We start from the raw sequence: 57260 nt of genomic DNA on the forward strand, positions 1-57260 counted from the left end.
TTAGCTCCACTAACTGCCTGCTGGTGTTGATACAATTTCGCGCCAGCAGGTTTTGTTTTGCATGCGTGGTTCATTTTGTTTGTGGAGCGTGAGCCTTTGGTTTGGGTAATTACAGTTCAGGCGGCCAGGGAACGAAATCAGGTTCTAGGAGCAGAAATTCTTCCACCTTGTCTGGATATATCCAGACGATTGCTGGTCCTTGCACTTCTAGTTCCGCTAAACGTATCCGTCCTGGCACAGTAGCGATGTCCTTGATAATGAACTCGGTTATGTCGCGTGGAATCCAGTCGCTTCCTTGTTCAAATATGAGTTCGCGCGGTGTGCCATCGAACGTGTAGTTCACGGTCATCATTCCGTTAGAGTCCCAGGTCGATGACACGTCTGTGAGGCGATCTTCCACCTCTACGGTGTTAGCGATTTCGTGGATGAAGGCGGGGTAGTCTTGCTCGTCATAGATGCATTCGTAATCGATGAATACGAAATGGCTGAACGCCGACACTCCTGCGTGATCAGAGGCCCAGAGCACTGATTCTTCGTCATAGATATCTTCGGCTTTGAGGGCTTCTGGGTTGCGAAGCGTGAACCCCATTTCTTGCAGTTGAGCAGCAACCATCAAAGTGGTGCCGTAGTCGAGTGTTTCAGTGAAATCGTCTTCGTTGTCCACTCGATCATTTTCCCATGGAAGATCAAGGGGTGGCAGTGTTGCGTCTCGTGATTAGCTGAAGGCGACTGTGGCGCCGTCTTTGAGTGTCACACTTCAATCATCCAATGTTCAAAACACCGGCGTCTTACCCAAAACCTTGCACTCACGCACTAAATCCGATGCCCGCATTAGCGTGCCCATCGCTGTGTCCTTCCGCTTGACCATTCGTGCGAATTCGGCATGCCTATACAGCTATAGAAGCACGAGTATCCAGTCAAAACCCGCATAGAATCAAGGAAACGGAGCGAGTTGAGAGGGGTGTCAACAAGCGCCAACGAGATGAAACGACCGGCAGGTGGGTTAATACCCCGTTTGATTCAAGAACTTTTCACGCGCAACGCCACGGCCGCTGAGCAGCCCACAGGATGCAGAGATTCAACCTCCCCTAGGGGAGTGCCCCAGCCATCACCGCGTAAAAACAGGATCACTCAAGCCGACAAAGCTGCCGCATCAAAACTAGTGTTTCTTGCGCCTGCGCATAGTCAGTCATCGCATCCCAGTCCGGGTTGCTAGAAGATGTGATAGGAAGCAGAATGCTAGTTTTATTAAGCCGCCCAAGGGTTGCTCCGTTTCCTCCCCAATTAAATTTAGCCATCTGCTTTTTTAAAAGAGGAATTATGAACATAGCATTGTAACGGTTGATTTCGGGATGTGAAAGAACTTGAATATTCTGCCCAGTGTAGAAGGGCTTTACCTGATAGAAAACCGTTTGCGTGTCCAAGCCGATAGTGATTACATTTCCAGCATCGGGTTTGTATTTATCTTCTTGCTTTGCGCCTATAAAAGATTGAATTCCATTTGAGCTTTCCGTCCTCGTGACATACGGAACCAGCCCCATTGCATCCACAATTTTATTCTTGTCGATTCCGCTCTTGGTCGCCTCAATCGAGAAGATGCCGCTACTTCCACCGATAAAGAAGTCAGCCCACTCTCTATCCTCTAGCTCCCCCCCGCAGGGTTACGGTGGTGACGAGGTCGTCGTAGCGTTCCTGAAGCAGGCGCGTTGCGTAGTCTAGGGTCTCGTTTTCAATTCTAGCGATTTCAGATTCCATAAAGGCAGTGTTCAACTCACCGCTAACGGTAATAGGGAGCTTAAGGCGCTGCTCACCAAGGCGTGTGGAATTTGCGGTGTACGAATACGAGTAGCGGTCTTTATTAGCCTCAATACAACGCGCAATAAACCGCAGCACTCCCACGCTCATCGGCTTTTTCGGGGTAAGAATATTAACTTTTGTTCCGGTATAGAACTCGTGGGTCTGCGCAAAAGGTTTCGCTGTCTCGTTACCTATGGTGATCGCAGGCACCCGGCTCCACAAATATTTCTCATCATGACCAACAGTGAAACCATCTAACCCGTTACTAGTTTCCTTGCGGGTAACATACGGTGTCCAACCAGAATGTCGATCGATCTTGTTACCATCAAGGTTCTTGCCGATCGTGATAGTGAAAAGATCACTCAGCCTTGCCCCCCCCCCACAGCGAATCAGGCAAAGCGCCAAGCGACAACATATTATTGAGCAGGCGATCCTTGAAATACGGCAGCACTTTCTCCAACATCAGCTTTTCCTGCTCACACATATAAGCCGCCATAAACTCCCAATCAGGATCGCCTTTATGATCAACGGGGAGGAGAATAATTTCACGACGGATTCGTCGATCATTAATTTCTCTGTTGAAGCTGTATTTTTCCTGAAGACGCTGCACTAGTGGTATGAGGAACTTATATACGTGTTCGTTAAACTTTGGATTTTTTAGCGAGGTAACGTGATCGCTCGCTACGAATTCATATGGGTGAAAGAAAGTGGTTCCCACACTCCCGCTGTTTGCGACTGTTAAACAGTATTCGTATTGGCGGACACCGGCTTCATTGCCAACAAAAGCATCAACGCCGTTGTTGTTAGCGGTTGATGAAACGTAAGGCTTTCGTCCGGAAACGTGATCATCCTTCTTAAGTCGTTTTCCTCTGCTAATGAAAGGAAAGACCACTTCGTAATTGAAAACCTCCCATTCTCTGTCTTCGAGTTTCAGCATGGGGCTTCCTCCTTTTCGAAGAGGTATCCGCGTCCGTGGGTGAGCATGTCGAACTCGAAGGTGAGGTAGTCAGCGATGGTTTTCTGGAAGTCTGCTTCGGATGGGATTTCATCGTTGAAGTAGTAGAAACTGTGGAGCCATTCATCGCTAGCTTCTACGGTGGTTTCTACCATGAATTTTGATGGTGCCTCCATGTTGTTTTGGTAGCAGTCGAGCAGCTTGGCAAGTTTGTCTTTTGCGGTTTCGGTTTCTACCAGGCCTACGTGCTTGCGCACCACCCAACCGTCATCTTCGAAATTGAAGAACTTCACCAGCTTGTCTTTAGGGTGTGGCTCGTGAGCAATGAACACCGCGATACAGGGGTTAGTGCCAACCTGATAAAAAGTATTCTTGTTTAATGTCACCACGGTTTTGAGTGTGTGGTGTTTTAGGATGCGTTGTTTGGCTTTCTGGTCTTCTTTTGATTTTCCAATCATGGTGGATTGCGGCACAATCACAGCCACCCGTCCACCAGGGCTCATGGAATCTATCAAATGTTCCACGAAAGAAATCTCGCGTAACTGTGAAGTCGCGTTGTTTTTACCTTGCGAATAGGGAGGGTTCATCATCCCGACACTGGGCGCTATCTCACGTTGAATTTCTTCTGCCGCATGGTCGAAGAAATCAGTGCATTCCAGGTTGGAGCGTCCATCACCTCGAAGAATCATGTTCGTGGTAGCCACCGTAAACATATCTTCACGCAACTCGTAGCCATGTATTTGGTGTTCCTTGATTTCTTTACGCTGATTAGCGTTTTCTGCAGCGTTCAGCATGCGATGCATAGCAGCGATCAAGAAACTAGAGGTACCGGTGCACGGGTCGAACACAGTATCGGTCGGCTTCACCTGAAGCAGATCACAAAAAAGCTGGCAAATATGGGTAGGGGTAAGCACAACACCAAGGGATTGACCATCCCCACCGGAATAACTCATGAACTCTGAATAAAAACGCCCCAGAATGTCTTCTTTCACGTTCGCTCGAAGTGATTCAAGGATGTTCTTCTTCAAGAATTCCCCATAATATTTCAGTGGGGTTTTACCTAAATCCTTACGAACTTTGTTCAGGGAAGTACGGTCTTTAATAATTGTGAACTGGTTGAGGATCATCTCCCGCTTCACGTCAGGTTTGACCCGAATTCTTCGCAAATGCGATTCTAGAGCAGTCCAGACAATCTGCCCATCGGTACGCGTCTCGTCACCAGTTAGCTGATCAAGACTAAAACTAGGATCCTGTAAAGCCAACAACAACGCAGAAACCACGATAGGTTTTTCCGTCTCGCCAAGCTGAGCATAATCGCGAAGATCCTCGTGAAGCTCTTTGGCTAGCTTCACGATTTCTTCTAACTCGATCTCCCTATCAGCCTTAATACCACGAACCTGCTCATCATAGAACGCGCCAATATTGTGTTCGTTGAAATTAGTGAAGGTCTCTACAGACTCCAGCACCTGCACCGTGTCGCCATCACAAAATGCTGGCTGAATAACATGATGCCTTTCATCTCCCGAAACACCAATAGCAAACACTTTTTTGAATGGCGTGTTGGCCGCAATATGCTGCCCGTAATGCACACCGCCGTTTACGGCATAGTCAGTAACAGCTTTCAGACTCATATCCAGAGAGCCATCATCAAGCAGCGAAACCTGAAAATCGGTATCCCGTTTGTCCTCCACAACAAGAACAAAGCCATCGACCACTGCCAAAAATTCCGGGCTACCAATATGACCAGTGCCCCGCTTAGAAGCGGTTTTTAACGCCTCATCAATTTCTTTTACACCACTGATCTCAGCCGTAGCCTCAATACCCGCAGCTTGGAGTAACCGAGCAACCATAATGTCAGTATTCTTTTCGCGCGCCACCGCTCCTCCTTACCTCGCTCCACGCGCGAATAGAAACGCCAACACGAAGCAAAATCCCATACCGCATCATGGAAATGAATAAATGAAACTCAGCGCAATTCTACCGAAACGGTCACCTAGAGACTCTTAAGACGCCCCGAGGTCACCCCAAAATCAAAACCAAAGCGGAACGATCTGCACCGACTTGGAACTGAACCAACTCTCACGCGGCAGAAACTGGTGTCGTATAGTGGGTGCTCACGTTTGAAGCCATGTGAAGGATCATCTGCAACCTGCACCTTTGAGACCCGACCTGAGCGCCGGAACCATGGAATTCTAAAAGCCCCGATTTGCCTTATTCTCAGCGGGAAAGATCGCCCGAGCCACTCACGCCACGTTCGCCACTTTGTATCAACTCCAGTAGCTACATAACCAAATTTCATTGAGTGGCATCTCACGGCAGGGCGTTCCCAGTCGTGAGATTTTGGTTTTAAGGCCACTCTGCACGTATTGCCGCGGGCGATAGCCAGGTAGCTGCCAAGGTCTGTTAGGACCAGACTCGCGTGGTTTGCTCGGGCACGATCTGGCGTAGCTTCCTGAGCGCCGCGGTTAGTTTTTCCCGACTTCCTGCGCCTAGTCCAACAACTATTCCCGGTGTTCCGGCTCGCCCCGACCAGTATTTGCCCAGTGATTCTACAGCTAGTCCGGCCTTGTGAGCATCCGCTAGAACTTGCTCTTCAACGCTGCTGGGAAGCTCTATGATGGCCCCCAGGCTTCCATCCATGGTGCGGCCCTCAGGGAAAATCTGCTCAAAAACGCCTCGCCTAAATTTGTACTCGCGGCGCATGCGAGCAGTGTGCAAGCGCAGACCGTCAGCAGCTAGGAAGTTGGCGAGCGCATCTTGTGCTATTCCACAGACGGGGGTGAGCCTGGCAGCGATACCTTCGTGTAGCGCTTGAGGCACGATGACGTATCCCAATCCCAAGGCAGGAGTGAGCGTTTTCGCAAATGATCCGAGTAGCACCGTGCCAGCAGGATCCAGCGCAACGAGGGCGGGGTGAGTGGCGCGTAGCTCAGAGTCGTAGTCGTCCTCGATGAGGAATGCACCTGGGGTGGCGCGGCGCCACTCCACTAGCTTGCGCCGCTTTCCGGCCGACATTTGCAGGCCGTATGGAAATTGGTGGTTAGGCGTAACGAGAACGGCATCAGGGGACAGATCACGCAACGCTGTAGAAAAGAAGCTTTCATCACTGTTTGGCAGAAAAGTGGTTTCCCAGCTGATCGAAGCCGGCACTGCGCGAAGAGACCCAAACCCCGGATTCTCTACGGCGAGGCGGTTGCTTCGGGATGGTTCATGCAAACTTGCTGTGCGCAACCCTAACGGAGAGCCGTAGTTAGAACGACGCATGGCTGCGAGCGTGGCGAGTGTGGCGCGTAGTCCATCACGGGTGCCGGCGGTGACGAGTATGGACTGCGGGTCGATGGACACGGCCCGCGTGAGCCGGAAATGCTCGGCAAGTAGGTAACGCAGGCGGTCCGAACCCGGGCTTGGGTACGCATGCGGCTCAGCAACGGCCATGCGCCAGGCCCCGCGCCAAGCGGAAGTAGTGATAGCCTCCAAAGGAGCGCCGGGCCGGAGCAAACTCGGGGCCGGCACAACCGGCGTAGCACCGGGCTTAGATAATCGCGACTGCCTCGTCCGCACAGTGATCGCAAGGTCCGGGTGGATGCGACTGCCCGAAGGTGTGGAAAGCAAGATGCCCTCGCCGGAAAGCTGCTCGTACGCACTAACAACCGACCCTCGCGACACCCCGAGTTCGTCAGCTAACGCGCGCGTTGAGGGAAGTCGGTCACCGGGTGTGAGCGAGCCATCTTCCAAGCGTTTACGAATATCTGCAACGATAGAAGCAGGAATTGAGGGCACGGAATCCTCCAACGCATTCGCATTGTGGTCTGAAAAAGTATTTCAAAACTGGTATTAATAATAGTCCACAGGTGGGCGAGAATAGGAACTATGAGTTACATGATTGAACCTGAAAAGCTCGTGCTCGCTGACGGCCTGAAGGGCGGCGTCATTATGGACGTTGTAACCGCCGAACAGGCCAAGATCGCTGAAGAAGCTGGTGCCGTAGCCGTGATGGCGCTTGAACGTGTTCCCGCAGACATTCGTGCTGAAGGCGGTGTTGCGCGTATGTCAGACCCTGATCTTATCGAGGGGATTATGAATGCCGTGTCGATTCCCGTCATGGCTAAAGCGCGCATCGGCCATTTTGTGGAAGCGCAAGTGCTTCAAGCACTCGGCATTGATTGGGTGGATGAGTCCGAGGTGCTTTCGCCAGCCGACTATGTGAACCACATCAGCAAGCGAGAATACTCCGTTCCTTTCGTGTGCGGCGCAACGAACCTTGGTGAAGCCTTGCGTCGTATCAATGAGGGCGCAGCGATGATCCGTTCAAAGGGTGAGGCCGGCACCGGTGATGTTTCGGAGGCCACCAAGCACATTCGGAAGATCAAGCAGGAGATTGCAGCGCTGATGAACCTCACCGAGGATGAGCTGTACGTGGCGGCCAAGGAGCTTGCTGCTCCATATGGCCTAGTGGCTCAGGTGGCTCGCGAGGGTAAGCTTCCCGTTCCACTTTTCGTGGCAGGTGGCGTGGCTACTCCGGCAGATGCTGCGATGATGATGCAGCTCGGCGCTGATGGCGTGTTTGTGGGCTCGGGCATTTTTAAGTCTGGTGATCCGAAGGCGCGGGCCGCAGCTATTGTCAAGGCCACCGCCTCCTACGATGACCCGAAGGTTATTGCCGATGTCTCGCGCGGTTTGGGTGAGGCCATGGTTGGGATCAATGTGGCTGACTTGCCGGCGCCGCACCGTCTTGCCGAGCGCGGTTGGTAACCCGATAGGCGTGACTGCTAAAACTTGATTGCCCATTGTTGAGGGTTGAGCAGCGTGGGGACTGGTTCGTAATCGAACTGGTCCCCACGCTTTTGCTCTGACTATTTAACGGATGTGGGGCCGCGCCCTCCAAGGGTGTGTGAGTAGTCTCATGGCAACGTTGCCCACGTGCTGGACTGATTTTGTCTGGCTGCTGGAGCCACCATAGGTTTTTTGTATGTCCGCAACCGTACACTCTCCACTGTCTTTAGGAGCCCGAGACGTCCTTCCTGTAGCCCTGGGCTATGTTCCTCTGGGTATGGGAATGGGGATGACGCTTACGGGCGCGGGCTTGGACTGGTGGTGGGCGCCCATCTTCTCGTTGTTTATGTATGCCGGTTCGATGCAATACCTCATCGTGCCCATGATCGTGGCACGCGAGCCGCTCGCGGCGATCGCGCTTGCTACTCTTCTCATTCAGTTTCGGCACGTCTTTTACGGGATTAGCTTCCCGCTTGATCTCGTGAAGAACAAGGTGGCGAAAGTCTACTCGATCCACGCGCTCACCGACGAGGTCTATGCGGTCATCGCTTCGAAACCAAAGTCTGAGCTAACGGGGGAGAGGGTGCTGTGGACGCAGGTTTTCGCGCACGCCACCTGGACTTTAGGGTGTACGCTCGGCGCGCTAATTGGGCTTGCTGTTCCGATTGACGGGCGCATTCTTAACTTCGTGCTGACGTCGCTTTTCATCGTGCTGATGTTGGAGGCATACCTCGCTAACCGGGCGCGCTTTGATCTTGCGCTTGCCGCAGCGATCGGTGTGGGCATGCTGGTGCTACCAGACTCGATTTATCTGCCCGTTTCGTTGGCCGCGCTCACAGCTACTTTGCTCATCGCCTCACGTTTACATCCGGTTATCCCCGCGTTAGGCAGAGCCAGAAGGGATGGTATGCCGTGACCGGATACATCGTCGGCGTTGTCGCCACCGTCTTTGTCATAACGTTTTCGCTGCGCGCGGCGCCATTCGTGTTTTTGTCTCGCGTGCGTGATTCCGAAACACTTGCATACCTTGGTGCAGCCATGCCGGCAGGTGTCATGCTTATCCTGGTGATTTTCACTCTTCAAGGAACCTCGTTTTCCAGTGTGGAATCCTGGATGCCGCCAACCGCAGGGGTAATCACCACGCTTGCTGTGCACCTGGCTTTCCGCAAGGTGCTGTGGTCTCTGCTCGCAGGCACGGGAGCCTTCGCAATTGTTCTTGCGCTGGTTGGATAGGGGTCACCCGAGAGGGGCAAAATTAACGAAAAAGGAGCGAGGCGTGTAGCGACACTAACTTGCAAAATGCGGCGTCTCATGTCACGTGTCCCGAGGAAATAGTTCGAGTGTTGTATCTTGGTTGCAACAGAATCTACGAGGGGGCTTACTATGAGCTATCCAGAAAACAACAATCAGGGTCAGATTCCCGGCTCTGGCGATAACTCCTACGCTAACCAGTACCAGGCGCCGCCTGCTTCATATTCGCAGCAACCCGGGGGCCAGTATTCGGGCCAGCAAAATTATGGATCATATTCGGGCATGTACGCCGATCCATACGAGGCTGCTGGGTACAAGCGCGTGAACAAGCACCTCTTCGTTTGGCTTGGAGCATTCCTCCTGGGCGGGTTTGGTGTTGATCGCTTTATGCGTGGACAGGTGGGGCTCGGCCTAGCCAAGTTCTTCTGCAACTGGTTGACGCTTGGCATTTGGGGCCTGGTGGACTGGATTATTGCCGCAGTCAAGGCTTATGGGGAAGCGTTCGGCGCCTCCGAAGAGATCGTTTTTGATCCCACGGGGGCGTACATCCGTTAACAGAAACCTCAAAAGACGGGGGCGTGCAGCTGGCGCGCCCCCGTCTTTTACGCGTTATATTGGCTGTATGAACACATCTTTGCCTTCAATGCCGTACAACCGTTTAGGATCCTCGGGCCTACAGGTTTCCCAGTTCAGCTTCGGCTCCTGGGTTACGTTTGGAAGTCAAGTAGACACGGGTATTGCCAAAGAACAGCTTCAGATCGCCGCAGAAGCCGGCGTAAACTTCTTCGACAACGCGGAATCCTATGCGTTGGGTAAATCTGAAGAAATCATGGGCCAGGCTATCCGTGAGCTCGGTTGGAAGCGCCACGAGTACATCATCTCTACAAAGCTGTTCTGGGGAATCCACGACATGGTGAACATGAAGAACACGCTTAACCGTAAGTACTTGATGCAGGCAATCGATGGCTCCTTAGAGCGTCTTGGTTTGGACTATGTGGACCTCGTTTACGCACACAGGCCCGATCCGAACACGCCCATTGAAGAAACTGTGTACGCATTTTCAGACATGATCAGCCAGGGCAAGGCCCTCTACTGGGGCACTTCTGAATGGTCTGCCGATGAGATTCGCGCGGCCTACGAAATTGCTGACCGCAGGAACTTGCGTAAACCCGTCATGGAGCAGCCGCAATACAATCTGGTCCATAGGCACAAGGTGGAAAGCGAGTTTGCCCGCCTATATGAGGACATCGGCCTGGGCCTAACTACCTGGAGCCCGCTCGCCTCAGGAATTTTGACCGGTAAGTACCTTGACGGTGTTCCCGAAGGATCGCGGGCCACGTTGAAGGGGCGTGAATCGATCGCAGAGGAGGCCCGAAAGCACGAAAAGGGTGTTTGCGCTCTGGTAGATATGGCGAAGGAACTTGAGGTGTCTCCAGCGCAGCTTGCACTGGCCTGGGTTGCGGCTAACCCGCATGTTTCCACGGTTATCCTTGGGGCCTCGTCCGCGAAACAGCTTGCGGAAAACCTGGGTGCTCTAACTGCTCTGGAGCGGCTCACCCCAGAGCTCAAGAGCAAGCTAGACCAGCTTTTCGCGTAGGGCCTTCAAGCCGTGGTGGGCGCCAACCAAGAGGGATCCTAGGATTGCGCCCACCAGCAAAGAGGCAAGCGTTTCGATAGTCCAACTCAAAAATCCCGCTCCAGCGCCGAAGCTCGCGCCCAGGTGGGCGAGGTTCTCAATGATTTGATGCGGCGCAGTCCACCCCAAATCCGCGGCAGAAACGACCACGATGTGCCCGCCAACCCAAAGCATCGCGAGCGTGCCAATCACCCCAATAGTGGCCAATACGCGCGGCATTGCGTTAAAAAGCAGTTTGCCAATTCGTTGCGAGGATGCCTTCTCTCGCTTCATCAAGGCAACGCCAACGTCGTCGATTTTCACCAAAACGGCAACCATTCCATAGACCACAAAGGTGATAAGAAAGCCGACAGCTATCAAGATTATGGAGCGTGCAACGAATCCCTCGGACGCCACTTCGTTAAGCGCGATGATCATAATCTCTGCCGACAAGATCAGGTCCGTTCTAACCGCGCTCTTCACAATCTGTTCTTCGCCGGATGGTCCTGCAACGATGAGTGGATCGTCATGCCCGCCCCCGCGCAACTTCTCCCAAACTTTTTCCATTCCCTCAAAGGCTAAGAAAGAGCCTCCCGCAATCAGAAGAATGGGTAGTACCCACGGCGCAAACTGACTGAGCACTAACGCGGCAGGCAAGATAATTAGTAGCTTGTTCTTCAAAGATCCACGAGCAATCCGCTTGATAATGGGAAGCTCGCGTTCAGGTTTAAGGCCTTGTAGATACTGAGGCGTTACCGCAGTGTCGTCCACAATAACCCCAACAGTTTTGGCGCTAGCCCTGCCGGTGGCAGCAGCCACGTCATCGACGCTTGCCGCAGCCATCTTCGCTAGAGTAGCGATGTCGTCAAGTAAAGCAACGATTCCGCCAGACATAAATCCTCCATACGCTTACGAGTGAGCATCGACAAGCAACTCATGTAAATAATGACAGAATCTGATACAGATAGCGCTGTTACTAGATAATCGCGTGTTAACTTCTACGAGGGGTGATTATGGCTTCAACGGGTAAGCATGCGCTGTGGCTAGGATGTGCGGCCTCGGTAACAGTCATGCTCGCGGGCTGTGGCGGACAAAACGCATCCCCGGAAAGTTCAACTCCACAAGCGAGCGCTTCGGTGCAAGCCCTCTCACAGTTACAACCTGGGGGAGCGGTTTCAAGAACAGCTAAATTTGGTGAGTTTGTAGAAGCAGAGAGCAGGGTGAAGGTGGCTGTTGGCAAACCGCAGCCGCTTGGAACCTACACGGGGGATCATGGCCAGCCAGTAACGCTTCCGATAACCATAGAGAATGTGGGAGAGGAAGAGTTTTGGACGGATCAAGTCACAGTTTCTGTAGTCTCTGACGCAATTAGCGCGCCAATTGTGGGATCGCAAGATTCTGGAGCCGTACCGCTTCCACCCACGCCTGTACTCCCCGGCCAGCAGGTCACGTTAGATCTCGGCTTTGAGGTTGCGGATCTATCCGACGTAATAGTCAGTCTGGATTTCATGGGACAAAGCTCGATAACCTTCCACTGATCGTTGCAGTTCGCAAAATTGGTTTCGGGGGAAGCACGAATGCGCTTCCCCCGAAAATTTCTACAGCTTAGTTTTGTTCGATGTAGATCTTCGAGAAGAACTCGCCGATTTCTTCGGGCTTGTCTAGCGGGAGAACATGTGCGACATACATGTCTGGTCGAACAACTACCACAACGCCGTCTTCGGAAAGCTCGCGCTCTTCCCAAATATCAGTGTCTGGCATATCGAAGCCGTGCCATAGTCCCTTCGGAAGCTTGCCGAAAATCTTCTCCAGGTTTTGTAGTCCAAACGGACCATTTTCGGGCTTGAAGATTGCGGGAACATTGCCCGGACAAATGTCGCGGTGGTCCTGCTGGTAGATCACCTTCACATCAAAGAGGGCATCGCGATCGCTACCCTTCGGGGTGAACTTATTAATGGGGGAGTCAACTGACTCGTCCATCCACTTAGCCCAGTCGGCTACCTTAGTCCCCGAAAGTGCGGCGCGTTCCTTGTCAGCGAATACGTATATGCGCCAGCGGCCATCAGCCTCGTGCGTGTGGCCGAGGTGGATCGGATTTGAATCCGACCGGCGTACTACCTTCGCGGACTTAAACCGCTTGCCCAGCGTGTAGCCCTTTGCCAAATCCTGATATGCATTCGAACCAACAAGTAACCCTTCGGGGTATTCCGTGCGGAACCCGTTAGAGAACTCGCCGGTTTCCAAGTAGAAGTCCTCAATCGGAATGTCGGCACCCGGCCCCTTGTATGTACCCGCTACACGTGCGGACCATTCGGAATCAAAATCGATCAGGTTTTGTGCAATAACCTGGCGTTCCTGGGTGTAGGTCTGCAGTAGGGAAGCGGGAGCCAGCCCCCTCAAAACGTGTGCAACCTTCCAACCGAGGTTGAATGCATCCTGCATAGATACGTTCATTCCCTGGCCAGCCTTAGCCGAATGCGTATGGCAGGCATCGCCGGAAATGAATACGTGCGGGTCGCGTGTTCCTACCTCTTCGGTGGGAATCTCATCGAATCGATCCGTTACGCGGTGGCCAACTTCGTAGACGGACCACCAAGCAACGTCCTTCACGTCAATCGAGTAGGGGGCAACGATCTCATTCATCCGCCGGATGATTTCTTCGAGCGGTGTCTTACGTACCGCGTGGTTGTCGTTCTCGTCAACGATGCCAAGATCCACGTACGTGCGGAACAGGTATCCGCCTTCACGTGGAATGTGCAGGATTGATCCGTGCTTGGATTGGATGATGGACTTAAGACGAATGTCGGGGAAGTCCGAGTTTGCGAGGACGTCCATGACACCCCACGCCTGGTATTGAACATCACCCAGATGGCGGGCACCGATTGCCTTGCGAACCGCAGAGTGTGCGCCGTCAGCGCCGTGCACATACTTTGCTGCGACAGTGCGAGTTACCCCTTCGTTGTCTGGGCCAGTACCAACCAGACTAACCTTAACCGGGTACTCGTCTTCGTACTTGAACTCAAGGCTAGTGAAGGCCCAACCCCAGTTTGGAACTAGACGCGACGGCGAGTTGTATGCAAACTCGCGGAAGTAGTCGAGTACGCGCGCTTGGTTCACGATCAGGTGGGGGAACTCAGAGATTCGATGCGGATCGTCTTCAGTGCGGTGCATGCGCTTAATGTGATCCGGATTCTCCGGATCCGGCTGCCAAAATGCAGTCTCAACAATCTTGTAGGCTTCCGCGGTAATTTCCGGTGCAAAACCGAAAGCCTGAAATGTTTCAACTGAACGCGCCTGAATGCCATCAGCATGACCAAGCGGAAGTCTACCCGCGCGCTTGTCAATGATCGCAGTAGAGATGTCTGGGAAAACGGACATCTGGGCCGCCATCAGCATGCCTGCAGGACCAGCGCCAACAATCAGAACATCAACTTCATCGGGGAGTTCTGCTCGGCGATCGATTCCCAGGCCCTGAGCAACTTTGACTCGGGGATTTTCAGAGACGTAACCATGGTGGTGAAATTGCACGATTATTCCTCACTACTTTGTGGGCGGCGGACCATCCCGCCGAACCGGTCGTACACATATTCGTATACGATTATGGCAACAGTGGCCGACTAATGGGCATGACTATGACTCAACTCACAGTGTAGCGAGGGGTTGTGTGCTGTGCGGGATGATTGGGTCTCACGTATTGGTTTCGCGGGAGCTGTAGGGACGTAAATGACTGAGAGAGTTTCCCTGTGGATGCAGGAGTTATTGCTCAAATCCACTAGACTTAGAAAAAATCTCGAAGATCGGGGTAGTAACGTGCGTGCGCTCGTCATCGGTATTGCTGGTGGAACTGCAAGCGGTAAGACGTCTTTAACTAAGGCGCTTGTGAAGGAATTTCAAGGGAAAACAGCTGTTGTATACCTCGATAATTATTACAAGTCGCACACCGGTCTTACTTATGAACAGCGCGCATCCCTCAATTACGATGCGCCCACCGCATTTGATATCGACTTAATGATCGAGCAGCTTCGCGAGCTCATTGATGGAAACCCTATTGAATGTCCCGTGTATGACTACACCATCCATAACCGCAGTGAAGAGGTTGTAGAAATAGCGCCTCAACCCGTTGTGATTGTGGAAGGAATTTTGTTGTTCGTGTTCCCCGAGCTTTGCGAGCTGTTTGATATCAAGTTGTTTGTGGACACGGATGCGGATGAGCGCATCCTGCGGCGTGTACGCCGCGACATGCTTGAGCGCGGGCGCACCATTGATTCAATCGAAAAGCAGTATCTAGAAACTGTGAAGCCTATGCACGACCTCTACGTCGAGCCATCTAAGCGTAAGGCCGACATCATTATTCCTGATGGAGTGCAGAATTTGGTTGCACTAGACATGATTATTAACAGGATCAACAACTACCTGCATAGTGTTTAAAACGCTCCCGATTGTCGGCTCTTCTTGTAGCCAGGGAAGGGCGAGGTCGAATGATTCCACTAGAGCTCGAATCAGTTTTGGACCGGTAAAAGTAAATCCCCAGTCGTTAAAAAAGTGGCGTAGCAGTGTCATTTGCTCCTCGCCGTAGACCGGCCAAACTCCGGGTTTGCCAGCGGAGTTTTCGAGCACGGCTAGAAATGCGTTCTTTCGCTTTTCATGTTGTACGGTGCTGCGATACTCCTGGATGGCTTTAGCGTTTTGGATAACCGCCCGGATTTTGCGCTCGTTCTTAATTGGGCTATCGCCTTGTAACAGTCTAGCGACATCCTCATCCTTCATTTTCGCAACCGTTTCGACCTTGAAGTCGCTAAACGCTGCGCGAAGTGCTTCTCGTTTGGAAAGCACGGTAGCCCAAGTTAATCCGGCTTGGAAAGTTAACAGGCTTAACATTTCAAATGCGGCGTCGTCGTTTTCTGGAAGGCGTCCCCACTCGTTGTTGTAGTACCTTCTTGTCTCTTCGTTAGCGTCCGCCCATTTTGGAATAGTCATTATTTCTCCTCTCAAGCAAAAAGTAAGCCTGCGAGGAAGCCGGGCGAAGGCGTGGAGAGCGGTGGTGTGGACGGGGGCGGGTTTGAGCCTTGTGGGGACAAGGGGGGCGCCGCCCGGCGCCCCCCTATGGTTCAGGTTTAAGCAAATGCCGCGGCTACCGCGAGCTTTAGCGCGCCCTGGAACTTAGTCTCACGCTCTTCGGCGCTCATGTCGCCAGAATGATCGAGTAGGTGGTCGGAAACCGTTAGGACCGTAAGGGCCTGTTTGCCGAACTCGGCGGCCACTCCATAGAGTGCGGCAGCTTCCATGTCCACGCCCAAAACTCCATAGTTAGCCAAGCGCTCAACCTGGCCTTCGGGCGTTAGGTAAAAGTGGTCGCGAGAGATAATGGTGCCAACGTGAACGTTCTCGGTTTCGCTGGCCGCGTCAACAGCTGCGCGAATCAGGTCGTAAGAGGCCACCGGGCAGAAGTGAAGGCCGGGTAGTCGGTAAGTGTTCATTGCAGAGTCGGTGTGCGCGCCTAGAGCAACCACAACGTCGCCAACTGCAACGTTGTGAGCGATGCCGCCGCAGGTTCCAACGCGGATGATTCTCTCAACGCCATATTCGCGAAAGAGCTCCGTTGCGTAGATGGTTGCCGAAGGTTGTCCCATTCCTGAGCCCATAACCGAAAGAGGCTTGCCGTCAACTGTGCCGGTAAATCCAAGCATTCCGCGCACGTCCGTAACTAGGCGGGCGTCGTCCATAAGCATGTGGGCGATGCGTTCGGCGCGCTTCGGGTCGCCGGGGAAAAGGACTGCTGGCGCGAAATCTCCCTTTTCTGCCGCGATGTGAGGTGTTGCCATTAGTTTTGCCTTTCTTTAATAACTGAATGGAAAAGTGCCTCCATATAGTGTTGCTCATTACAGTTTCGATCGCCAGTGTTCACACTTAGAGACAGAGTGTTGCAAATTGCGAGTAGGGCGCTATGTTTTGCTTATCTCATTAAGTGCAAGGAGATAAAATGTCTAAAAATACTGGACCTGTCGAGACAAATAGTGCTTCGCGCGATCACTGGACTGGTCAATATGGTTTCTTGATGGCCGCAATTGGTTCTGCAATCGGCCTGGGTAATATTTGGCGCTTTCCTGGAGTTGCCTATTCGAATGGCGGAGGGGCGTTTATCCTCCCGTATCTAATCGCACTGCTATTCGTTGGCATTCCCGTACTGTTTCTCGATTACAGCCTGGGGCACAAGTATCGCGGCTCCGCACCGCTGACGTTTAAACGTCTGCACTCCAAGGCGGAAAGCCTCGGCTGGTTCCAGGTAATGGTTTCGTTCATTATTACCGTCTACTACGCAATGATCGTGGCATGGGCGATGATGTACGCAATCTATTCGGTTCGCCTCGCCTGGGGTGAAGACACCACCAGCTTTTTCGTTTCAGACTTTTTGCAGGCAAGTGGTGACCTCATCAGCTTTAAGCCAGTTCTGAGCATACTTATCCCATTGGTTGTTCTTTGGCTCTTCGTCCTCTTTATTCTCGGACGCGGTGTCTCCAAGGGCGTTGAGCGTTTGAATAGGGTTTTCCTCCCACTATTGGTGGTCCTGTTCCTCATTATGGTGGTGCGTGCTCTGTTCTTGCCGGGCGCTCTGGAGGGCTTGAACGCGTTCTTCACTCCGGACTGGTCCGCACTCTTTGATGCCAACGTTTGGCTTGCGGCAGTAAGTCAGATCTTCTTCTCATTGTCCATCGCTTTTGGCATCATGCTTACCTACGCCTCTTACCTGCCGCGCAAGGCAAACCTGGCTGGCACGGGCCTTGTTGCTGGATTCGCTAACTCCTCGTTCGAGATCCTTGCGGGTATCGGCGTGTTTGCAACCCTCGGTTTCATGGCGAATCAGCAGGGCGTTGGGCTAAACGAGCTTAAAGGTATTACGGGCGTTGGTCTTTCCTTCATGACCTTCCCCGCAATCATTAACCAGATGCCTGGTGGTCCACTGTTTGGCGTCTTGTTCTTCATCTCGCTCGTCCTAGCTGGTATCACTTCACTTTTGTCGCTACTCCAAGTGGTGTCGGGCGCATTCCAGGACAAGTTCGGATACTCGGCCCGAAAAGCTGCAGTTACTGTGGGTGCGGTCGCGGGGGTAGTTTCAGTGGTCCTATTCTCTACTACCACCGGCCTGAACACGCTTGACGTGGTGGACGCATTCATCAATAACGTGGGTGTCGTGTTCTCAGCGATCGTGATGACACTACTTGCCTACTTCGCAGTTCCGAAGGTTCGGGCGCTGCGTAAGCACCTGAACCTCGCCTCCGCTGTTCCTGTTCCCGCGGCGTGGGACTGGATAGTTGGCCTGGTTACGCCCGCACTTCTCGCAGTGATGCTATTCCAAGCTCTAATCGGATATGTCACCGAAGGATATGGGGATTGGAGCGCAGGAAGTCTCAACGTCCTAATATTCGGCTGGGGAACCATCGCTGTGGCCGTGATCGGCGCGTTCATTTTGACGAAATTACCTTGGCGTGAAGCCAAGCACGAAGACGTTATCAAGTTCAAGGGAGAGGAAGACTAAACATGGAACCAGCATCGATTATCCTCATGGTTCTAACCATCCTCGTAGTGTGGGGAGGCCTCGTTGCCTCCGTAGTGGCACTACAAAGATCTGACATTCCAGAGCCGGAGATCGAAGGTGAGCCTACAGGTGCGCTAACCGACTAGTTTCCCGCTTAGCGAAGAGTTGCTTAAGATGGTGGCAGTTTTGCCACCATCTTTTGCATTTTGGGAGAGTTATGCAGCTAAAGCTCGTAGCGTTTGACCTGGACGACACGCTCGCGCCCTCGAAATCGAGTTTGCCGGGCGAGGTTGGGAAGTGCTTGCGCCGGCTCCTGGATAGGGCGCAAGTGTTAGTAATCTCCGGAGGCAATCTGGAGCAGTTCCAAACTCAGTTGCTTTCGAACCTGTTTGCGAGTGAGGAACAGATGAGCCGCCTGCACCTGATGCCAACGTGTGGAACGCGCTACTACCGGCGCGAAAATGGCATCTGGCAGGCGCAATACGCGCATGACCTGGACGAAACGACCAAGCGCGATGCCATAACCACCTTGGAAAAATGCGCTAAAGAACTTGGCTTGTGGGAAGATAATCCCGCCGGTGACATTATCGAAGACCGTGGTAGTCAGATCACGTATTCAGCTCTTGGCCAGCAGGCACCATTGGAAGCAAAGAGGGCTTGGGACCCCACTGGAGAGAAGAAGGCGCGGTTGCGCGATGCGGTTGCCGTGCAACTGCCTGATCTTGAGGTTCGCTCGGGTGGATCAACCTCGGTGGACGTCACCATGAAAGGCGTGGATAAAGCCTACGGGATGGCCAAAATCATGGAGCAAACAGGACTGGCGATAGATCAGATAGTGTTTGTTGGGGATCGTCTTGACCCGCAGGGCAACGACTACCCCGTAAAGAAAGCAGGTTTCGAAACCATTTCTGTGAGTGGGTGGCAGGACACGGTGGGTGTTATTGAGCGCCTGATTGAAACCCGGTTAACTTAAGCGGCGCGTTGCCCAAAACGCAACCGCACTGGCCGCCGCTACATTGAGCGAATCCACGCCGTGACTCATCGGGATCATAACGGAGCTGTCAGCTGCGCGGATAGTGCGCTCCTTCAAGCCGTACCCCTCTGAACCAAGAATCCAAGCAACCTTCATCTCGGGATTGAGCTTTACGCGTTGCTCAAAGTCGTCGAGACGAACCGTGTTTTCCCCCAATGCGAGAGCAGCAACGTGGAATCCGAGGTCATGGAGCGGTCTCATATCGGGCCATGTTTCAAGCCGAGTCCACGGCACTTGAAAAACCGACCCCATAGATACTCTCACAGAGCGGCGATACAAAGGATCCGCGCAGCTTGGCGTTACGAGCACTGCATCCACATCGAGAGCCGCTGCCGAGCGGAAAATAGCCCCCACATTCTTGTGGTCCACGATGTCTTCGATGATTGCAATGCGATGCGCATCTGCGATTACCTCTTGGACGGGCGCCAACTGGCGCCTGTGCATGGCCGCCATTGCACTGCGATGTAGGTGGAACCCAGTGATCTGCTCCAGTACATCCTCACTCGCTACAAAAACGGGAACATCTTTGCCTTCGGGTCCCAATCTCGTCAGGGTTTCCTGCATTGAGTCCAGCCATTTTTCTGGAATTAGGAAAGATCGAGGTTTGTAGCCGGCCTCTAGAGCGCGTTCGATTACGTTCTTAGATTCGGCCATAAAAAGCCCGAGTTCTGGTTCCAAACGGGACCGCAATTTAACGTCCGTAAGTGACGTGTAATCCAAAAGTCGCTGGTCGCTAAGGTCGTCTACTGCAATGATCACCATGCCATTATCGCATCTTCCGCTTATCCCCAAGACTCTCAGTGTCCGCGCATCCACACCTGCCATTTGATTGAACTGTTAGGTAAGTAGGTTGCGGTCAGCATTAAGACGTCCATACGAAAGGAGCAATAAATGCTGGTTGAAGAACAATCGGGCTGGACAACCAAAATTGGGATAAAGCGGATCTTGGAGCCGTACATGGTTTGTATGGAAAGTGAGTGGACGGGGGAGGAGCTAGAAAGCTTTGTTCCGTTTCACGGTCTGGGTGCGAGCGCGGCAGAAAGACTCTTAAAACTGTTACCGAGTCAGCAGTTGGACGGACGGCAAAACTATGGGCCAACTACGCTACAACTGTTGCAGGCAGCAGTTGCCCACCCGGGCCAGGTAGAACTGGTGGGTTACGCGATCGGCCCCACGCGCCCCGATGAGCGCGTCAGTATCGAGGGGTTTGTCTACTACGGTGCGCCAGATTTCCACGTTGAGGCGTTCCACGAAACCTCTTGTGAATGTGACGCCTTGTGGGAGTACTTAGAGCGCGAACTTGGTTTAGATTCGGCCCTTGATCGCCCCGACGAAATAACGAAGATAAGGCCATCTTGGAACCCGGGCCGAGAAGGCTGGTGGGTCTGGTGGGATTAATCGCCACCTATACCGCGTCTGCCAGGCACATCTTGAGTGGTTCCCGCCGTGGTCTATGCCGAGCCTTGCCAATGTAAGCTAGGAGCGTGTACAGGTGGATTTTTGATTACGGTCTGGTTCATACCGACCCAGAGATAGCGCACGAAGTAGCAATCAAAGCGATTGAACTGGCTGGCTCAAACCCGGTTACAAGAGCTGGCATGGGAATGGTGTTTGACCATTCTGACACCTCCGTGCCCGTGGGTGCTACATTCTTGCCGCGCAGGCTAAAAGGCAGGCTCGGACTTGCCGCTGGAATGGACAAAAATGCGCTCGCGGTCGAGGGCATGGCGGCAATGGGATTCGGTTTCTTAGAAATCGGAACGGTAACCCCCCGTCCGCAACCAGGCAACGATAAGCCCAGGCTATGGCGACTGCCCGAGTCTCGCGAAATCCGCAACCGGATGGGTTTTAACAACGATGGCGTGGAGGCTGTGAAACAGCGCCTAAAGAAGCTGCGTTCAACCCCTTCCGGCAGACAGATTGTTGTGGGCGCAAATATTGGCAAGAACAAGGTGACAGCTAACGAGGACGCGGCAACTGATTACGAGATCTGCGCCCGCGAGCTAGCGCGTTTTGTTGATTTCTTAGTGATCAATGTGTCCTCGCCCAACACTCCGGGACTTCGCAGCCTGCAATCTGCCAAGACGCTTCGGCCAATCATCGAGACCACCCTGCAGGCCGCCCGCGAAGCCGCCCGTAGAGATGTGCCCGTGTTTGTGAAGATTGCACCTGATCTTGCAAATGAGGACATCCTCGAAGTTGCCGATCTTGCCAAAGAACTTGGCCTTGCAGGCGTAGTGGCCGCTAATACGACGATTAATCACACTTTGGGAGAAGGCGGCGTATCTGGCCCAAGGTTATTGCAACGCGGCCTCGAGATCGTAAAAATGCTGCGTGAACATTTGGATCCGGAGCAAACAATCATCGCAGTAGGCGGAATTTCCACACCGGAGGATGCCCTGGCATACCTTGACGCAGGAGCGGATCTTTTGGAAGCGTTCACCGCGTATATCTACGAGGGGCCCGCCTGGCCCGGCAAAATCAACCGCGCGATAGCAAGAGAGCTCGGGGAAGGTGCCTACGCCAAATAAAGACTGCGCGGGGCAGGGCGCGCGCTCCATAGCTGGGTTAGGGCCGTGTTCAGAAAGGTACGCAGCTGCAAAACAACACGAGAAACCCTAATAAAATGTTGAGGTTCCCAATCGGGTGGGAACCTCAACATTACATTTATGCACTTACTTTTCCGGATGCTCGCCGCGCTTGACCTGAGGCCTAGGCTGGCGCCACCGGCGAAGCATGATCATGCGGGAGAACGTGTAGAACCAGTTACGAATCCACGGTTCGTTCGGCCACTTTTTTGCCGCGATCTTCTTGATCTGCATGTTGATGAGGATCGACTCAAACACCGAGAAAATCAACATGCCGTATGTTAGGTAAGTGACTACCTGGACAACCAACGCGGCTGTTTCAGGTGTGGTTAGCCTTGCCAGGAAAATCATCGAGAACATAGCAATGATCAAAACCAGCATCATCGGAAGTACGAACTCAGCCAAGGTCCAACGCGCATCCACGTAGTCACGTGTGAACCGGCGGATCCTGCCCTTGTCACGGGCCGGCATGTAGCGTTCGTCGCCGGTTTCCATTGCGCGCTGCTGGCGCTCCCATAGAGCGTTTTCACGTTCGCGACGGCGGCGCTTAGCTTCGCGACGATCCTTCGGGATCATGGGGCGACGGTTCGCGGCCTCAGCCTCTTTACGACTTCTGGTGGGACGACCCTTGCCAACTACCTCGTGAGCCTGATCGCCAGAGTGATCCTTAGACTTTTCTTTTCCAAACACGCTTCCAACTGTACCGCAGGGCATCTGAAGGCCTAAATAACAGGCCGACAATAGCAATATTGCCGAATAGTTCCAAGGTGTTTAACGTAAGGAGGGTGAATATCAAACAGCGACTTGAAGATCAGTTCGACCAGTTCGTGCGCGAACTCGAAGACATCGTCCGTATCCCCTCCGTTTCCTCGGCCTCCTTTGATCAATCAGAAGTTGAGCGCTGCGCAAAACACGTGGCGTCGAGGTTCGAAAGCCTCGGCTTAGAGGCGCAAATCCTGCGCGCTCCGCGGCCCGATGGGACCGATGGAGCTCCTGCCGTGGTTGCGAAAACGCCAAGAATCGAGGGAGCGCCAACAGTTTTGCTGTACGCCCATCACGACGTTCAGCCAGGCGGAGATCCTGACAAATGGACCGGTAGCCCGTTTGAGCCGCAAATTCGGGATGGTCGTCTCTATGGTCGCGGCTCTTCTGATGATGGAGCAGGCATCGTTGTTCACCTCGGCTCGCTGAGCTTGCTCAGTGATCAACTCCCCGTAAACGTAACCGTTTACATCGAGGGCGAGGAAGAGGTTGGCTCTCCCTCGTTTGAAAACTTCCTCACTAAGTACCACAAGCAGCTCGAAGCTGACTACATCATCGTTACCGATTCCGATAACTGGAAGCCAGGCAAGCCCGCATTGACTTCTTCGCTGCGCGGTGTAATCGATGCAACCGTAACGGTTCGTATGACCGATCACGCGATGCATTCGGGCATGTGGGGAGGTCCCGTCCTCGATTCCATTACCGCGGCATCGCACCTAATTTCCACATTCCATAATGACGCTGGCGAGGTTGCTATTGCCGGCCTTGGCGGTAGTAAGAGTGCGGATGTGGTGTACGACGAGGCGGAGTTTAGGGCTGAGGCCGGCCTGCTAGAGGGAGTTCGCATCGCCGGGTCTGGAGATCTTGCGTCGCGTATGTGGACACAGCCCGCAGTGTCGATCATTGGTCTCGATGCGACCTCGGTTGCACACTCGTCAAACACCATTTGGCCCGAGACTAAGTTCAAGGTTTCGGTACGCACTGTGCCAGGCACAGACGGTAGGGAAGCCATGGCGACACTTGAGCGCCACATCATGGAAAACCGTCCGTTTGGGGCCGTTGTTGAGTTTGAGGCCGGTGAGATCGGCCCGGGCTACCAGGCAGACCTCGAGTCGGATGCGGCGAAAATCGCGCATGAGGCTTTGTCGCAGGCGTGGGGAGTGCCATCGGTAAACATTGGCGTGGGTGGTTCAATCCCGTTCATCTCTACGTTCCAAGAACAGTTTCCGGGCGCGCAAGTGATAGTCACTGGCGTTGAAGATCCGCTTACCAACGCGCACTCTGAAAACGAATCACAGGATTTGAACGATCTGAAGAACGCTATCTTGGCCGAAGCGCTAATGCTGCAAAAGTTTGCGGAGAAGGCGTGACATACACGTTCAACCACGTCGTGGTTGCCGGTGAACAGGCCGTCCTCGAAAGTAAGGATATAGCGAACATAATCGCCACCATTTTCGAGGGTGCCGTGTCTGCTACCGCGATTGACCTCGACACGGCTCACGCGGCTACCAATCTGGCCGCGATGGGGATGCACGTCTGTGCTAGGGAACAGTTGGGCAACGTGCAGGCTTGGGCGGCCGAAGGCAAAACCACCTGGGTGGTGGCGGGTCATGAGGAACCATCCGCGAATCCGGTTACCTCGTTGCCACAAAGCTCGACGAAGAATGCCGAGATCGGTGCAATCGGAACCCTGATGGAGCTGGCCGGCGTTCCTGCCAAGAGAGCATTTGCATCTGTGGCAGAGGTCAGCGCAGCCATCGGGACGGAAATTGAAGGCGAGGCGGGCGCCGTCTGGTTCGAAAACCACGACCTCCTAGCACAGGTGCGCTTTCGCGCGCTAAATAGCATTGGTAACCGTAACCTCACGGTTGCAAGTGCTACCGAGCGCCCATTACTGGGATTGGACTCAACATTGGCGCAGGGGCCTACCGGCAGTGCATTGGACACGGTTGGGCAACAGGCCGTGCGTGGATTGACGTCGTTCTACCAGAAGCTGAGTGATATTGGTCAAGCTGAACAGCTAGCGCCTAGCTCAACCTCGTTCGCGCGCGCGGTTGGTTCAGGAGCGGGACTTGGTATTGGCGCTCTTGCGCTAGGGCTACGCGGACAGCTAACCAGTCTGGCGGAAGTCTTGGCAGAAGCGTTTGATTTACGTAAACAAATCGCCCAGGCCGACCTGGTGGTCGGAGTAATCGACACTCTCCACCCGCAAACCATCGCGGACTCGCCAATTCGGATGCTGGGTTCTCTAGCCGCTGAATACGCCCTACCTTGCATTGTTTTCACACATGAAAGCTCCCTGTCTAATCACGAGTTATCCGAGTGGGGTATCCATCAGGCGTACGTGATCGGTAGGGGCCGCGCGGACAGTGATGTTAGCCGCATATTGGCCGGAACGTGGATCAGAAAGAGGTAACCCGAGCGGTGCGAGATGCCAGTCCCACCCGGTTCGGATTAGAGTAAGCACTGTTACGCACAAGCGATAGGAAGAATATGTCTGACGAATTTCCAACTCATGAGATTGAGCTGACCGAGAACGCGGCCGCAAAGGTAAAGAGCCTGCTTGAACAGGAAGGTCGAGATGACCTTCGTCTGCGCGTGTCGGTTTCGCCGGGTGGTTGCTCCGGCCTCATCTACTCGCTGTACTTTGACGAGCGAATCCTAGATGGGGATCACATTCGCGACTTTGATGGTGTTGAAGTGATTGTGGACCGCATGTCCGTGCCCTACCTCAACGGTTCAACCATTGACTTTTTTGACACGATTGAGCGCCAGGGCTTCACTATCGAGAACCCGAATGCAACCGGCACTTGCGCGTGCGGTGAGTCTTTCCACTAAATCGCCATTTAGGAACCAACTGTGAAACGTAAACTCTTATCTTTAGCTTTGGCTACTACTCTTACCGCGGGTATGCTCACTGCTTGCTCAGATGATGCGGGCAAAACGCAACCTAGTGAAACTGGTGAAACCACTGCATCCACCACGGCCTCAGACGAAGTGCCGGTTGATCGCAATTACGATGGAGAAATTCCTGAAATCGGTGGTGAGTGGGGTAAGAGCGTTACTTTCACTGCTGCTAATGGGCCAGAACCTGACGTAGTTGTCGCAAAAACTCTCATCGAGAGCTCTGGTGATGAGGTTGGAGCCGATGACATAGTCGCTGCGCACTACCATGGCATGCTGTGGGATGGCACGGTGTTTGACTCAACGTTTGACCGCGCCCCCGAGGGGAAGAATTCTGAACCCCTTGTGTTTAGTCTCAACCAGGTTATTAAGGGATGGAAGCACGGCCTTGCAGGCCAGCGCGTTGGCGATCGTGTTGAGCTCGTTATTCCGGCTGCCTACGGATATGGCGAAGCCGGTGCGGGAGATAAGATTCCGGGAGGCGCCACCCTGGTATTTGTGGTTGATCTGGTAGGAAAGCTTGATCCCACCGACACGTCCGCCCTTGAAAACGCGAAAATGACGGACAATAGGCCGCCTGCTGGACTTTCAATCGAGGGGCCGCTAGGGATGAAGCCAACTATCGCGTTTGACCATGACGCGAAGGCTCCCACTGAGGCTACGGCCATTGAACTGGCAGCGGGTAGTGGGCCGAAGATCGCCGCGAATGACGCGGTTAGCTACCACATCACCGGATCCCAGTGGGGCAAAGGTGATGATGCCGAATCAACTTGGGACATGGGGCTCGCAGAATACTCGCAACAGGCGATTGGGAACACCCTAGGTTTTGCAAATATGAGCGTTGGAAGTCGTGTTCTTGTGATTCATCCAGATACCCAGAATCCCGAAAACGCGATGGTGTTCGTAGTTGAAATTACGGGCGCTATGGACGTTTCGCCCGTTCAATAGCGCCGGTTTGTAACCGCCGCCAAGGCCAATACAATAAAGTATTAGTTAGCTCGCGCAGAGTTTAGTTTCATAGGAGAAAGACATGTCTCAAACGGGTGAGAAGGAAGCGAACAAGATCCTTCTCTACAGCGACAATTCCGAGTTCCGCGGTAACGTAATCGAAGCGGTTGGTGTACGCCCCGGTGCGGGCATGCCAAAGGTGGAGTGGGTTGAGGCTGCCACCGAAGATGGCGCTGTAATGAAGTACAAAGAGGGAGAGTTCGACCTCCTCATCCTCGACGGTGAAACCCAAAAGGTAGGCGCGATGGCCCTGTTGCGCCGTCTGGAGGTTGAGTTCGACAACCTGCCTCCCTCGATTACGATTCTTGCTCGTCAGCAAGATTCTTGGATCGCTAAGTTCTCGGGCACTACGAAGATGTTGTACTACCCGATTGATCCGATCGAATTACAAGAGACGGTAGCGCAGCTACTTTCCTAACGGTTATTACTTGTGGGCGACTGTGAATGAACAGTCGCCCACAAGTAATTTTCGTCCAGATGTTATAGGCGATCGGGACGAGGCCGAGGAATGTTTTCGAAGCGGGGGAACTCCTTCAAGTCTGAGTCGACTGGCCAGGCCCACGGATCGGGTGAATTCCATTCGATTAGCCGCGCACCGGGCTCGAGAAGGCTACGGGTGATCACGCGAACCTCTTCCCAGGAGGAGTAGGCTAAGTGCACGCTGGTTTCAGGTAGCGGCTCAAGCTGCTCGAGCTTGTTAACCCACGGCGCTGGCGACGTGAGCGGGGGAGTTGCTACGGAGGTTAGGAGTCTGCCTCGAGATGCTGCGTGAATCTGCCACCCTCCGCCGGGCAAGTAATGAGCCCAGATAATTTTTGTAGCTCGAGCAATCAGGGCCGTGTCTCGTGCCCGCTCTACACCCTGGATGTAATACGAAAAGTAATCGCGGATGCGGGCTGCAAGTTCAAAGTGGGACTGGTCTGAAAAGTCAGCCATTCGCCCCAGCAGGTTTTGAGAAACAATCTGCCCGCGTCCTTCCAAACACATTCTTGCGAGTTTGACATCTGGGGCAGCCACTTCTCGCAGGGGAATGTCTGAAAATGGCGCGAATTCACCGCCCAACGCCAACAAGATTGCCTCGCGGGCTTTGAGGGTGTGGGTGACTCGTCGATACGGACCAAGAGCCTGCGGGGCTAGATCGGAAGAAATCGTGTGCGAGGTTTTTAGCATCCCGTCTTCCATGATTAGCCACGCTGTTTCGAATTGGTGGCGCGAAGCAGCGTTGAAGGGTGGCTGTTCTTCTGCGATGGCACGCAGTTCGAGAACTCTGGCCTCAAGCTCACTGGCGCAAACTTCGATGCGCACAGATTCTACTCGCTCGAGCATAGAGTGGATTCGACGCCGCTTTTCTGAAGCGGAAAAATACGAGCGAACGCGCGAGCGCAGGTTGGTTGCCGAACCGATGTAGAGCACCAGGCCATCGGCAGACACGAATCGATATAGTCCAGGTTTTGCAGGCAGATCTTTCGCGATCGAAACTTTTTGTCGGTGACGGTACGGCACACTTTGTGCGGCGACCATGAGGTCTTCAAAGTCGGTGGCCCCCAGTTTTCCAAGCTCGTTCACCAGGCCGGAAAACACGTGTGCAGTAGCAGTTGCGTCCGAAAGGGCGCGGTGAGCGCCGTCGTTCGAAATCTTGAAATGACGTACCAGCGTACCCAGTCGATGATTCGAAATAAGAGGGCGAGGGAGTACTGTACGGGCAAGCGCGAGGGTATCTACTACTTTCGGGCGCGGCCACTCGATGCCTGCGCCGGCCGCTGCTCGCGTTAAGAAACCGCAGTCAAATGAGGCATTGTGAGCAATCAAAATGCTGCTTTCAAGTTGCGCAAAGGCCAGAAATTGGCGAATAGCCTCATCTGGATGTGGGGCATCAGTCACCATCAGATTGGTGATTCCAGTCAGTGCGGTGATTTTAGGAGGAATCTCCATCTGCGGATTTACGAGGGTATTAAAAGTATCTACGACCTCACCATTTTTTACACGGACCGCACCGATCTCGGTGATCTGCGAGTCGGTTCCAAGCCCGGTGGTTTCAAGGTCAACCACCACGTAATCGCGACGCCAAACGGAGCCTACGAAGTCGTTTGTGTCGCTTCCACTATTGGGGAATGAGGTTGGACCGCAGGTATGCGATAGGCTGCGGCTAATATTGCTTTCGCCGACGCGCCTGACCATCACGAACCCCTTTTTGAAATCTAACCTCCTAAGCGTATCGGATGGTGGGAGCAAGATGACACTATGGGGCGGAAGATGTCAACGCGTCATAAACTGTGAGGACGGGTACTAGACTGAATATTTAGTGTTGCATTTGAATCCAACCGGGAGGAAAGCGTGCTTTACCAGGTACTCAAAACAGGATTTGGACCTTTACTGAAGGCTTTCTATCGTCCTTGGATTCGCGGAAAAGAGAATATTCCCGCCACTGGCCCAGCTATCCTGGCTTCGAATCACCTAGCTGTGTTTGACTCGGTGTTCTTGCCCCTTATGATCGATCGCGAGGTCGTGTTTATGGGAAAGTCCGATTACTTTACCGGCACAGGGCTGAAAGGCAGGGCAACTGCGAAGTTTATGAGGGCAGTTGGCACGATTCCGGTTGATCGATCGTCTGGTAAAGCAGCGGAGGCCGCGTTGCATACGGGGCTGGCACGTCTGCAGGAAAATGAGCTGTTTGGTATCTATCCGGAGGGCACGCGTAGTCCGGATGGCAAACTTTACCGCGGCAAGGTGGGGGTTGCTCGCCTCGCTCTTGAATCGGGTGCCCCCGTTATTCCAGTTGCGATGATCGGAACAAACATTGCCCAGCCCATCGGGCAGAAGATCCCTAGTCGCCACCGAGTGGGCATCGTTATTGGTGAACCATTGGATTTCTCCCGCTACCGCGGCCTTGCCAAAGATCGATACACGCTTCGCGCTGTTACCGATGAGATCATGTACAACCTCATGACTCTTTCCGGACAGGAATACGTGGATCTTTACGCTGCTGATGTTAAGGCTCAGTTGGCTAAGGAAGGAAAGTTTGCCGGACCCGTTCCTGCCGGAGCGAAGGCGCCGGGCGGTCGCGAAGTTCCTGATGTCAGCGTTCCTGAACCCACGGAGGATGACGAGGTTGTTGATCTTTCCAAGAAGCTAAAAGAAGACGAGAAAGACTAAGCGATAGGGAAAGCGGCCCTAAAAATCTTCAAAAGATTTTCAATGTAGACTTGGTGTGTGCATTGCTGCGCAAACCAGTTTTCTAGGTGAAAGGTTCTTAGATGTCAGTCAAGCGAGTTGCTCTGCTAACTGCCGGTGGATTTGCACCGTGCCTGTCCTCTGCAGTTGGAGGACTGATTGAGCGCTACAACGAACTAGACCCAACGATCGAAATCATTGCCTACCAACACGGTTATCACGGTCTTCTGACTGGAACCTACGTGACCGTCACTCCGGAAGCTCGTAAGAAGGCAAGTTTACTCCACGAGTTCGGCGGCTCCCCGATTGGTAACTCCCGTGTAAAGCTGACGAACGCTAAGGACTTGGTGAAGCGGGGCCTCGTTAAGGAAGGCGAAGATCCGCTGAAGGTTGCTGCTGAACGCCTGCGTGCAGATCACGTGGACGTGCTGCACACGATTGGTGGAGACGACACGAACACCACAGCTGCGGATCTTGCGCACTACCTCCATGACAACGATTACGAACTCACCGTTGTTGGTCTGCCTAAGACTATTGATAATGACGTTATTCCAATCAGGCAGTCGCTGGGAGCCTGGACTGCAGCCGAGCAGGCCTCCATTTTTGCCCGCAACATTATTGGCGAGCACCGCTCGAACCCGCGCATGCTGATTATCCATGAGGTCATGGGTCGTAACTGTGGCTATCTAACGGCCGCTGCTGCATACGATTACCGCAAGTGGTGGAAGCAGCAGGAATGGGCTCCCGAGCTGGGACTCATGAAGGAACGCTGGGACATCCACGCTGTATTTGTTCCGGAAGATCACGTTGAGATCGAGCGCGAGGCTGAGCGTCTGCGCGCCATCATGGACAAGTACGGCAACGTAAACATCTTCCTGTCCGAGGGTGCTGGTGTAGCAGAAATCGTTCGCGAGATGGAAGAAAACGGTGAAGAAGTACAGCGCGATCCGTTTGGTCACGTCAAGCTTGACACCATCAACCCGGGCGAGTGGTTTGCTAAGCAGTTCGCCAAGCTGATTGGCGCCGAGAAGGTAATGGTTCAAAAGTCCGGCTACTTCTCGCGTTCGGCGAAGGCTAACCAGGATGATCTGCGCCTCATTAAGTCGATGACCGATTACGCGGTACAGTGCGCGCTTGAGGGCACGTCCGGTGTTATCGGCCACGACGAGGAGGACGGCGATCGCCTAAAGGCTATTGCGTTCAAGCGCATTGCCGGTGGTAAGAAATTCGACATTAACACTCCGTGGTTCCAGGAGATGATGGCTGAGATCGGTGAGCGTGTATCGCCGGCTCCGTCGGTCGACTAACGTTAAGGGTTCTCGGCGCGCATTCCAGCTTGCGGGATGCGCGCCGAACTTTTACCTGAAAGGTTTACCCTAAGGCATATGATTACGGATCAGAGTTTCCCGTGGAATTCATGGCGTATCTTCCCGGCTGCGCAACAGCCACAGTATCCCGACCTTGACCATCTGAAGGCAGTTACCGCCAAGCTGCGCAAGCGGCCACCTCTGGTGTTTGCCGGCGAGGCCGATTCCTTACGTGAACAAATGGGACGCGCTGCTCGCGGTGAAGCTTTTGTACTGATGGGCGGGGACTGTGCAGAAACGTTTGACGGTTCTACTGCCGATCAGATCCGTTTAAAAATCCAAACTCTGTTGCAAATGTCGGTTGTACTGACATATGGCGCATCCCTACCAGTTGTTAAGGTGGGGCGAATCGCCGGCCAGTATGCGAAGCCACGGTCTTCTGATACCGAGACGCGCGATGGCAAGGTTTTGCCCTCATACCGGGGCGACGCGGTGAATGATATTGCGTTCACCGAGGAAGCAAGAGTAGCTAATCCGGAGCGTTTGCTGGAAACCTACCAGCAGTCCGCTGCCTCGCTTAATCTAATTCGCGCATTCACCAAGGGTGGTTACGCGGACATGCGTCGCGTCCACACTTGGAACCGCGGTTTCACTAAGAATCCAGCGTACGCACGCTATGAGGCACTCGCTAGCGAGATTCATCGTGCAATCATGTTCATTGAGGCGGCAGGCGCTGACTTTGATGGTCTAAAGGTTGTGGATCTGTATTCTGCACACGAGGCGCTTTTGCTCGAGTACGAGGCGGCGCTAACCCGTATTGATTCGCGTTCAGGGGAGCTGTACAACACTTCCGGTCACTTCCTGTGGATTGGGGAGCGCACTCGCCAGCTCGACGGTGCTCACATTGAGTTGCTTCGCGAGGTTCGTAACCCGGTTGGTGTAAAGATTGGTCCGACGGTCACACCGGAGGAGGTAATCGGCATTATCGACAAGCTAAATCCTCAAGGGGAAGAAGGCCGTCTTACTTTCATTACCCGTATGGGGGCAGATAAGATCCGCGATGTTCTTCCAAGTATTGCGAGTGCTGTTGCGCTCGATGGGCGTCCGGTTGTATGGATTACCGATCCGATGCACGGAAACACAATCGAAACTGCGACGGGTGTGAAGACCCGTGACTTCGACACCATCATGAACGAGGTGGAAGGCTTTTTTGAGGTCTTGTACGAAAATGCTATGGTGCCAGCTGGTCTGCACATTGAGTTAACCGGTGATGATGTGACCGAGGTGCTGGGCGGTTCGGAGAATCTGGACGAGCTGCGTTTGAATGAGCGCTACGAGACGCGAGTGGATCCAAGGCTAAATCACCAGCAATCTCTAGAGATCGCTTTCCGCGTAGCGGAGTTACTGCGTCGAAGCGAAAACCTCGATGAGTAGGTAGAGCCGAGCTTTAAACTTTTGGGGGAGCAATCCGGGTTGGATTGCTCCCCCAAAGAGTTAGCGGATTAGACCACGCGGATTGTTACGGTTGAACCGACCTTAACTTCGGTTCCAACACCCGGATTAACGGTTGCCACCATGTCTACGAGCATGAATACGCGGTCTACGTTTACAACTAGCCCGAGCTCTTCTAAAGCCGCCTTAGCCTCGGCCTCCGACATTCGGATCACGTTGGGGATAGTGACGGTTTCCGGGCCTTTAGAGACAACAATTGAAACCGGGTCTGTCCGGTGCAAGGTCTCATCAGCAACCGGTGTTTGCGAGATGACAATGCCCTTCTCTACTTCGTTGCTGAACTCTTCGCTGGTATTTACCTGCAGCCCTGCATCAGAGAGTAACTGACTGGCTTCGGCAAGGGTCAGGCCTACAACTTTTGGTACCTTGATCGGCTCGCGACCCTTCGAGATAACTACGTCTATGGAAGTGTCGTGCTTTACGCTCTCACCGGGGGCAACGGACTGGGAAATGACCCGCCCCTTTTCGACATCTTCGTCGTAGGCCTCCTTCGTGTCGCCGCGGGTTAGCTTTGCTCCTTTAAGAAGCTCGTCAAGCTCTTCACTTGTGGCGTTGGTAAGGTCTGGAACCTCAACCATCTCAATGCCCTTAGAGAGCAAGATAGTAACAACGCCGGCCTTATGTACGCGCTCGTCGCTGGATGGACGCGTGTCAATAATGATGCCGGCGGGAACAACATCGTCAAACTTTTCTTCAACCACGCTTTGAATACCGAGAGCATCAAGCTTGGCGGTGCCATCCTTTAAATTTGCTCCAGCAATAGCGGGAACATCAATGTAGGAGCCGGGCCCGTACTCGAACCACCACCACGTGAAGCCGCTTCCAGCGGCAACAAGTAGCGTAATGATCGTGGCAATAACGAGTGGGGCCCGCCTGCTCTTTTTTGGCGCGGCGGGGATGGTGCGCACGGATGTGGTTGGTTTTGAGGCAGGCACGGGAAGTGCCACGGTCTCGCCCCGCAATTGGATTTTGTGAGTGGTTTCCGAGGTGACCTTGGGGGCAACATCCGCCTTGCGGCCAAGCAACGATTCGGGGAGCTGCGAACGGATCCGTACCAGGGTTTCTAACGCCTCCGCCGCGCTTTGTGGTCGATCATTGCGATCACGCGCGGTAAGTGAACAAACAAAATCGTCAACCTCGGAAGGGATCCACGATTCGAGCTTGGAAGGGGAAGGAATGTCCTTTTCTGCGTACGATTTCACGATCTGATAGACGGAAAGATCCTCGAAGGGCGTGTGGCCGGTAAGGATTTCATACAGCATGATGCCTACGGAGAACAGATCGGAACGAGCATCCGCGTGCTCGCCGGCGGCAAGTTCGGGGGCCAGGTACGCCACCGTTCCCATTACAGATCCGGTGGAAGCAGCCGAAACATCCGAGACGGCGCCTGCCAGGCCAAAATCTGCCACCTTCAGGTTTCCGTCGTTTGGTACGAGGACGTTTTCGGGCTTGATATCGCGGTGGATGACGCCGCCTCGGTGTGCGGCTGAGAGGGCCTGGAGAACGGTCTCGGTGACTGCCAGTGCGCGATCAAGGGTGAGCGCGCCCTCCTCGTTCAAAAGGGTACGCAGATTTGATCCGTGCACCAGCTCCATAACCAAATATCCGGATCCCTCAATAATGCCCTGGTCAAAAACTGTTACCACTGCGGGGTGGATGATACGCGCGGCAGAGCGGGCTTCCTTGCGGAATCTATTTACGTAGTCTGCTGACTGCGCGAGGTGGGGATGCATCACCTTAATGGCTACCGGGCGTTCCAGACGCTTGTCATATGCCACATACACGGTTGCCATGCCGCCACGGGCCAAAAGGCGCTCAATCTTGTAGCGCTCGTCCAGAACCATGCCAACGAGGGGATCGGTTAATGTAGGAGCCTCGTCTTTAGCTCCCAAGTTGGCGGTTTCATCCGCCTGTTCCTCATCATCGGATTGTTCAGTGCTGGCAGAGTCTTCCGTGCCCGGCGCGTCTTCCGTGGCAGGCAGTTGCATGTCTATGTCAGAGGTAACTTCGACCTCGGATTCTTCGGCATTTTCAGCTATGTCAGTAGGGTGCGCACTCTCCGACGCTGCTTCGTCTTCAGAGCCCGGCGCAGGGGGAGGCACCGTGTTGGGGTTTTCGTCATGCCCCGCTTGCTCACGCCAATTTTTAAACAATCCCACGCCGCGATTGTACGTGTAAACCTTGCAAATGTAGAACACCGCGGGGGTGTGCCTCCAACAAGGTGGCGGATTTACTTTAAACTCATAAGCATGATCGAATTATTGTCACAGCGTGAAGCGGCCGCGATGCTGGGTGTAACTCCCGCCCGTATCAAACAGCTCTGGGCCGAAAACGAGCTTTTGAAAGTCATGGAAGATAGCAAGCCAATGGTGCCTTCTCTTTGTATCGCACACGAGGAGGGGGTGCCGCGTCCTCTTAAATCGCTTCACGGCACGATGTTGATGCTGCTAGATGCCGGGTTTTCTCACGACGAGGCCACCGAATGGATCCTCTCCAACCACGATGGCCTTGAGGAGACCCCGCTGGAGCTACTTGCGAAGAACCGCGTGCGCGAAGTGCGTAACGCGATTTTGCCTCTTGCTTTCTAACCGCGAGGTCCAAACAGTAGAGCTTTTACATACCTAGAATTCGCGATTTAGCAGTACTTTCCCAAACTGGGTGAGGGCGGCCTCCCGCTCCTCGTCCAGTTTTAATTCGCGCATGTATTTGCGGCCTTCTTCGGCTAGGTTCGCAATAGCTTTCTCATGTTCGAGGCGTGCGCCAGAAGACTCAATAAGTTCTACCACGCGCGCAAGCTTCTCCTCAGACAAGTTTTGGTTGCCAAGTGCGTCTTCTAAAAATTCTCGATCCGCTCCGGTGGTGCGCGATAGTGCCATTGTTATGAGGATCGTGCGCTTGCCTTCGCGAATGTCTGATCCAGTGGGTTTTCCCGTAACTGACTCGTCGCCAAAAACTCCAATCTCATCGTCTCGCATTTGGAATGCGACACCCCACGCACGCCCAATTTTTTCGAGCATTTCAACGAACTGCGGGCTTGGATCTTGTAGGAGAGCACCCAGAACCAGAGGCCTCATCACGGAGTAGTGTCCAGATTTTAGTGCGATGACGTCGTAGACATAGCGGCGAAGTGCCTCGGGATCAGACAGTGGGTGTTTTTCGGTGAGGACGTCCAAGTACTGGCCCCACGCAACCTCGGCAGTAATTTGCGCCATGTAGCTGGAAATGCGGTGTGCGGTTTTCGCGTCAAGATCTTTGAGGCTGTGTTCGGTGGCCAGGTGGTTTAGGGAGAGCAACAGGTCGCCAACCAAGATTGCCACAGGCCCTGCCGTTTCCGCGCCTATCTCGCGCGCAGCCTGCACGTGTACGGACGGGATACCGCGCCTGGTTGGAGCATTATCGATGAAGTCATCGTGTACGAGGGCGGAGCTTTGGTAAAGTTCGAGCGCAGCGCCTAGATTCATCGCGGTTTCGCTATGGCCGACATCTTCGCCACCCGCAATAAAGTTACCGATGGAAACGCCGAGGGCGCGCAGGGCCTTGCCCGATCCCACGTACGAGCGAGCAAACGAGAGGAATCGATCAAGCTCCGGGTGTGGAGCCAGGGTTGCTGCAAAGGTATTGAAGAAATCCAAGGCTTGGTGGTTCATCACCGGTGCGAATAGGGCTTGGTTAAACGCGGGCTTCGCGGCGTTCGAGGCGTTTCGATCCGTTTTCATACTATAAAGATACCGAATCGAACGAGCAACGCCCTATCAACGGGGGTGAGGAGATTGGTTACCTCAGTTGGGCGAAAAATACAAGACCTGATTATAATTGGTTCTAGTTTCGTCTCTCACGATTAATCACAACCCGGTCAAGTGGTGCAGCCATGCGCCGATTAAAGAGTGAGAGGACCCTAATGTTCCCGTGGAAAGGAAAACTTCGTGGCAGTTTCTAAAGCCTCTAAGACTAATTCTAAGACCGCAGGATCCACCACTAGCGACGTTGAGGTAACTGAATCTACCGAGTCGAAGGCAACTAGAAAGCCTGCCGCGAAGAAGACTGCCGCTAAGGCCACCACCGCGACCAAGAGGACCGCGAATTCCAAGGCGACTACGGCCGCTAAGAAAACGGCCGTCTCGAAGAAGACTGCCACGGCAAAGAAGACCGCGACTACGAAGAAGGCCGCATCTGCTACAGAAAGCGCCGCTATTAAAGCTGAGGCGGATGGCGGCGCGGAAACCGCCAAGGAGGCTACAAAGGCCCCCGCAAAGAAAACGGCTGCTAAGAAGGCTCCTGCTCAGAAGGCGGCGACGAAGGCCGCTGCTAAGGCCTCTCCTAAGGCAACTGAGGTCCCGGCGGCTGAAGAAAAGCCAAAGCCAGCGCGTAAGACTGCTACTAAGACCACACGTAAGCCAGCTACTAAGAAGACGGCAACCAAGACAGCAGCGAAAACTGCTATCAAGGCAGAAGAGTCTGAAGTAGTTGAAGAAAAGCCGAAGGCTACGCGTAAGACCGCTGCCAAGACTACGCGAAAGCCGGCTGCCAAGAAGACAGCAACCAAGGCTAAGGCCAAGGCCGACGAACAGGCCGCTAAGAAGGCCGCGCCGGCGAAGAAGACTCCGAAGCGTGCAACCGCGAAGAAGGCGGCAGCTAAGCCTGCGGACGAGCTGAAAGTTAAGGACGAAAAACTTCAGGACGAGTCCGCAGATCTCGATGAGGACGCTCCCGAAACTTTTGAAGACGAGGATGTCGATGACGACCTCGATCTTGACTTGGATTCGGCCGATTCGGCTGAATCAGCTGAGCTTTCTGACGACGAAGATGACGAAGACGATGACGAGAGCGACGCGGAGGACGACGACAAAGACGACGATAAGGATGACTCAGATTCAGCTGGATCTCGTAAGCGCCGTTCGCGTCGTAAGAAGAGCGAGGACAAGCAGACCGAAAAGGTTGGTGGCTTCGTAGTTTCTGACTCGGATGACCGCGACGAGCCTGCACAGAAGGTAACTGTTGCAGGTGCAACTGCGGACCCGGTTAAGGACTACTTGAAGCAGATCGGTAAGGTCGCGCTTTTGAACGCGGAAGAAGAAGTCGATCTGGCCCGCCGCGTCGAAGCCGGTCTTTACGCCGAGCAAAAGATTTTGCGTGAGGGCGATGAGATGCCGTCCAAGCTCCGCCGCGAACTACAGATCCTGGTGCATGATGGCCAGCTTGCAAAGAATCACCTGCTGGAAGCAAACCTTCGTCTGGTGGTCTCTTTGGCCAAGCGTTACACGGGCCGCGGCATGCTGTTCTTGGATTTGATTCAGGAAGGCAACCTGGGTCTCATTCGCGCAGTAGAAAAGTTTGACTATTCGAAGGGCTACAAGTTCTCCACGTATGCAACGTGGTGGATTCGCCAGGCAATTACTCGCGCAATGGCAGATCAGGCCCGTACCATTCGTATCCCGGTGCACATGGTTGAAGTGATTAACAAGCTTGCGCGTGTGCAGCGGCAAATGTTGCAAGATTTGGGTCGTGAGCCCACTCCGGAAGAGCTTGCAGAAGAGCTTGATATGACGCCGGAGAAGGTCGTGGAAGTTCAAAAGTATGGCCGTGAACCGATTTCTCTTCACACGCCACTGGGCGAGGACGGTGACTCGGAGTTTGGCGACTTGATTGAGGACTCCGAAGCGATTGTGCCAACCGATGCGGTTGCGTTCACGCTCTTGCAAGAACAGCTCCACCGCGTGCTCGATACGCTGTCAGAGCGTGAGGCTGGCGTTGTGTCAATGCGCTTTGGTCTTGGCGATGGCCAACCGAAGACTTTGGATGAGATCGGCAAGGTGTACGGAGTTACCCGCGAGCGTATTCGCCAGATCGAGTCGAAGACTATGTCGAAGCTGCGCCACCCCTCCAGGTCGCAGGTGCTTCGCGACTACCTCGACTAGGTTTAGTACATCATTATGTGAGGCAAGTGTGCGTCTCACATACAAGAAGGGAGCGGCTCAAGGTGAGCCGCTCCCTTTTGAAGAAACTGTACGTAAAGTACGTGAGGCTAGTTGACCGAGGTGTATAGCTGGTCGGTGAAGTCACGAACCTCAAGCGCAGTCTTAGAGTATGAATCGCGAAGCTTTCGTGCGTGATGACCGCAGAACATTAGGGTGCCTGACTCCATTACGACCTCAACGAATGCCTGTGCGCCACAGAGGTCACAGCGGTCAGCGATTTTAAGCCCGGTACTTTCAGTAATGTTCGATTCGTATGTCATGCTTCCATTGTTGCAGTGCGCGAGCGGCAAGTCCTGTTTTGGCATTCGTTTTCGCGATCAGCTTAAGACGGCCGCGTGGGAATGTTAGTTTGGCCGGATTTTCGCCTAACATGTTTGCGTGGCTAGTAAGAATAAAACCCAATCTAACGCGTCAGAGTACACGGCAAGGCACCTTTCCGTACTGGAAGGCCTGGAGGCGGTTCGTAAACGTCCAGGCATGTACATTGGTTCAACGGATTCGCGCGGCCTTATGCACTGCCTGTGGGAGATCATTGACAACGCGGTAGATGAGGCGCTTGAGGGGTATTGCGACCACATTACCGTTACGCTCCACCCGGACTATTCGGTGTCGATCAGTGACAATGGGCGCGGTATTCCAGTTGATGAAGTGAAAGGTGTGGGCCTTTCCGGCGTTGAGGTTGTATTCACGAAGCTGCATGCCGGAGGTAAGTTTGGTGGCGGTTCGTACGGATCTGCGGGCGGTCTACACGGCGTTGGCGCGTCTGTAGTGAACGCTTTGTCTGCCCGTTTGGATGTGCAGGTAGATAGAGCGGGAAAGACCTACCAGATGTCATTCCTGCGCGGCGAGCCGGGCCGTTTTGATGATTCCAAGGATCGCACTCCAAACTCTCCGTTCACTCCGTTTGTGGATGCGTCCCAGCTGGATGTGGTGGGCAAGGCCGCTCGAGGTAAGTCGGGCACTCGCGTGCGTTTTTGGGCTGATTTCCAGATTTTCCCAAAGAATGAGGGATTCGACTTCGAGCAGCTACTTGGTAGAGCCCGCCAAACAACGTTCTTGGTTCCAGGCCTGGCTATCACGTGTATTGATGAGCGCGGTGACGAGGTTATCGAAGAAACACTCCAGTTTGATGGCGGAGTTGTTGACTTCGTCGATTTCCTGGCGGTTGATGGACCTGTTACAGAGACGATGCACATAACCGGAGAGGGCGTTTACAACGAGACTGTGCAGCGCTTGAACGAGGGTGGGCACCTGCAACCAGTTGATATTGAACGCACCTGCAACGTCGATATTGCGCTTCGGTGGGGCGTTGGCTATGACACGACGCAGCGTTCGTTTGTGAATATTATTGCCACTCCAAAGGGGGGCACGCACGTCCAGGGATTCGAAGCTGCGTTGCTCAAGGTGATTCGCGACCAGGTGGATAAGAATCAGCGGCGTTACAAGGTGACAAAGAAGGATGGGCGCATTGAGAAGGATGACATCCTGGCCGGTATGACGGCGGTTGTCACCGTGCGTTTCCCAGAGCCTCAGTTTGAAGGACAGACTAAGGAAGTACTTGGTACTCCGCAGGTTCGCCAGATTGTCAACAAGGTTGTGAGCGACTACTTCCAAACCCGTTTCAAGTCCAGTAAGCGCGACGTGAAGCAAACCAATGATGCTCTTATAGAGAAGATTGTGGGCGAGATGAAGGCCCGCGTTTCAGCGCGTGTACACAAAGAGATATCGCGTCGCAAGAACGCTCTTGAAACGTCGTCGTTGCCCGCAAAACTTGCCGATTGTCGCTCAAACGATGTGGATTCTTCCGAATTGTTCATTGTTGAGGGTGATTCGGCTCTTGGTACCGCAAAGTTTGCACGTAATTCCGAGCATCAGGCGCTGTTTCCGATTCGAGGCAAGATTCTAAACGTGCAGAAGAAATCCACTGCTGACATGCTCGCAAACGCGGAGTGTGCGGCGATCATTCAGGTGATTGGAGCTGGTTCGGGTAGAACGTTTGACCTCTCGGCCGCAAGGTATGGCAAGGTCGTTTTGATGACGGATGCTGACGTGGACGGTGCGCACATCCGCACCCTGCTACTTACTTTGTTCTTCCGTTACATGAGGCCTTTGGTGGAAGCTGGGCGGGTTTACGCGGCCGTACCACCGCTGCACCGAATTGAGGTGCCGAAGCAGGGTAAGAAACCGAAGGAGATTTTGTACACCTACTCTGAGGATGAGCTGACGCAAACGCTTGCCAGGCTGAATCGACAGGGACGCAAATACAAGGAACCGATCCAGCGGTACAAGGGTCTGGGTGAGATGGATGCGGACCAGTTGGCTGAAACCACGATGGATCCGGCTCACCGCACTCTTCGTCGAATCACGCTCGCCGATGAGGCCGCGCTCCTTGAGGCCGAGAAGGTTTTCGAACTTCTAATGGGATCGGAAGTGGCTCCTCGTCGTAGTTTCATTGTTGAGGGGGCAAACGACTTCGATAGGGAAAAGATCGACGCGTAAAGTATTTGGCGTCTTTAGCAGTTGTCTAGCGTAGGTAAAAGCTTGGCGTTGATTGGGTGGGCGTGAGCATGTCCTTTAGAATGGCGCCATGTCTACAACTTTGGCAGAAAGAACGGCACCGCTGATCGACGCAACCTACCCGCCAGCTAATTTGGGGCTCGAGTGGTCCGAAATTGAGCCGCGTGATGGTTATGACGCTGCCCGCCAGGTTCACAAGTGCGAGTTTTTTGATTCCACCCTGTTTTCCACTAGCGCGGATAGGATTGCTGATCTGCTGGTGACGGGCGAAGGCAAAGATGTGATTGTTGGTCGCGATGATCAGGGCAAGATCCAGGCCGTGGCCGTAGTCGAAGTTCTCCCGGCTGATGGGGAAGTGGCAAGAGTTGAGATTTCTAGCGAAGTTCACCCAGATTTTCGAGGGCGAGGCATTGGCCAGGCCATTTTGGAGTGGCAGAAGGCGCGCGGCGCACAGCTCCTGTTAGAAGCGTACGGTCCGGACTGTGAGCTACCTGCGCAGATCGCTACAAACGTTGATGGGCATCTGCTCCAGCGCGTGGCAGTGCTCGAGGGTGCTGGTTTTAAGAAGCAGCGCCAGTTCCAAGTGATGTACCGCGATTTGGAGGGCGAGGAACCCACGGTGGATGAGCCTCGCGGCGGCTACACGGTGGTTCCTTGGATCGCTGAGCTTGAAGCGCAGATAAGGGCCTTGCACCTACGCGCTTTTTCAGACCACTGGGGAAGTACCGCAGATGCTGCTAAATGGTGGGAGGATGCCATCGCGTCCATCGAGAAGCGATGGTCGTTTGTAGCAATTTCGCCCACCGGTGAGGTTTCTGGTTACATCCTCGTGGTGCGCCACCCGGCCCGGTGGCTCCACACCGGAATGAGCGAGGCTTACGCCGAACTTCTTGGTGTTGATCCAAACACGCGTGGATCCGGTCTCGCCCGAGCTCTGATTACGAAGGCTACGAAGGCCTCGTATGATTCGGGTATGCAACGAATGGGACTGGATGTGGATATGGATAATCCGCACGGGGCTCACAGTTTTTACGAACGGCTTGGATTTAAGGCCGTAGGCAACTACTTTGTTTATAGTCTTGATTTTTAGTCACGTGGTCTGAGATAGAGAGGATTCGTCATTCTAACGTCCCTGCCCGCGACTCCAGAAATGCTTGCGCCCGGTCTTGAATGTTCGTGGCGGTTCCTTGATGTGCGCGATTCTCGCATGCTTGCAGACTTGCAGCATCGCATTGAAAAGTCTGATGACCTTCCGTACCGTACTTCTGAAGAAGAGATAGCCGAGCTGTTTAGCTATTCTGATGAGTTTTTTGCAATCGGCGGGTTTATTGATGGCAAGTTGCGCGTGTACGGTTACATTCGGCTGTTTGATGACGAGCCTGTAGTAGCTTCGTGTCGAGGCGGGGTGGACCCGAAGTTCCGCGGTATCGGCTTTGGGCGGGTGCTCGTTGAATGGCATACGCAAACCGCAACCGCCGCGTTGCTAGCCATGGGCGGGGAGTCCAAACAGATTCTATTTAATGTTGAAGAGGGTCACCGCGTCCTCGAGGAGTATCTGCTGGAGTACGGGTATGAGTGGAATCGGTCGTACTTTGACATGCGCGCTGCGCTGGATGAGGAACCAGAGTTCGTAGAAGTAGATCCATTTATAACCATCGTTCCTTGGGACAGCGTTGGCGAGCATAAGATCGACCACGCGTTGGATCTCATCACGCGCGGCGAGGGCGGCCGCGGCGAGACCTACAAGTGGAGCGGTGAGGATCGCGCGGGTTTCATCCCCGAATGGTCTTTCGTAGCCGTTTCACACGCCGCGGATCGAGAAGCAATCGCAGGTCTGGTCATGGCGTCAAAGTACTCTCAAGATTGGTCCGTGCTGGGTTGGCGTGAGGGAACCATAGATATGCTAGCCGTGCTCCCAGAGTTCAAAGACCAAACCATCGCGCCAGCTCTCGTATCTGCATCGATGCGTGCGCAGAAGAAAGCGGGGATGGATGCCGTCCTCGCGGGGCTATCGTCGCTCTCATCGCCTTCAATGATGTCGGTTTACGATTCGCTGGGGTTCGCCACGGTTGCAACGTCCCGGGTATATACGCTTGCCGTAACCGAACAATAGGCGTGTTGCCGGCAATAATGCCGCATCCGCTAGCTTCATCAGACCTATTAAAGCGCGGAAGCTGAATACAGCTTCCGCGCTTTCGTGTACTACGCCCCAGTTGTAAGTAGCGCTATGCCAGCGAGGCAACCGTCTTCGTGATCGGCGTTCCAGAGCCGTCACGGCGTTCGTCCGCCTCAGGTAGCTCGATGGGAGACCCGGTAGAAGAAGCTGCAAGTGCAACGCCGGGGCATACTCGAGCGAGTGCAAGCGCGTCCTCACCTTTCAAGAAACGGTGGCAACGCACGCCCCGCGTCGCGCGTCCCTTCTCGGGGAATACTTCGCCCTTCGTGACCTTCAAAGAGGTTTGGGTGGGGTAGAGCATGCCATCGTCGGCGGCCGCAACGGTTACGACCTCGGCTGCGTCCAAAGCCGTGAACGCTGCCTCGATGACACTGGCTCCATCGGCGAGTTTCATGCCGGCCACACCTCCTGCTACGCGTCCTTGCGGGCGGATCTTGCCTGCTGGCGTGCGCAGAAGCTGCGCATTAGAAGCGATAAACACAACGTCTACTTCGTCGGGGCAGGGCGCTACAAACAGCACTTCGTCGCCATCAGCGAGGTTCATGACCTCAAACTCGTCGGATTTGGCGAACTCGGGTCGCATGCGTTTGATGACGCCCGCCTTTGTGACTATGCCGGTGATTGCTTCGCCTTCAAGATCGATGAGGCCCCGTGGCTCAATGTCGCGGCCAAGCAGGTGGCTGGCAGATACCGCGGCTGCAAACGAAGCGTTTGAGGCGGTCCGAGGCACAGCGGGTAGATCAACCACGTGGAGGCGGTGGGCTAGGCCCGCGCTATCCACTACAGCAATCTCGCCGCGCGTGGTGGTGGGGATCGCTACCCGATAGGTGTCCGCTACGGCTCGGGCTTCGGTTTTCTCAAGGGGCTCGTTGCCCTCAACACGAATGAGACCGCCGTCAGGAGTAAGCACCACTGTTGCGGGCCCGTCAGGAATTTCCAAAGGCACGGCGCTCTTGGCAGTAGTGGTGACTTGCGCAGCGTCGGCCGATAGCAGCATGGTCCGCCGCGGAGTGGACAGACGCTTGGACACTTCCAAAAGCTCGTCTTTAACGACGCCCCGCAGTACTTGTTCGGAGCCCAAGATCTCATCGAGTGCGCGTATCTCGGCTTCTAACTCGGCCTTCTCGGTTTCCAGCTCGATCCGGGAGAACTTGGTGAGCCGGCGCAGGCGTAGCGACAGGATGTGGTCGGCCTGGATCTCATCCAGTTCGAAGGCAAGCATGAGGCGCGAACGCGCTTCATCTACATCGTCGGAGGAGCGAATGATCGCAATCACGTCGTCGATGTCAAGGATCGCAACCAGGAGGCCTTCTACCAGGTGGAGGCGGTCCATCGCCTTTTGCCGGCGGAACTGCGACCTGCGCCGCACTACTTGGTAGCGGTGGTCGAGGTAAACCTCAAGCATCTCTTTAAGACCAAGAGTTTGCGGGCGTCCATCAACGAGGGCTACGGCGTTTACAGAGAACGAATCTTCAAGTGGTGTGAGCCGGTATAGCTGCTCCATCACAGCCTCAGGATTGAAACCGTTCTTGATTTCAATTACTAGGCGCACGCCGTGGTGGCGATCCGTTAGGTTTGTGACGTTTGAGATTCCCTGAAGGCGCTTAGCATTCACCTGATCTTTGATGCGTTCTATAACGCGCTCTGGACCAACCATGTAGGGTAGCTCGGTGACAACTAGGCCACGCTTGCGGGGAGTCACTCGCTCCACGTTCATCTTGGCACGAACTTTGAATGAACCGCGGCCGGTGGTGTAGGCCTCCTCAATGCCTTCCTGCCCGATAATGATGCCGCCCTCGGGAAAGTCCGGGCCGGGCACGAAGCGCATGAGGTCAGAAACTGTGGCATCCGGGTTATCAATCAGGTGGGTGGTTGCAGCGATGACCTCACCGAGGTTGTGCGGAGCAATATTTGTAGCCATGCCTACCGCAATGCCGGATGCGCCATTGACTAAAAGGTTTGGAAATCCGGCTGGTAAAACATCGGGCTGGGTTAGACGGCTGTCGTAGTTTGGCACGAAGTTAACGGTGTCTTCATGCAGGTCTTTCACCATGTCGAGGGCGGCAGGGGCAAGGCGAGCCTCCGTGTACCTCGCGGCAGCCGGGCCGTCATCTAGCGATCCGAAGTTACCGTGCCCATCAACGAGGGGAACGCGTAGGTTGAAGTCTTGTGCAAGACGTACGAGGGCGTCGTAGATTGCCGCGTCACCGTGCGGGTGAAGCTTACCCATCACCTCGCCAACAACACTTTGCGACTTCACGTGGCCGCGTTCGGGGCGAAGCCCCATTTCAGACATTTGATAGAGGATACGGCGTTGCACGGGCTTCGCGCCATCACGTGCATCCGGAAGTGCGCGAGCGTAGATTACAGAGTAGGCGTATTCGAGGAAGGATCCTCGCATTTCGCTGGAAACATCAATCTCTACAATGTGTTCGTCTACGCTGGTATCAACCGTTTTTGGCATAACTCTCATTGTGTCAAAAAGTTTGCGCAACTGAAATTTAAGCGAGGGTATGTCTGTTGGAAGCGGCTATGAGTTTGGATAAAGCGCAGGCTATGCGAGCCTCGCAACCGTCTATCTGCGATATTTTGCCCGTGGTTTTTGGAGCGTGGGGAGTGAGCGGGCCAACGCCGCAGTCTGAGGTGCAGCGCGAGTGCCTTGCAAACTATCTGCAGTTGGAACAGGGCCAGCAAATCCTCGTGGTGTTGATTGACGGTTTTGGTTTTGACCTTGTAACGAACCATTTTCCTTACACGCCGTTTTTGCGCTCGCGAAAAGCCGACATGTTGAGGGCGTGTACCGTTCTGCCCTCAACCACCGCCGCGGCTATTTCGTCTTTTGCAACCGGCCTTATGCCCGGAAAGACGAATATGGTGGGCTGGTCTGTGAAAGACGGTAGCCAGGTAACTACGCTTCTTACCTTCGAAAACGCGAGTGTTCCTCCGGAAAAATGGCAGGCGAATCCCACCATGTTTGAGGTCGCGAGCCGCGTTGGCATAAGCTCTGCCGCAATCATGCCGCAGCGGTTTGCCGGATCAGGTTTAACCATGGCGGCCCTTCGCGGAGCACGCCCGGTAGGTGCGCAGACCCTTGACGAGCGAATAGACGCGGCAATGCAACAGCTACGCGAGGGCGCGGCGGTTGTCTACCTGTATTGGTCTGACCTTGACCACGCTGGGCACGGTTTTGGTACAGACTGCGACGAGTGGGTTGCCGAACTCGAGCTGGTGGACGCGGCGCTCGCACGCATAAATAGAGAACTGCCAAAGGGCGTGTGCGCGCTTGTAACGGGCGATCACGGCATGGTTAACACGCGGCCGGAAAGGCGCATAGACGTGGCGCAAAATCCGCATTTGCAGCAGGACTTAAAGCTGATCGCAGGCGAGGGCAGAGCCGTGCATATCCACGCGGCCACCAACCCCAACGAAGTGATCGGCCGCTGGAGAGACGAACTGGGGGAGCGCGCCACCATCGTGCAGGGTGGCGAAGTAGTAGAAATATTGGGCGGTGAAAGCGGAGCAACACTTACGGGTGATGCCGTGGCATTCATACACGATGACTGGGTGGTGGTGGATTCACGCACTCAGCCTAAAAAGTCGATAGACCTAGTGGGGGTGCACGGCTCGTTCAGCTCTGCTGAGCTTGCCATTCCGATCCTCAGGTTCGATTAGTTACTGCGCGTGCCAAAAACGATTTCGTCCCACGAGGGGACCGAGCGGCGCTTACCACTACGATTGTTCTTCTTTGGTTCAGGCTCTTGAACTTCGAGTTTTTCAAAGCCGGGCAACGCGTCACTGTCTTCGCTTACAACCGGCTGCGGCTGGGCCGGTTCGGGTTCGGCGATGGGCTCCTCGGCCTCCACCTTCGACTCAGGCTGGGCTGGTTTAGGGAAGCGCAACAGCGATGGCTTCTCAACGGTCTCAGTTTTACTTTGCGATTTCGATTCCCTGCGTCGGCCTCGTTTCGAAGCCAAATCGCCAAGGATCTTCTCGACGTCGTCAGGTGAGGCCGCTTCTCCCGGCGTGTTGGTAGGAGCTTCGCCTTCAGGCAGACTCGTCACATTGGTGGCGGCGGGAGTGGTGGTTTCGGTAAGCCAGCGCGCTTCTTCATCCAGTGCGCAAATAAGGACACCGCGGTTGGATACCTGCCAGGAGGCGCGGCGCTCGGTGGCTGCCTGAACAAATGTTAGGTGCAGCTCCCACGGGCGGTCGCCCTCGCGTAGCGCGGTCCAGGAAAGGGAGTGGGCATCGACGCCTCGGGTTGCGAGTCTGTCGATTACCAGGTCGCCCAGTTGGGGTGCTCCCGCCTCGCCACCGACGGGCTCGGCCAATGCGGCGGACACGATGTAGTTGCGTTCGGTGACAATCGGCGCAAGAAAGCGATTAATGCGGTCAATGTCGATGTCATAGTTCGCCGCGATTTCGGCGGCTGGCATGCCCGCACGCAGAAGTTGCTGGATTTCGCGAGGACGCAGGACGGACCCGGATTTGGGAAATGACTCGAGCTTCAGCTCACCTCGCCTGATCGCTGCCTTGAGAGCATCATCCACAACAATCATGTAGCGTTCGCCGTCTTTATCGGTAAAAACCAACTGCGAACCATCCCCGTGCGGGCCTAAAAGTTCAAGCTCGATCATTAATCCTCCGTCCCTAGTATGAAGCATGGCACCTAAGTGGCTCTCATCGTGCTACATTATGCGCGTGTCGCTTGTCGGTTGCGTTCATTGCTGAAATCAATGCTAATATCCCCGCGCGGCATTAATATGCAGTAACAGCTGTTGTGTCCACCCAGATGAGTATGAAGAGGTAACCATGGCTACAGATTACGATGCGCCTCGTAAGAACGATGATGATGTTTCGGAAGACTCTCTCGAAGAACTGAAGAGCCGTCGCAATGACCAGGGCTCGAATGTGGTCGATGAGGATGAGAACGAGATTGCAGAAGATTTCGAACTACCGGGCGCAGATCTATCTAATGAGGAGCTCACAGTTCGGGTTGTTCCGCGTCAAGATGACGAGTTCACCTGTTCGGAGTGCTTCTTGGTACACCACATTTCGCAGCTTGCCTACGAGCAGGATGGGCTGCCTGTATGCACCGAGTGTGCGGAGTAGACTGGCCGTTCGGTAGGTTTTGATTGTAGTAGGTGAAATTTAGTGGCGTTATTCAAGCGCAAGAAGAAGACCGAGGACGTGGCGCAGGCCCGCGACGAAGAACCGCTGGCAGATGACGCGTCTGCTGAAGCCGGCGGAGCGCAAGCCCCGGAGCACGGGCCTTTCGACATCAGCCAGCGTGACGTTTCTAAGGGATACATTGACCTTGGGCCACTAAAACTTCCCGCTATTGCAGGAATTCAAATCCAGCCCGTGTTCTCGCCGGACAAAACCATTTTGCGAATGAACGTGGTGATTGGTAATTCCGTCATGCAGATGATGGTGATTGCGAATCCGAAGTCCGGTGGTGCAGCCCAGGAGGTGCTACGCGCCACGAAAGAAGCGCTGGAACAGCAGGGTGCCAAGGTTGAGGTACGCGAAGGTCCATGGGGCGAAGAATTGGTTGCGCACACGGTGGTGAAGACCCAAGATGGGCGCGATGCAATAGCTCCGAGCAGGATCTTCACTATTGAGGGTAACCGTTGGGCGTTGCGTATTGACCTTGCGGGTGCTGCTCTGTCCGATGAGAAAGCTTGGGAGCCCGTTGCGGCGGTCATTTCTGGCCTCGTTATCGAACGTGGTGACGCGCCGCGAGCACCGCTTTCGGTAATCCCGTTCACGCTTCCATCAGAGCTTACGGCGGCTTCTGAGCCGCAGGACGATAAGTAGTAGGTTGACTCTTCCAACGCGATTAGTAGACCAGCCGCGCACTGCTATCGCGGCATTGAAACCGCGGATGCGCGCGGTGGTTTCGGGGCGAGTGGTTGCCATAACGTACCCGATTGAAGGCGCGTCGATGACGCTACGGGCACACTTGAAGGATGATACGGGTACCGTCATTGTTGCCTGGCCGGGTAGGCGTGAGATTCCGGGCATTCACGTTGGTGCCCGCATGGTCGCCCAGGGTAACGTGATGCAACAGTTTTCTGAGCAGCTTCTGTGGAATCCTCATTTTCAAATCCTGGGGGACGATGATGAGTGATTTGATCGACGAGGCGGCAGGCAATCCCGGCGGTAAGAGCAAATCTTTAGCCAGCCAGCTTAACGCCGATCAGTTTGACGCGTGGCAGGCGGTTGGCGGAGTGCGCGGCGCGATCGAATCCGTGCTTCCGGTGTTGGTGTTTGTGGTTGCTTACGTGATCACGATGGACCTGAAATGGCCACTCATTTTGGCAGGCGGCATTTCGGTAGTGCTGATTTTGGTTCGGCTGGTAAGTCGGCAGCCAGTCACATACTCAGTTTCCGGGTTCGTGGGCGTAGCCATCGGAGTTATTTGGGCCCTGTGGTCGGGTAGGGGCGAGAACTTTTTCGCTTTTGGCATCATTACTTCAGCCGCGTATGGGCTGGCAATTATGGTGGCTAATTTGGTCCGCTACCCGGTGGTGTCGATGGCGCTGACAGCGGTTTGGCAATTGCGCTGGAAGTGGTGGCAAAATCCGGGCTCGCTTGATCGTTTGGCAAGGGTATCGCGAAATCTGTCATGGTTGTGGTTCGCCCTATTCGCCTTGCGGTTCTTGGTGCAGATCCCGCTGTGGCTGGGCGGCCAGGTTGCGATGCTCGGAACGGCCAAATTGCTTCTGGGACTGCCCCCATTCCTCCTCGTCGCTTGGGTTACATGGGTTCAGTTACGCCCGTATAGGGAAGTCGTGCAGACGGAGTCCAAGGGCAACGCGACAGCTGCCGACTAGATCGGTGCGCGCTTTCTAAACTTGCATCGGGGAGAAGCCCTACGCGCCCGGCCTATTTGGAGCCGAACACCTGCTCGACGTCTTGGCCAAGAGACTTTTCAAATGAAGACAGCATTAGAACCACTTCGTCTCCGGCGGCAAGTTCGAACTCGTCCTCATTATCAACGGGCGCGTCGTCACGCAGTACGGTGAGCACGCGCGCATCGGAAGGCAGACCCAACTGGGCGATCTTCTTTCCGCTTGCGCGTGAATCAGCGGGAAGCGTTATGGCATAGATTGCGGTGCCGGCCTCGTGGAACTGGAAGAGGCGAACTAAAGCGCCAACGCTCACGGCTTCTTCAACGAGGGCGGTCATGACGCGCGGGGTGGAAACGGGTACGTCAACGCCCCAGGTTGAGTTGAACATCCACTCGTTTTTTGGGTTGTTCACGCGGGCAACAACGCGGGGCACGCCAAACTCTGTTTTGGCTAGCAAAGAGATGACGAGGTTTGCTTTATCGTCTCCGGTTGCGGCAACCATGACGTCACAGTTGCCCACGTTTGCGGCGTCAAGAGTTTCGGGCGAGCAGGCGTCTGCCAGGATCCAATCAGCTTCAGCCACAGTGGCGACACGCATCTGGTCGGGCAGACGATCAATGAGGGTAACTTCGTGTTTCTTGAGTAGAAGTTCGCGCGCGATAGAGCGCCCAACCGAACCTGCTCCGGCGATTACGATAAGCATTTATGCTCCCACTGCTGGATCGTTAGCAAGGATTTCGCGGATCCTGGTTTCCTCAGCCAGTGAGATCGCGAAGTAAAGTTCGTCATTTTCTTGAACGATTAGGTCATCGTTAGCCACGTCCATGTGGCCTTGGCGGGACACGAACACAACGGGGTATTCGGTTAGCTGGCGAACCATAGCGAAGGACAATCCGTACCAGCTAGATTCAGGCCGGGCGCAAACCAGGGCAACATCTCCGGTGGGGTGCGTCCACACGCGGCTCACGTCCGGCGGCATCATCCAAGACAGCACTGCTTCGGTTGTTCGCCGCACCGTGGCAATGGTGGGAATACCAAGCTTTTCGTATACTTCCGCACGAGTCGGGTCATAGATCCTGGCCACAACGCGTTCAACTTTGAAGGTTTCACGCACCACTCTTGCAGAAATGATGTTCGAGTTATCTCCGTTAGACACTGCCGCAAAAGCGTAGGCATCTTCAATACCGGCTTGCCGTAGCGTGTCGCGGTCAAATCCTACGCCAGTCACGCGTCGGCCAGTAAAGTTTGCGGGCAGACGCCGAAAGGCCTCGGGATTTTGGTCGATTACAGCCACCGAGTGGCCTCTTTGATCTAAAAGCGTGGCAAGCGTTGTTCCAACGCGCCCGGCTCCCATGACAACAAAGTGCATTTAATAAAACTATCAAGAACGCGCTCGCTTCGTGTGCCTGTAGAGTTGGGGACATGACATCAACGAGCGCGGGTATTAGGCGAGCGAAGGGCGGAGCATATCCGCTGGCGCGAGCATCCGCATTCCTCGCTTCGGCTTCGCTACTGGTTTTGATCCCAATTTGGCAGCCGGATGCGCTACTGCACGTGCTGTCACCACTGGGCTACCTAGACGCCTCAATCGCGGCGTGGCTCACCGTGTTTGCGGTTCCGCTTATTGCGCTAATCGCGATTTCTGACATTCCGGTTCTACTAGCCAGACGCCGGTACGTAGGGGACTTCGCGGGCGTCGATGATTCGCTTGGCACCCGAATGTCCACTCTCACGGCGGCGGCGCAACTTTCTGAATACATCGTGACGTTCGCTATCGCAGGGGCCTCGATTAGTTTCTTGCTCGGATCCATGTGGCCCGTGCTTATTCCCGCGCGCACGCCGATTGCAATATGCGCCGTTGTTGCCATTGCAATGCTGCAGACCTTCCAAGTGGCGCCGCGCTCGACCAGGGGCGGTGCAACCATAGTTGTGCTTAGCTTCCTCCTACTGCTGTTTTTGACCGCCGGCATGATCGGGTCATCGCCGTACTTCTCGCAAACCTCCTCGGCAGACCTTGCGATAGTCACAACCGAGGTTGGAAGCCGCTCGCCGTTTGCGCGTGGAATCGTGCCTGCCCTTGGCCTTGGGCTTGGCGTTGTCCTCGCCCCCGCGCTGCTCCTTAGACACCTAACCGCAGACCTTTCTTACTTTTCTTACCCGCATGTTAAGCACGCTGGTATTGCAAAAATTTCAATGAGCCTAGCTGCCTCGATGACGGCCATGCTCGCCATGCTCAACATCCGCGACGTCGATTCTGCGCGGTTCATTGGACGGCGCAACACCTTCTACGCGGCCCTGCGCACGGTAGGCGTGGAAGAATGGTTCTTGCTGGTTACGACGATCGTTTTGATTATTACGGCAATAGCATCAGCGAGGACGGTGCTGCACAGCGCGGACAAGCTTAGTGGTGAACTAGCCAACTTCCATCTGCTTCCCGTCCACCTCATGAACGATCCAACAAGGATGGCGTTTACCCCCTTCATCTTCACCCTTGGAGCCATTGGTCTGATACTGGTGGGATCGGCCCAGTTTCGTATCCTCGTTCCAATGCTTGCAGTGTCAGGGTTCTTATCGCTCACCCTAACCCGGTGGTCAACCGTGAAATTCTGGAACGCGAAACTGAAAAATGAAGGGCACTTCCCAGAGAGGAACAAAATGAGACGTGCGCGTCTGATGGCACTAGGCGGCCTCGTGATCAGTGTGGTAGTGCTCGTGCTAGTCGTAGCCTCTGGCATCTTCGAGGGGGCCTGGGTAGTGGCCGGGCTCATTCTGCTGCTCTACTTCATGCTGTACGCCGTACGCCGCCACTACCTAAACTACGGAGTTGGCGCCGGTGAAACCACCACTGACGATCCAATCACGCCCGGGCGTGTACACTACATGATCATCGCGCAAAGTATGGGGCCAGCGCTCACACGCGCAACCAAATGGATCAAATCGACCAGACCGTACTCGATCGAGCTGATCCATGTAGATACCGGCGGCAGTGATAGTGAAGAAGCGCTCAAGAAATGGCGCGAGGAAAACCTCGGAGCGAACCTCACCGTCCTCGATGCCGGCCCTTCTAGGCCAACCGAAGCAATCATCGAGCACGTGCGTCGAACCCGGGCAGCACACCCGAACCGACTCGTAAACGTGGTGCTCCCTCATGTAGTGTTCAAAACCGCCTTACTTGGGCGCTTGCACAACACGGAAATGAAACACCTCGAAAAGACACTCCTAGACGAACCCGGCGTGTTGGTAACACTCGTGCCCTGGGCAGATTAAGGAAAGATAATGCACACCAACGGTGAAAGCCCCGACATCATCAAACAGGTCAGGGCGATACGTCCCGCCCATGGGGGAACATGCTTCTCACTCGTGGATGGCCGGCCCCTGTTCATCTCCGGAGCAATCCCGGAAGAGCTCGTAGACGTGCGCGTAGATAGCCGCCGCTCCAAAGTTTCCTACGGAAGTGCCATAAATATTTTGGAGCCTTCCGAACACCGCGTGGCGCATATTTGGCCCGAGGCCGCAGCGAGTGGTGTAGGCGGCGCAGACCTCGGACACGTTGCCCTCGAATACCAGCGCGAATGGAAAACGGAAGTTATTAAAGACCAGTTGGCGCGAGTCGGGGGAGCAAACACCCTCGAGAGAGTCATAGGCGCCGTGGGAGAAAGCGCCCTGCAGGTTCACCCGGCAAGTGACCCTCGCGGCTTAAACTGGCGCACTCGAGTTGATTTTGAGGTATCACGGGCAAGGCGCCTCGCAATGAAGAAAGAAAACTCAAACGAGCTGGTCGAAATTGAAACCATGCCTCTCGCTGTGGAACCGATCCTCGAGCTTGGCATGTTAGGCGATACTCCCTGGAAGCAGTACCTGCGTCCCGGCAAGAAAGTTCGCATAGTTGCCCCGGGCGATGGCGGACGCCGGGTTGTAATCGGTAACCAGGTATTTAACGGCGCAAACCGGCGCGTAGGTGACCGGGCCGATTGGCAGGTGCGCGCTCGCGGAACGGTTGAGAAGTTCTCGGTGGCTGCCTCGGGCTTTTGGCAGGCTCACGTTAGCGCTCCTGCTGACCTGGTAGAGCTCGTGCTTGACGGTGCGCGCGTGCAAGAGGGCGACGCCGTGATTGAACTTTACGCCGGGGCGGGACTGTTCACTAAGTTCTTGGGCCGCGAGCTTGGACCGCGCGGCGCTATCGTGTCGATTGAGGGATCAAAAGAAGCAGTTGGCTACGCTAGGGAGAACCTTCGCGGGGTTGAGGTTGATCGTGATCTGCGTGCCGGACGGGTGAACTCAAAATCCATAATGCGCGCATGGTCTGACCTGGGGGAGAGGCCGCGAACTATCGTTTTGGATCCTCCTCGCAGTGGTGCCGGTAAAGATGTCATAGGTGCGCTCGCGGCGGTGGGAGCCAGCCGGGTTGTGCTGGTGTCCTGTGATCCGGCCGCGGGTGCGCGTGACCTCGCCGGCCTTTTTGACGCCGGATATGAATTAGAGGTGTTCACTGCCCTCGACCTGTTCCCGCAAACCCACCACGTGGAGATAGTTTCCGTTCTGACTCGAAAGTAACCTCGTGCCAAACTAGCCGAGCCGTGCGTCTTGGCGTAAATGTAGTGTGGAATAAAGCGTCTACTAGGAGAAACTGCGATGATTGCGATAACCGATAGCGACGGCTTTGTGAAGATCGATGCTGAGCAAATTGACCAGGCTATGCGCCAGGAGTTTGGGAATGCGGAAGAGTGGAAGGTTTACTCCGATTTTGATTCGATGCTTCCCGATAAGGAGAACATCGAAATCATCTTGAATAACGCGCCCTTGAACTCGGCAAAGCTAGATCAGTTCCAGAACCTGCGTTGGGTGTTTTCCTACTCTGCGGGTATAGATCGCTATCCGCTGCGCGAACTTTCTAAGATGGGCGTGGTTTTGACCAACACCTCTGGCGTGCAGGCAAAGCCCATCGCAGAACAGGTTTTCGGCGCAATGATCATGTTCTCACGCAACCTGATAACCGCGTTCCAAAACCAAGCGGATAGGGTCTGGGATCAGACCATTGCGGTTAGTGAACTAGCCGATCAGAAACTCTTGATCGTCGGAGCTGGGGCGATCGGGCGCGAAATTGCTCGCAAGGCAAAAGCCTTCGACATGCACGTTACCGGTATCCGAAATCGCCTTACCGATGAGCTCCCTCAGTACTTCGACGCCATGTTTACCATGGATTCGCTGGAATCCCTCCTGCCTCAGGCAAACTACGTTGTATGCGTACTTCCTTCCACAGACGCCACCCGAGGACTCTTCGATTCCTCCAAATTTGCGCTAATGAACGGCGAGGCTGTTTTCATAAATGTTGGGCGCGGTGATCTTACCGTTGAAGAAGACCTCGTTGCCGCGCTGAGGGCGCAAACGCTAAAGGGCGCTTACCTAGATGTGTTCGCCACGGAGCCGGTTCCGAAAGATTCGCTGCTGTGGGACCTGGATAACCTATTGATGACTCCTCACAACTCCGGTCCGAGCCAGCACTACTTCAAGCGCGCGTTCGCGATATTCGCCCAAAACCTTCGCCGTTATCGCCGCGGCGAGCCTCTCATCAACCAGATCAACTACGACCTCAAATACTAATCAGTAGTGAACCGTCCTTGCCGTGCTATTTAACTAAAGCTCTCGTAGCGAAAAGTATGCGCCCAAGGGCGGTTCTTTATGCTTAAAAACCGCATGTTCTCGGGCCTGTTATTTGAAACACAGCGAAAAGCGTGCCAACCAACGAAAATGTTGAGTGAAAGTGTTAGCATTAAGTATCTTGACATCGAGATATTGATGTTGGAGAGCAGTCTCATATTTCACGAGGAGATGACGTGACCAGCCTAGACAGTTTCAAGTCCCGCGCGGATCTTGATGTAGATGGTAAGTCTTACGAAATTTACCGGCTCGACGCTGTGCCGGGAGCATCGAAGCTACCTTACGCTCTGAAGGTTTTGGCAGAAAACCTTCTTCGTACCGAAGATGGTGCGAACACCACCAAAGAACACATTGAGGCCCTGGTTAACTGGGATCCTTCGGCCGATCCAGACACGGAGATCCAGTTCACCCCCGCACGCGTAGTGCTTCAAGACTTCACGGGTGTGCCCTGCGTGGTAGACCTTGCAACCATGCGTGAGGCCGTGGCTGACCTGGGCGGCGATCCAAACAAGATCAATCCACTAAATCCGGCTGAACTCGTGATTGACCATTCGGTACAAATCGACTCGTTCGGTACGCAAAGCGCATTTGCTCGAAACGTCGAACTGGAATACCAGCGTAACGGCGAGCGCTACCAGTTCTTGCGTTGGGGCCAGGATGCGTTTGAAAACTTCCGCGTTGTTCCGCCGGGCACGGGCATCGTCCACCAGGTGAACATCGAATACCTAGCACGTACCGTGTTCACCAAGGAAGAAGACGGTAAGACCGTTGCCTACCCGGACACCTGCGTGGGAACCGACTCGCACACAACGATGGTGAACGGCCTGGGCGTCCTCGGTTGGGGCGTTGGCGGTATTGAAGCTGAGGCCGCCATGCTCGGCCAGCCCGTTTCGATGCTGATCCCGAAGGTTGTGGGCTTCAAGCTGTCCGGCGAGATCCCCTCGGGCGCAACCGCAACTGACGTTGTCCTCACCATCACGCAAATGTTGCGCGAACACGGGGTTGTAGGCAAGTTTGTTGAGTTTTACGGCGAAGGCGTTGCAGCAGTGCCACTGGCCAACCGTGCAACGATCGGCAACATGTCGCCAGAGTTCGGCTCCACTGCTGCGATCTTCCCGATCGACGACGTCACCCTCGACTACCTGCGTCTTACCGGTCGCGATGAGTCCCTTATCCGCCTCGTTGAGGTATACGCGAAGGAACAGGGCCTATGGCACGATCCGTCGCGCGAAGCGAAGTACTCCGAATACCTCGAGCTAGATCTTTCCACAGTTGTTCCATCCATTGCCGGCCCAAAGCGCCCGCAGGACCGCATCGAACTATCTGAAGCCAAGGAATCCTTCGCGGGCACTCTCCCGGACTACATTTCAGGCAAGGGCCTGGAGCCAACGGGCCTCGACAAGTCGCTTGCAGATTCCATGGGTACTTCTGACCCGGTCAAGTTCGGCAGCCAAGAAGATGCCGTTCCGCCGAGCGAGCCAAAGCTTGCTGATGAGCGTCCTCATCACCGGGTGGGCATCACGCTTGCTGACGGCACCGAGACAGTGCTTGACCACGGTGATGTTGTAATCGCCTCGATTACGTCCTGCACCAACACGTCAAACCCGTCGGTCATGATGGCAGCCGCATTGCTCGCTAAGAATGCGGTAGAAAAGGGCCTAAAGAGCAAGCCGTGGGTTAAGACTTCAATGGCGCCTGGCTCGCAGGTTGTTACCAATTACTACGAGAAGGCCGGAATGTGGCCGTATTTGAACGAACTGGGCTTCAACCTGGTTGGTTACGGCTGCACCACGTGTATCGGTAACTCCGGACCGCTACCGGACGAAGTCTCTGCAGTTGTGAACGAAGAGGATCTAACGGTTGTTTC

The 57260-nt window shown here is 54.5% G+C and carries 54 protein-coding genes (1 of these 54 running past the window's edge); 34 read left to right on the forward strand and 20 right to left on the reverse strand.

Going from position 1 to position 57260, the window contains the following annotated elements:
* Nucleotides 1-109: 109 nt before the first annotated feature.
* From HMPREF1628_RS02365 to HMPREF1628_RS02390, 6 genes are all read right to left on the reverse strand, one after another.
* Nucleotides 110-664, reverse strand: a complete 555-nt coding sequence (locus HMPREF1628_RS02365; protein WP_034507405.1) for a hypothetical protein — start codon at nucleotides 662-664, stop codon at nucleotides 110-112.
* 463 nt (nucleotides 665-1127) lie between these two features.
* Complete coding sequence (locus HMPREF1628_RS02370) at nucleotides 1128-1616, reverse strand: restriction endonuclease subunit S (RefSeq protein ID WP_084703162.1); 489 nt, start codon at nucleotides 1614-1616, stop codon at nucleotides 1128-1130.
* Between the two features lie 19 nt (nucleotides 1617-1635).
* Nucleotides 1636-2202, reverse strand: coding sequence for a restriction endonuclease subunit S (locus HMPREF1628_RS02375; protein WP_156956839.1), 567 nt, complete (start codon nucleotides 2200-2202; stop codon nucleotides 1636-1638).
* Nucleotides 2156-2734, reverse strand: a complete 579-nt coding sequence (locus HMPREF1628_RS02380) for a restriction endonuclease subunit S (RefSeq protein ID WP_052038787.1) — start codon at nucleotides 2732-2734, stop codon at nucleotides 2156-2158. The genes HMPREF1628_RS02375 and HMPREF1628_RS02380 overlap by 47 nt, the downstream gene beginning before the upstream one ends.
* Nucleotides 2728-4629 (reverse strand): HsdM family class I SAM-dependent methyltransferase, encoded by a 1902-nt coding sequence (locus HMPREF1628_RS02385; RefSeq protein ID WP_232219357.1) that lies wholly within the window; start codon nucleotides 4627-4629, stop codon nucleotides 2728-2730. The genes HMPREF1628_RS02380 and HMPREF1628_RS02385 overlap by 7 nt, the downstream gene beginning before the upstream one ends.
* A 526-nt stretch (nucleotides 4630-5155) precedes the next feature.
* Entirely contained in the window at nucleotides 5156-6532 is a 1377-nt protein-coding gene (locus tag HMPREF1628_RS02390) for an aminotransferase-like domain-containing protein (RefSeq protein ID WP_232219358.1), read from the reverse strand.
* Between the two features lie 90 nt (nucleotides 6533-6622).
* On the opposite strand from HMPREF1628_RS02390, the gene pdxS reads away from it, so the two are divergent.
* The 5 genes from pdxS (at nucleotide 6623) to HMPREF1628_RS02415 (ending at nucleotide 10373) form a co-directional block, all read left to right on the forward strand.
* Complete coding sequence (pdxS, locus tag HMPREF1628_RS02395; RefSeq protein ID WP_034507413.1) at nucleotides 6623-7504, forward strand: pyridoxal 5'-phosphate synthase lyase subunit PdxS; 882 nt, start codon at nucleotides 6623-6625, stop codon at nucleotides 7502-7504.
* A 217-nt stretch (nucleotides 7505-7721) separates the two neighbouring features.
* Complete coding sequence (locus tag HMPREF1628_RS02400; protein WP_084703163.1) at nucleotides 7722-8441, forward strand: AzlC family ABC transporter permease; 720 nt, start codon at nucleotides 7722-7724, stop codon at nucleotides 8439-8441.
* A complete protein-coding gene (locus tag HMPREF1628_RS02405) occupies nucleotides 8438-8758 on the forward strand; it encodes a branched-chain amino acid transporter permease (RefSeq protein WP_034507415.1) in 321 nt (106 codons plus the stop codon). Before HMPREF1628_RS02400 ends, HMPREF1628_RS02405 begins: the two co-directional genes overlap by 4 nt.
* Before the next feature lie 150 nt (nucleotides 8759-8908).
* A complete protein-coding gene (locus HMPREF1628_RS08965) occupies nucleotides 8909-9331 on the forward strand; it encodes a TM2 domain-containing protein (RefSeq protein ID WP_156956841.1) in 423 nt (140 codons plus the stop codon).
* Between the two features lie 67 nt (nucleotides 9332-9398).
* Nucleotides 9399-10373, forward strand: a complete 975-nt coding sequence (locus HMPREF1628_RS02415; RefSeq protein ID WP_198030387.1) for an aldo/keto reductase — start codon at nucleotides 9399-9401, stop codon at nucleotides 10371-10373.
* Here HMPREF1628_RS02415 and HMPREF1628_RS02420 read toward each other — a convergent pair.
* A complete protein-coding gene (locus HMPREF1628_RS02420; RefSeq protein WP_034507419.1) occupies nucleotides 10353-11285 on the reverse strand; it encodes a DUF808 domain-containing protein in 933 nt (310 codons plus the stop codon). The genes HMPREF1628_RS02415 and HMPREF1628_RS02420 overlap by 21 nt on opposite strands.
* 119 nt (nucleotides 11286-11404) lie before the next feature.
* On the opposite strand from HMPREF1628_RS02420, the gene HMPREF1628_RS08970 reads away from it, so the two are divergent.
* The gene (locus HMPREF1628_RS08970; protein WP_156956843.1) at nucleotides 11405-11929 is read left to right on the forward strand and encodes a hypothetical protein; all 525 of its coding nucleotides are present in this window, start codon (nucleotides 11405-11407) and stop codon (nucleotides 11927-11929) included.
* Between the two features lie 67 nt (nucleotides 11930-11996).
* Here the strand turns inward: HMPREF1628_RS08970 and HMPREF1628_RS02430 are convergent, their stop codons facing one another.
* Nucleotides 11997-13919 carry an FAD-dependent monooxygenase gene (locus HMPREF1628_RS02430; protein ID WP_034507423.1) on the reverse strand — a complete coding sequence of 641 codons (1923 nt, stop codon included), beginning with the start codon at nucleotides 13917-13919 and terminating at the stop codon, nucleotides 11997-11999.
* Between the two features lie 195 nt (nucleotides 13920-14114).
* Between HMPREF1628_RS02430 and udk the strand changes: the two genes are divergently transcribed.
* A complete protein-coding gene (gene udk / locus HMPREF1628_RS02435) occupies nucleotides 14115-14819 on the forward strand; it encodes a uridine kinase (protein ID WP_232219359.1) in 705 nt (234 codons plus the stop codon).
* Here udk and HMPREF1628_RS08600 read toward each other — a convergent pair.
* Complete coding sequence (locus HMPREF1628_RS08600; RefSeq protein WP_052038789.1) at nucleotides 14772-15368, reverse strand: DNA-3-methyladenine glycosylase I; 597 nt, start codon at nucleotides 15366-15368, stop codon at nucleotides 14772-14774. The two genes, udk and HMPREF1628_RS08600, sit on opposite strands and share 48 nt — an antisense overlap.
* Before the next feature lie 137 nt (nucleotides 15369-15505).
* Complete coding sequence (gene deoD / locus HMPREF1628_RS02445) at nucleotides 15506-16213, reverse strand: purine-nucleoside phosphorylase (RefSeq protein WP_034507425.1); 708 nt, start codon at nucleotides 16211-16213, stop codon at nucleotides 15506-15508.
* A gap of 158 nt (nucleotides 16214-16371) precedes the next feature.
* Here deoD and HMPREF1628_RS02450 point away from each other — a divergent pair, with 158 nt between their 5' ends.
* The 3 genes from HMPREF1628_RS02450 to HMPREF1628_RS02455 all read left to right on the forward strand — a co-directional run bounded on the left by HMPREF1628_RS02450 (nucleotide 16372) and on the right by HMPREF1628_RS02455 (nucleotide 18898).
* The gene (locus tag HMPREF1628_RS02450) at nucleotides 16372-17925 is read left to right on the forward strand and encodes a sodium-dependent transporter (RefSeq protein ID WP_034507426.1); all 1554 of its coding nucleotides are present in this window, start codon (nucleotides 16372-16374) and stop codon (nucleotides 17923-17925) included.
* 2 nt (nucleotides 17926-17927) lie between these two features.
* Nucleotides 17928-18071: a methionine/alanine import family NSS transporter small subunit gene (locus HMPREF1628_RS08810; RefSeq protein WP_084703164.1), complete on the forward strand. Its 144-nt coding sequence runs from the start codon at nucleotides 17928-17930 to the stop codon at nucleotides 18069-18071.
* Nucleotides 18072-18142: 71 nt separating this feature from the next.
* A complete protein-coding gene (locus HMPREF1628_RS02455) occupies nucleotides 18143-18898 on the forward strand; it encodes an HAD-IIB family hydrolase (RefSeq protein ID WP_034507427.1) in 756 nt (251 codons plus the stop codon).
* Here HMPREF1628_RS02455 and HMPREF1628_RS02460 read toward each other — a convergent pair.
* Entirely contained in the window at nucleotides 18890-19720 is an 831-nt protein-coding gene (locus tag HMPREF1628_RS02460; RefSeq protein ID WP_034507428.1) for a TrmH family RNA methyltransferase, read from the reverse strand. The two genes, HMPREF1628_RS02455 and HMPREF1628_RS02460, sit on opposite strands and share 9 nt — an antisense overlap.
* 129 nt (nucleotides 19721-19849) lie before the next feature.
* Here HMPREF1628_RS02460 and HMPREF1628_RS02465 point away from each other — a divergent pair, with 129 nt between their 5' ends.
* Nucleotides 19850-20356, forward strand: coding sequence for a hypothetical protein (locus tag HMPREF1628_RS02465; protein WP_052038790.1), 507 nt, complete (start codon nucleotides 19850-19852; stop codon nucleotides 20354-20356).
* Nucleotides 20357-20442: 86 nt separating this feature from the next.
* A complete protein-coding gene (locus tag HMPREF1628_RS02470; protein WP_034507430.1) occupies nucleotides 20443-21489 on the forward strand; it encodes a quinone-dependent dihydroorotate dehydrogenase in 1047 nt (348 codons plus the stop codon).
* Nucleotides 21490-21633: 144 nt separating this feature from the next.
* On the opposite strand, the gene HMPREF1628_RS02475 is transcribed toward HMPREF1628_RS02470, so the two are convergent.
* On the reverse strand, nucleotides 21634-22236 hold the full coding sequence (locus HMPREF1628_RS02475; protein ID WP_232219360.1) for a DUF3043 domain-containing protein: 603 nt from the start codon (nucleotides 22234-22236) through the stop codon (nucleotides 21634-21636).
* A gap of 95 nt (nucleotides 22237-22331) precedes the next feature.
* On the opposite strand from HMPREF1628_RS02475, the gene HMPREF1628_RS02480 reads away from it, so the two are divergent.
* The 5 genes from HMPREF1628_RS02480 to HMPREF1628_RS02500 all read left to right on the forward strand — a co-directional run bounded on the left by HMPREF1628_RS02480 (nucleotide 22332) and on the right by HMPREF1628_RS02500 (nucleotide 26638).
* Nucleotides 22332-23678 (forward strand): dipeptidase, encoded by a 1347-nt coding sequence (locus HMPREF1628_RS02480; RefSeq protein ID WP_198030388.1) that lies wholly within the window; start codon nucleotides 22332-22334, stop codon nucleotides 23676-23678.
* Entirely contained in the window at nucleotides 23675-24724 is a 1050-nt protein-coding gene (locus HMPREF1628_RS02485; RefSeq protein WP_034507440.1) for a glycerate kinase, read from the forward strand. Before HMPREF1628_RS02480 ends, HMPREF1628_RS02485 begins: the two co-directional genes overlap by 4 nt.
* A 77-nt stretch (nucleotides 24725-24801) precedes the next feature.
* Nucleotides 24802-25146, forward strand: coding sequence for an iron-sulfur cluster insertion protein ErpA (gene erpA / locus HMPREF1628_RS02490; protein WP_034507442.1), 345 nt, complete (start codon nucleotides 24802-24804; stop codon nucleotides 25144-25146).
* Between the two features lie 21 nt (nucleotides 25147-25167).
* Nucleotides 25168-26160, forward strand: a complete 993-nt coding sequence (locus tag HMPREF1628_RS02495; RefSeq protein WP_052038791.1) for an FKBP-type peptidyl-prolyl cis-trans isomerase — start codon at nucleotides 25168-25170, stop codon at nucleotides 26158-26160.
* An 82-nt stretch (nucleotides 26161-26242) separates the two neighbouring features.
* Complete coding sequence (locus tag HMPREF1628_RS02500; RefSeq protein WP_034507444.1) at nucleotides 26243-26638, forward strand: hypothetical protein; 396 nt, start codon at nucleotides 26243-26245, stop codon at nucleotides 26636-26638.
* Between the two features lie 62 nt (nucleotides 26639-26700).
* On the opposite strand, the gene HMPREF1628_RS02505 is transcribed toward HMPREF1628_RS02500, so the two are convergent.
* A complete protein-coding gene (locus tag HMPREF1628_RS02505) occupies nucleotides 26701-28398 on the reverse strand; it encodes an exonuclease domain-containing protein (RefSeq protein WP_052038792.1) in 1698 nt (565 codons plus the stop codon).
* Nucleotides 28399-28554: 156 nt separating this feature from the next.
* On the opposite strand from HMPREF1628_RS02505, the gene HMPREF1628_RS02510 reads away from it, so the two are divergent.
* From HMPREF1628_RS02510 to HMPREF1628_RS02520, 3 genes are all read left to right on the forward strand, one after another.
* A complete protein-coding gene (locus tag HMPREF1628_RS02510; RefSeq protein WP_034507446.1) occupies nucleotides 28555-29373 on the forward strand; it encodes a lysophospholipid acyltransferase family protein in 819 nt (272 codons plus the stop codon).
* Nucleotides 29374-29474: 101 nt separating this feature from the next.
* Nucleotides 29475-30698, forward strand: coding sequence for a pyrophosphate--fructose-6-phosphate 1-phosphotransferase (locus tag HMPREF1628_RS02515; RefSeq protein WP_034507448.1), 1224 nt, complete (start codon nucleotides 29475-29477; stop codon nucleotides 30696-30698).
* Between the two features lie 78 nt (nucleotides 30699-30776).
* Nucleotides 30777-32132, forward strand: coding sequence for a class II 3-deoxy-7-phosphoheptulonate synthase (locus tag HMPREF1628_RS02520; RefSeq protein ID WP_156956844.1), 1356 nt, complete (start codon nucleotides 30777-30779; stop codon nucleotides 32130-32132).
* A gap of 68 nt (nucleotides 32133-32200) precedes the next feature.
* Here the strand turns inward: HMPREF1628_RS02520 and pknB are convergent, their stop codons facing one another.
* A complete protein-coding gene (gene pknB, locus HMPREF1628_RS02525) occupies nucleotides 32201-34408 on the reverse strand; it encodes a Stk1 family PASTA domain-containing Ser/Thr kinase (protein ID WP_232219361.1) in 2208 nt (735 codons plus the stop codon).
* Between the two features lie 51 nt (nucleotides 34409-34459).
* Here pknB and HMPREF1628_RS02530 point away from each other — a divergent pair, with 51 nt between their 5' ends.
* Nucleotides 34460-34798: an Rv2175c family DNA-binding protein gene (locus HMPREF1628_RS02530; protein WP_034507452.1), complete on the forward strand. Its 339-nt coding sequence runs from the start codon at nucleotides 34460-34462 to the stop codon at nucleotides 34796-34798.
* A 33-nt stretch (nucleotides 34799-34831) separates the two neighbouring features.
* On the opposite strand, the gene HMPREF1628_RS02535 is transcribed toward HMPREF1628_RS02530, so the two are convergent.
* Entirely contained in the window at nucleotides 34832-35926 is a 1095-nt protein-coding gene (locus HMPREF1628_RS02535; RefSeq protein WP_052038794.1) for a polyprenyl synthetase family protein, read from the reverse strand.
* Nucleotides 35927-36133: 207 nt separating this feature from the next.
* Here HMPREF1628_RS02535 and HMPREF1628_RS02540 point away from each other — a divergent pair, with 207 nt between their 5' ends.
* Complete coding sequence (locus tag HMPREF1628_RS02540) at nucleotides 36134-38125, forward strand: RNA polymerase sigma factor (RefSeq protein WP_034507455.1); 1992 nt, start codon at nucleotides 36134-36136, stop codon at nucleotides 38123-38125.
* A gap of 107 nt (nucleotides 38126-38232) precedes the next feature.
* Here the strand turns inward: HMPREF1628_RS02540 and HMPREF1628_RS02545 are convergent, their stop codons facing one another.
* Nucleotides 38233-38445, reverse strand: a complete 213-nt coding sequence (locus HMPREF1628_RS02545; RefSeq protein ID WP_034507457.1) for a DUF7455 domain-containing protein — start codon at nucleotides 38443-38445, stop codon at nucleotides 38233-38235.
* 118 nt (nucleotides 38446-38563) lie between these two features.
* On the opposite strand from HMPREF1628_RS02545, the gene HMPREF1628_RS02550 reads away from it, so the two are divergent.
* The 3 genes from HMPREF1628_RS02550 (at nucleotide 38564) to HMPREF1628_RS02560 (ending at nucleotide 42815) form a co-directional block, all read left to right on the forward strand.
* Nucleotides 38564-40684 carry a DNA gyrase/topoisomerase IV subunit B gene (locus HMPREF1628_RS02550; RefSeq protein WP_034507459.1) on the forward strand — a complete coding sequence of 707 codons (2121 nt, stop codon included), beginning with the start codon at nucleotides 38564-38566 and terminating at the stop codon, nucleotides 40682-40684.
* A gap of 88 nt (nucleotides 40685-40772) precedes the next feature.
* On the forward strand, nucleotides 40773-41792 hold the full coding sequence (locus tag HMPREF1628_RS02555; RefSeq protein ID WP_052038795.1) for a GNAT family N-acetyltransferase: 1020 nt from the start codon (nucleotides 40773-40775) through the stop codon (nucleotides 41790-41792).
* Nucleotides 41793-41894: 102 nt separating this feature from the next.
* Complete coding sequence (locus HMPREF1628_RS02560) at nucleotides 41895-42815, forward strand: hypothetical protein (protein WP_052038796.1); 921 nt, start codon at nucleotides 41895-41897, stop codon at nucleotides 42813-42815.
* 112 nt (nucleotides 42816-42927) lie between these two features.
* Here the strand turns inward: HMPREF1628_RS02560 and HMPREF1628_RS02565 are convergent, their stop codons facing one another.
* The gene (locus tag HMPREF1628_RS02565) at nucleotides 42928-45342 is read right to left on the reverse strand and encodes a DNA gyrase/topoisomerase IV subunit A (RefSeq protein WP_156956846.1); all 2415 of its coding nucleotides are present in this window, start codon (nucleotides 45340-45342) and stop codon (nucleotides 42928-42930) included.
* A 68-nt stretch (nucleotides 45343-45410) separates the two neighbouring features.
* Between HMPREF1628_RS02565 and HMPREF1628_RS02570 the strand changes: the two genes are divergently transcribed.
* A complete protein-coding gene (locus tag HMPREF1628_RS02570; protein ID WP_034507464.1) occupies nucleotides 45411-46550 on the forward strand; it encodes an alkaline phosphatase family protein in 1140 nt (379 codons plus the stop codon).
* Here the strand turns inward: HMPREF1628_RS02570 and sepH are convergent.
* Nucleotides 46547-47515 carry a septation protein SepH gene (gene sepH / locus HMPREF1628_RS02575; RefSeq protein ID WP_052038797.1) on the reverse strand — a complete coding sequence of 323 codons (969 nt, stop codon included), beginning with the start codon at nucleotides 47513-47515 and terminating at the stop codon, nucleotides 46547-46549. The genes HMPREF1628_RS02570 and sepH overlap by 4 nt on opposite strands.
* 175 nt (nucleotides 47516-47690) lie before the next feature.
* Here sepH and HMPREF1628_RS02580 point away from each other — a divergent pair, with 175 nt between their 5' ends.
* Genes HMPREF1628_RS02580 through HMPREF1628_RS02595 form a run of 4 tightly spaced genes read left to right on the forward strand, consistent with a single transcriptional unit; the run spans nucleotide 47691 to nucleotide 49717 of the window.
* Nucleotides 47691-47990 (forward strand): DUF4193 domain-containing protein, encoded by a 300-nt coding sequence (locus tag HMPREF1628_RS02580; protein ID WP_034507466.1) that lies wholly within the window; start codon nucleotides 47691-47693, stop codon nucleotides 47988-47990.
* Between the two features lie 42 nt (nucleotides 47991-48032).
* Entirely contained in the window at nucleotides 48033-48698 is a 666-nt protein-coding gene (locus HMPREF1628_RS02585; RefSeq protein WP_034507469.1) for a DUF3710 domain-containing protein, read from the forward strand.
* 4 nt (nucleotides 48699-48702) lie between these two features.
* Nucleotides 48703-49011 carry a hypothetical protein gene (locus HMPREF1628_RS02590; RefSeq protein WP_156956848.1) on the forward strand — a complete coding sequence of 103 codons (309 nt, stop codon included), beginning with the start codon at nucleotides 48703-48705 and terminating at the stop codon, nucleotides 49009-49011.
* Nucleotides 49004-49717 (forward strand): DUF3159 domain-containing protein, encoded by a 714-nt coding sequence (locus tag HMPREF1628_RS02595; RefSeq protein WP_052038798.1) that lies wholly within the window; start codon nucleotides 49004-49006, stop codon nucleotides 49715-49717. The genes HMPREF1628_RS02590 and HMPREF1628_RS02595 overlap by 8 nt, the downstream gene beginning before the upstream one ends.
* 52 nt (nucleotides 49718-49769) lie before the next feature.
* Here HMPREF1628_RS02595 and HMPREF1628_RS02600 read toward each other — a convergent pair whose 3' ends face one another.
* Together HMPREF1628_RS02600 and HMPREF1628_RS02605 are read right to left on the reverse strand one after the other, a co-directional pair.
* Nucleotides 49770-50438, reverse strand: coding sequence for a potassium channel family protein (locus tag HMPREF1628_RS02600; RefSeq protein ID WP_034507474.1), 669 nt, complete (start codon nucleotides 50436-50438; stop codon nucleotides 49770-49772).
* Nucleotides 50439-51104, reverse strand: a complete 666-nt coding sequence (locus HMPREF1628_RS02605; protein WP_034507476.1) for a potassium channel family protein — start codon at nucleotides 51102-51104, stop codon at nucleotides 50439-50441.
* A 53-nt stretch (nucleotides 51105-51157) separates the two neighbouring features.
* On the opposite strand from HMPREF1628_RS02605, the gene HMPREF1628_RS02610 reads away from it, so the two are divergent.
* The 4 genes from HMPREF1628_RS02610 to HMPREF1628_RS02625 all read left to right on the forward strand — a co-directional run.
* Nucleotides 51158-53002, forward strand: a complete 1845-nt coding sequence (locus HMPREF1628_RS02610; RefSeq protein WP_034507479.1) for a hypothetical protein — start codon at nucleotides 51158-51160, stop codon at nucleotides 53000-53002.
* 9 nt (nucleotides 53003-53011) lie between these two features.
* Nucleotides 53012-54289 carry a class I SAM-dependent RNA methyltransferase gene (locus HMPREF1628_RS02615; protein ID WP_052038799.1) on the forward strand — a complete coding sequence of 426 codons (1278 nt, stop codon included), beginning with the start codon at nucleotides 53012-53014 and terminating at the stop codon, nucleotides 54287-54289.
* A 78-nt stretch (nucleotides 54290-54367) separates the two neighbouring features.
* On the forward strand, nucleotides 54368-55336 hold the full coding sequence (locus HMPREF1628_RS02620) for a D-2-hydroxyacid dehydrogenase (protein WP_052038800.1): 969 nt from the start codon (nucleotides 54368-54370) through the stop codon (nucleotides 55334-55336).
* Nucleotides 55337-55569: 233 nt separating this feature from the next.
* Nucleotides 55570-57260 carry the 5' portion of an aconitate hydratase gene (locus HMPREF1628_RS02625; RefSeq protein WP_034507481.1) on the forward strand. The gene runs 1111 nt beyond the window's last position, so only the first 1691 of its 2802 coding nucleotides appear in the window; the start codon lies at nucleotides 55570-55572; its stop codon lies beyond the right edge, outside the window.

It is taken from the genome of Actinomyces sp. S4-C9, from assembly GCF_000758775.1.
Classification (GTDB): Bacteria; Actinomycetota; Actinomycetes; order Actinomycetales; family Actinomycetaceae; genus Gleimia; species Gleimia europaea.

What these genes read in the sequence shown, in the direction of transcription:
- HMPREF1628_RS02530 (WP_034507452.1), top strand. Translation starts at nt 34,460, where the DNA reads ATGATCGAATTATTGTCACAGCGTGAAGCGGCCGCGATGCTGGGTGTA.
- erpA (WP_034507442.1), top strand. Translation starts at nt 24,802, where the DNA reads ATGTCTGACGAATTTCCAACTCATGAGATTGAGCTGACCGAGAACGCG.
- HMPREF1628_RS02605 (WP_034507476.1), bottom strand. Translation starts at nt 51,104, where the DNA reads ATGCACTTTGTTGTCATGGGAGCCGGGCGCGTTGGAACAACGCTTGCC.
- HMPREF1628_RS02465 (WP_052038790.1), top strand. Translation starts at nt 19,850, where the DNA reads ATGCTGGTTGAAGAACAATCGGGCTGGACAACCAAAATTGGGATAAAG.
- HMPREF1628_RS02620 (WP_052038800.1), top strand. Translation starts at nt 54,368, where the DNA reads ATGATTGCGATAACCGATAGCGACGGCTTTGTGAAGATCGATGCTGAG.
- HMPREF1628_RS02450 (WP_034507426.1), top strand. Translation starts at nt 16,372, where the DNA reads ATGTCTAAAAATACTGGACCTGTCGAGACAAATAGTGCTTCGCGCGAT.
- sepH (WP_052038797.1), bottom strand. Translation starts at nt 47,515, where the DNA reads ATGATCGAGCTTGAACTTTTAGGCCCGCACGGGGATGGTTCGCAGTTG.
- HMPREF1628_RS02570 (WP_034507464.1), top strand. Translation starts at nt 45,411, where the DNA reads ATGAGTTTGGATAAAGCGCAGGCTATGCGAGCCTCGCAACCGTCTATC.
- deoD (WP_034507425.1), bottom strand. Translation starts at nt 16,213, where the DNA reads ATGGCAACACCTCACATCGCGGCAGAAAAGGGAGATTTCGCGCCAGCA.
- HMPREF1628_RS02455 (WP_034507427.1), top strand. Translation starts at nt 18,143, where the DNA reads ATGCAGCTAAAGCTCGTAGCGTTTGACCTGGACGACACGCTCGCGCCC.
- HMPREF1628_RS02505 (WP_052038792.1), bottom strand. Translation starts at nt 28,398, where the DNA reads ATGGTCAGGCGCGTCGGCGAAAGCAATATTAGCCGCAGCCTATCGCAT.
- HMPREF1628_RS02535 (WP_052038794.1), bottom strand. Translation starts at nt 35,926, where the DNA reads ATGAAAACGGATCGAAACGCCTCGAACGCCGCGAAGCCCGCGTTTAAC.
- HMPREF1628_RS08810 (WP_084703164.1), top strand. Translation starts at nt 17,928, where the DNA reads ATGGAACCAGCATCGATTATCCTCATGGTTCTAACCATCCTCGTAGTG.
- pdxS (WP_034507413.1), top strand. Translation starts at nt 6,623, where the DNA reads ATGAGTTACATGATTGAACCTGAAAAGCTCGTGCTCGCTGACGGCCTG.
- HMPREF1628_RS02515 (WP_034507448.1), top strand. Translation starts at nt 29,475, where the DNA reads ATGTCAGTCAAGCGAGTTGCTCTGCTAACTGCCGGTGGATTTGCACCG.
- HMPREF1628_RS02615 (WP_052038799.1), top strand. Translation starts at nt 53,012, where the DNA reads ATGCACACCAACGGTGAAAGCCCCGACATCATCAAACAGGTCAGGGCG.
- HMPREF1628_RS02420 (WP_034507419.1), bottom strand. Translation starts at nt 11,285, where the DNA reads ATGTCTGGCGGAATCGTTGCTTTACTTGACGACATCGCTACTCTAGCG.
- udk (WP_232219359.1), top strand. Translation starts at nt 14,115, where the DNA reads ATGACTGAGAGAGTTTCCCTGTGGATGCAGGAGTTATTGCTCAAATCC.
- HMPREF1628_RS08965 (WP_156956841.1), top strand. Translation starts at nt 8,909, where the DNA reads ATGAGCTATCCAGAAAACAACAATCAGGGTCAGATTCCCGGCTCTGGC.
- HMPREF1628_RS02595 (WP_052038798.1), top strand. Translation starts at nt 49,004, where the DNA reads ATGAGTGATTTGATCGACGAGGCGGCAGGCAATCCCGGCGGTAAGAGC.
- HMPREF1628_RS08970 (WP_156956843.1), top strand. Translation starts at nt 11,405, where the DNA reads ATGGCTTCAACGGGTAAGCATGCGCTGTGGCTAGGATGTGCGGCCTCG.
- HMPREF1628_RS02610 (WP_034507479.1), top strand. Translation starts at nt 51,158, where the DNA reads ATGACATCAACGAGCGCGGGTATTAGGCGAGCGAAGGGCGGAGCATAT.
- HMPREF1628_RS02520 (WP_156956844.1), top strand. Translation starts at nt 30,777, where the DNA reads ATGATTACGGATCAGAGTTTCCCGTGGAATTCATGGCGTATCTTCCCG.
- HMPREF1628_RS02555 (WP_052038795.1), top strand. Translation starts at nt 40,773, where the DNA reads ATGTCTACAACTTTGGCAGAAAGAACGGCACCGCTGATCGACGCAACC.
- HMPREF1628_RS02380 (WP_052038787.1), bottom strand. Translation starts at nt 2,734, where the DNA reads ATGCTGAAACTCGAAGACAGAGAATGGGAGGTTTTCAATTACGAAGTG.
- HMPREF1628_RS02500 (WP_034507444.1), top strand. Translation starts at nt 26,243, where the DNA reads ATGTCTCAAACGGGTGAGAAGGAAGCGAACAAGATCCTTCTCTACAGC.
- HMPREF1628_RS08600 (WP_052038789.1), bottom strand. Translation starts at nt 15,368, where the DNA reads ATGACTATTCCAAAATGGGCGGACGCTAACGAAGAGACAAGAAGGTAC.
- HMPREF1628_RS02545 (WP_034507457.1), bottom strand. Translation starts at nt 38,445, where the DNA reads ATGACATACGAATCGAACATTACTGAAAGTACCGGGCTTAAAATCGCT.
- HMPREF1628_RS02580 (WP_034507466.1), top strand. Translation starts at nt 47,691, where the DNA reads ATGGCTACAGATTACGATGCGCCTCGTAAGAACGATGATGATGTTTCG.
- HMPREF1628_RS02415 (WP_198030387.1), top strand. Translation starts at nt 9,399, where the DNA reads ATGAACACATCTTTGCCTTCAATGCCGTACAACCGTTTAGGATCCTCG.
- HMPREF1628_RS02600 (WP_034507474.1), bottom strand. Translation starts at nt 50,438, where the DNA reads ATGCTTATCGTAATCGCCGGAGCAGGTTCGGTTGGGCGCTCTATCGCG.
- HMPREF1628_RS02565 (WP_156956846.1), bottom strand. Translation starts at nt 45,342, where the DNA reads ATGCCAAAAACGGTTGATACCAGCGTAGACGAACACATTGTAGAGATT.
- HMPREF1628_RS02460 (WP_034507428.1), bottom strand. Translation starts at nt 19,720, where the DNA reads ATGGTGATCATTGCAGTAGACGACCTTAGCGACCAGCGACTTTTGGAT.
- HMPREF1628_RS02400 (WP_084703163.1), top strand. Translation starts at nt 7,722, where the DNA reads ATGTCCGCAACCGTACACTCTCCACTGTCTTTAGGAGCCCGAGACGTC.